This window comes from Nocardioides luteus, assembly GCF_014648595.1.
GTDB classification, from domain to species: Bacteria; Actinomycetota; Actinomycetes; order Propionibacteriales; family Nocardioidaceae; genus Nocardioides; species Nocardioides luteus.
Genome location: NZ_BMRK01000010.1, coordinates 87,341 through 142,889, shown reverse-complemented (window position 1 = coordinate 142,889; position 55,549 = coordinate 87,341). Strand labels below are relative to the sequence as shown.

Genomic DNA, 55,549 nt, shown 5'->3' with positions numbered 1-55,549 from the left:
CCCTCGAGCTGCTCGGTGAGGAGCTCAACTACGTCGTCCAGGTCGTCTCTCCCGAGGACGAGGACCGCGAGCTGCTGGAGTCCTTCGACATCGAGCTCGGCGACGAGGGCGACGAGTCCGACTGGTCGGTCCGTCCGCCGGTCGTGACCGTCATGGGTCACGTCGACCACGGTAAGACCAAGCTGCTCGACGCCATCCGTGACGCCAACGTCATCGAGGGCGAGGCCGGTGGCATCACCCAGCACATCGGTGCCTACCAGGTCGCGACCCAGGTCGACGGCGAAGAGCGCAAGATCACCTTCATCGACACCCCGGGTCACGAGGCGTTCACCGCCATGCGTGCCCGTGGCTCGCAGTCCTCGGACCTCGCGGTCCTCGTGGTCGCTGCCGATGACGGTGTGATGCCGCAGACCATCGAGGCGCTCAACCACGCCAAGGCGGCCGGTGTCCCGATCGTGGTCGCGATCAACAAGATCGACAAGCCCGAGGCCGACCCGACCAAGATCCGTGGTCAGCTGACGGAGTACGGCGTCATCCCCGAGGAGTACGGCGGCGACACCATGTTCGTCGAGATCTCGGCGAAGTCGCGGATCAACATCGAGGGCCTCCTGGAGGCCGTCGTGCTGACCGCCGACGCCTCGCTCGACCTGCAGGCCAACGCCAGCCAGGACGCGCAGGGCATCGTCATCGAGGCTCACCTCGACCGTGGCCGCGGCCCGGTCGCGACCATCCTGGTCCAGCGCGGCACGCTGCGCGTGGGTGAGTCCATCGTCGCCGGCCCGGCCCACGGCCGTGTCCGCGCGATGATCGACGAGTACGGCCACGAGATCACCGAGGCGACCCCGTCGCGTCCGGCGATGGTGCTGGGTCTCTCGGCGGTGCCGGGTGCGGGTCAGAGCTTCCTGGTCGTCGAGGACGACCGGATGGCTCGCCAGATCGCCGAGAAGCGCGAGGCACGCGAGCGTGCCGCGCAGCAGGCCAAGCGCCGCGTACGCCGCACGCTGGAGGACTTCATGGCCTCCATGGAGAAGGGCGAGAGCCAGGAGCTCAACCTCATCCTCAAGGGCGACGTGTCCGGTTCGGTCGAGGCGCTCGAGGACGCGCTGGCCAAGATCGACGTCGGCGACGAGGTCGGCATCCGGGTCATCGACCGCGGTGTCGGTGCGATCACCGAGACCAACGTCGACCTGGCGGCTGCCTCCGACGCGATCATCATCGGGTTCAACGTCCGCCCGCAGGGCAAGGCGACCGAGATGGCCGACCGCGAGGGTGTCGAGATCCGCTACTACTCGGTCATCTACCAGGCGATCGAGGAGATCGAGGCGGCCCTCAAGGGCATGCTCAAGCCGGAGTACGAGGAGCGCACCCTCGGCAAGGCGGAGATCCGCGCGATCTTCCGCTCGTCGAAGGCGGGCAACATCGCCGGTTGTATGGTCACCGAGGGCCTCATCCGCCGCAACGCCAAGGTTCGCGTCCTGCGTGACGGCGCCGTGGCGGCCGACAACCTCGACCTCGCCTCGCTGCGCCGCGAGAAGGACGACGCCGCAGAGGTCCGCGAGGGCTTCGAGTGCGGTCTGGTCCTGAAGAACTTCCAGGACATCAAGGAAGGCGACGTCATCGAAGCCTTCGAGATGGTGGAGATTCCGAGGGGCTGAATCAGCCTCTGACGTTGGCCGGGTCGCAGTCGCGGCCCGGCCAACGTCTCGATTTGCTTCGATTATCTGAAAGAGTGTGAACATGAGTAGCCCACGGGTTCGCCGGATCGCTGACCGGATCAAGGTCATCGTGGCGCAGATGCTGGAGCGGCGGATCAAGGATCCGCGCATCGGGTTCGTGACCGTCACCGACGTGCGCGTGACCGGTGACAGCCAGCAGGCGACGATCTTCTACACGGTGCTCGGCGCCGACTCGGAGGCCGAGCTGGCCGGCACCGCCGCGGCGCTGGAGTCGGCCAAGGGACTGATCCGCTCCGAGGTCGCCAAGCAGCTCGGCACCCGCACCGCGCCGACCCTGGAGTTCATCCACGACGCGCTGCCGGAGACGGCCCGCCACCTCGACGACGTGCTCGCCCGCGCCAAGGCGCAGGACGAGGCCGTCGCCGCCTCCCGCGGGGCGACCTACGCCGGCGAGGCCGACCCCTACAAGAAGCCGCGCGAGGACGAGGAAGACCTCGAGGACGAGTGGGACGACGAGGAGTGAGCGGGGGCTCGGCGCCCGCAGGTCTCGTCGTCGTCGACAAGCCTGCCGGGGTCACCTCCCACGACGTCGTCGCGCGCGTGCGGCGCCTGGCCGGCACCCGCAAGGTCGGGCATGCCGGCACCCTGGACCCGATGGCCACCGGCGTACTCGTCCTGGGGGTCGAGCGCGCCACCAGGCTGCTGGGCCACCTGATACTGACCGAGAAGTCCTACTCGGCCACGGTCCGGCTGGGTGTCGCCACGACCACCGACGACGCCGAGGGCGAGGTCGTCGAGACCCGCTCGGCCGCGGGGCTCGACGAGGAGGGCGTACGCAGCGCCTTCGCCGAGCAGGTCGGCGACATCCTCCAGGTGCCGACCGCGGTCTCGGCGATCAAGGTCGACGGCAAGCGCGCCTACCAACGCGTACGCGAGGGGGAGCAGGTCGAGCTGAAGGCCCGGCCGGTCACGGTGCACGAGCTCACCGTCGGTGAGATCCGCGCCGAGGGCGACGTGGTCGACGTCGACATCGAGGTCCGCTGCTCCTCGGGCACCTACATCCGCGCGATCGCCCGCGACGTCGGCGCAGCCCTCGAGGTCGGCGGACACCTGACCATGCTCCGCCGCACCGCCGTCGGGCCCTACGGGCTCGACGTCGCCAAGACGCTCGACGAGCTCGCCGACGACTTCGCCGTGCTGCCCCTGGCCGACGCGGCCCGAGCCGCCTTCCCCTCCGTCGACCTCTCCGACGAGCAGGCCCAGGACGTCCGCTACGGACGGAAGCTGAAGCTGGCGCTCGACGGGCTCACCGCTGTCTTCGCCCCCGACGGCGAGTTCCTGGCGCTCTACGAGCCCGTCGGTGCCGAGACGGCCAAGGCGAGCGCCGTCTTCGTCGGCTGACCCGGCCGAGATGTCACGCCGGTCGGTCGAGATGGCACCGGAGTGCCATCTTGACCGACCGGCGTGACGCTTCGACCGACGGGGCTGACGCCTCGGCAGGGTCTCAGGAGCGCGACCTGAGCCGCACGGTCTCGACGAGATCGGCCTCGATGTCGGCCTCGGTCCAGGGGAAGTCGACCCACTTCTCCTCGGAGAAGAGCCGGGTCTGGTCGCTGGACCACGATGAGGCCGGGTCCTCGTACTGGCCGTAGGTCAGGATCGTGCGCGGCTCGGCGCCGTCGGGGCCGAAGGAGACGGCCTGGATGTGCGAGGAGCCGTAGGTGATCGGCCGGGCGTGGTCGATGTTCTGCCCCGGGCTGCGGGAGGCCAGTGCGTTGGCGTTGCCGGCCAGGTCGCCCTCGCCGCCGCCGAGGGGCAGCGGGGGAGCGCCGCGGTCGGCGGCGACCTGGAAGTCGCCCCACGGCGCGTGGACCGAGAGACCGGTGGCCTCGACGGCCGCGATCGCGTCCTTCATCGCCTTGATGGTGCTCGGCGTGGTGCGCAGCCCGCGCGGGGTGTTGAGCGGGTCCTCGGCGTCGAACGGCACCCGCCACAGCCGCAGACCGCTCGGCACCCGCTGGACGAACTCGGTGAAGATCGCGGTGCCGACCGAGGTCGCGTCGGAACGGCCGTCCCACGCCGCCAGGACCGCACAGGCCTCCTTCTCGCCGGTCAGCCTGCACACCCGGTCGAGCGCGCCGTCGGCCTTCATCACCTCGGCCGCGCGCTGGCGGTTGTCGTACTCGTGCCCGGCCAGCGAGTCGGGGGTCTCGACGCCCTGTGCGGCGAGCTGGTCGATGACGTACTGCGAGACCATCCGGGTACGCATCGTGCGCTCGCAACGCTCGCAGCCGAGGATCGCCGGGTAGCCCTCCAGCGGCGCGTCCGGGTTGGGCAGCCAGTGGGAGTCGTTGGCGTTCATCACCCAGTCGCGGCGGACGACGTCGGGAAGGTGCGAGTCGCCGAGGATCCCGGGGCGCTGGGCCTCGGCGTCGGTGCCCCAGGCGCAGGAGGAGCCGGCGCGGTTGCCGTCGAGGCCGGGGAGGCCGGCCACCAGGTCGAGCAGCCGTCCGACGACCGTCATGCAGCGGTTGGCGAGCTCGTCGGTGACGTGCGGGACGACAGAGTGGTCGGCGTAGAGCGCGTCACCGTTGCGGTCCGCGGCGATCGTGTTGACCCACGGCACCCCGCCGCCGGCGTCCTGGCGGTCGAGCAGGTCGTCGACGGAGGAGGCTGCGCCCATGTCGAGGAAGGTGTCGATGGTGCGCAGGTGCTCGGCGTTGGCGTCCCGGATCGCCCAGAAGCTCGTCGGCCCCCACGACATCAGCTGCGAGGGCGAGTCGATCACGTAGCCCTCCGGGGTCCGGTAGAGATCCTCGGTGACCGTCTTCGTGCCGTTCACGGTCTTGATCTCGACGTCCACCTCACGGCGCTCGGCGCGCTTGACGCCGTCCTTGGTGAGGTAGCGGGTGCCTGGCCCGAGGGTGGTGTACTCGTACGGCGTGAACCGGTACGCCGTGGAGACGGTGTGGCTCCAGGCGACGTCGTCGTTCCAGCCGATGTTCACCGCGGGCGAGCCGATCAGCGAGGCACCCGCGACGTCGTACTCGCCCGGGATGGTCAGGTGCTGCTGGGTGAACCGGTAGCGGCCCTGCCAGGGGAAGTGCGGGTTGCCGAGCAGCATGCCGGAGCCGGTGGAGCTGGCGTCGCCGCCGATCGCGGTCGCATTGGAGCCGAACGGGCTCTCCGGGTCGCGGCCGAGCGAGGCGAGCAGCTTCGCCTTGTCGATCTTCTTCGCGGCAGCGGGCACCTCGGCGGCCGTCGTGGGCAGACCGGGGAGCCCGGGGTCGGTGAGCGACGGGGGAGAGGCGGCGTTGATCTCGCCGACGAACTGGCCGGCCGAGGCGATCAGGTTGGCCAGGTAGACGCCGTACCAGACGTCCAGGTCGGTGACGTCGGGACGGATGTAGGCAGCGTCCGCGCAGGCGGGGTCGGTGACCTCGTGCGTACGCAGCCACTCGTTGACCCCGGCGGCGTAGCCGCGCACCATCTCCCTCGCTCGAGCCGAGGGCCCGGCAGGGGAGTCGAGCAGCTTCTCGACCACCCGGCGGTTGTGCAGGTCGCCGACCAGCACGTCGGAGTCGAGGTTGGTCGCCGGCTTGGAGACCGCGTCGTCGTAGATCTTCTCCGCGCCGAGCCAGCGCGAGCGCTCGCCGCGGGCGCTGAGCAGGATGTCGGCCAGCGTGCAGGTCGCCTCGCCGGCGGTGGCCCAGCCGCTGCCGTAGCCCAGCGAGCCCCAGTCGCGGGCGGTGATGTGCGGGATGCCGTGCTCGGTGATGCGCACCGTCGCGTCGTACCTCTTCGGTGGCTCCGCCACCGCGGCCGGCGCACTGAGGACGCCTGCGAGAAGGACCAGTGGAGCAAGGGATACGGCGACTCTGCGCACGAGGCTCTCCATGCCTCGTCCAACGAGCGTGGGGTAGAACACGTTACTGCTTGACTGCCAGGTGGCCCGGATCCGGGGGTGCGGGCCGGGGATGGATATTCTGGCGGCGTGTTCTGGAGAAGTCTGAGCGAGGTGCCGAACGACCTCGGCCGCACCTGCGTCGTGGTCGGAAACTTCGACGGCGTCCACCTCGGGCACCAGCATGTGCTCCGCCGGGGGCGCGAGGTGGCCGACGCCAAGGAGCTCACCCTGGTGGCCGTCACCTTCGACCCGCACCCGATGGCGGTGCTGCGGCCCGAGCACGCCCCGGGCGTGCTCACCACGATGCCCGAGCGCGCCGAGCTCCTGCTCGCCGCCGGCGCCGACGCCGTGCTCGCGCTGCCGTTCGACCTGGAGATGGCCAACTGGTCGCCGGAGGAGTTCGCGCAGCGGGTGCTCGTCGACGCCCTGCACGCCGAGGCGTGCGTGGTCGGCGCCAACTTCCGCTACGGACGGAAGGCGGCCGGTGACGTCGCCGACCTGGTCGCCTACGGCAAGATCCACGACTTCTCCGCCGAGGGCATCCCGCTCGACGGCGGGCCCCAGGTGTGGTCCTCCACCTACATCCGTACGTGCCTGGCCACCGGTGACGTCAGCGGCGCCGCCGAGGCGCTGGGCCGCCCTTACTCGGTCCGCGGGGTCGTCGTGAAGGGCGACCAGCGCGGCCGCGAGCTCGGCTTCCCGACCGCCAACGTGCCCACCGACTCGCTGACCGCGGTGCCGCCCGACGGCATCTACGCGGGCTGGCTGACCCGTCGCGACACCGGTGAGCGCTACCCGGCCGCGATCTCGGTCGGCACCAACCCCACCTTCGAGGGTGTGGTCGGCCGGCGGGTGGAGTCCTACGTGCTCGACCGTGACGACCTCGAGCTCTACGGCGTCGAGGTCGAGGTCGCCTTCGTCGAGCGGCTGCGCGGCATGGTCGCCTTCGAGGGGATCGAGGCCCTGGTCGAGCAGATGCGCGCCGACGTGGTGCGGGCCCGCGACATCCTCCAGCAGGGTCTTACCGAGCAGTAACCCCAGCGCTCTATCCAGCGGGCCCAGGGTGCGGTTGAATTGTCCGCCATGGATCCCCACTCCACCCCCACCAGCGCCTACGAGACCGAGGTCGAGGCCGAGCGTCCCCGCGGCGCCATCCCCGCGCTCCTCAACGCGGTCCTCGTCACCGGCGGGCTCTGGGCCCTGCAGTTCCTCTCCGGCTCGGCGCCCTTCTCCACCTGGGCCGACGACAACGGCACCAACTCCGCCGGCTGGGTCGCCACCCTGCTCGGCGACCGGCTCACCTACTTCGGCAACGGCTCCTTCGGCGACCTCTTCTCCGGTGACGCGCTGGTCCACTCCGCGATCCTCACCGCGACCGTCCTCGTCCTCAACTGGCTGCTGACCTGGCTAGGCACGATCGGCATCTGGCCGCGCGCCTTCTGGCCGGTCTTCCTCGGCTGCTGGTTCGCCGCGATCGTCGCCACTGCCGCCGGCCAGGTTGCGGAGAGTCTCTACGCCTACTTCACCGGCGGCCGCTCCGGCTGGCTGATCGCCTCGCTCGACGACGTGCTCGAGTCGGGCGCTGCGTACGGGCTGACCTACGGGTGGGCGATCGGGTTCCTGATCGCGCTCGTCTGGTTGGCGGTGCCCGGCAAGAGCGACGAGGTCGAGGAGTACACCCCGATGTCCTCGCTCATCTCCGGCGCGGGTCGGCCGGGCGGGCCGGGCGGTCCTGCCGGTGGCCCCGGTGGCCCTGGCGGCGGTCCGGGTGGCTACGGCCAGCCGCTCCGCTCGACCATCGCAGTGCCGACCGCCCAGTCCAGCCTGGCCCCGACCGGCACCTCCGGTCGGCCCGCCCAGCCGGTGCAGGTCCGCACCTTCACCGGACCCGCGCGCGGCTCCGGCCCGGCCGGTGACACGGCCGCCTGGAAGGACTTCGTACGCGACGTGCGCGGCCGCTCCTAGGCCGCACCCGACCGCTGGTCGTCTCGCGCCGCTGAGCTCGTCGGGGGCGCGCTGGTGCAGTGCTGTAGCCAGTAGTGCGCACTGCGTAGTAGTGTGCGTTGCATGGATACCACCCAGCTGCTCAAAGGGGTGCTCGACCTGACCGTCCTGGCTGTCGTCGACGGCGAGGATGCCTATGGCTATGACATCGTCCGCAAGCTCCGCGAGAGCGGGCTCACGGACGTCGGCGACGCGTCGGTCTACGGCACGCTGCGGAGGCTGTACTCCGCCGGTGCTCTGACCTCCTACGTCGTGCCCTCGGAGTCGGGTCCGCATCGCAAGTACTACGGCATCACGCCTGCCGGACAAGGCCAGCTCAAGCGACAGAGCGAGGACTGGTCCCACTTCTCCACCACTGTTACCGAGATCCTTCAAGGGGCACGCCCATGACGACCACAGATGCAGAGGCCAACGTCGCGCCGGAGGTCAGGCTCTTCCTGGCCCGCGTGCGCCGCGAGTTGGACGACCTCGGCCCCGATGTCCTCAGCGACATCACCGACGGTCTCGAGGCCGACTTCGAAGAACTGGTGGAGGAGCGCGGCCCCGACGCGCTCGGGGATCCGGTCGAATACGCGCGAGAGCTGCGGGCCGCAGCCGGCATCCCGGCAGGCGTCAAGGGGCGTCGGGGGCTCGCCGGGCGGATCGACGCGTCCCTGGACGCGGGTCACGCCCGCTTCGACCGGGCGGTCGCGACGCTCGGCGACCTGGTGCGTACGGACCTCGGACCGGTGGTCACCTGGCTGCGGCCGCTGTGGTGGCTGCTGCGGGCCTGGGCGGCAGTCTGGGTAGCCGGGGCGGTGTTCGGGTTCACCATGTCGAGCGGGGTCGCGGTCCTGCTCCTCCTGATCGCGGTGGCGACCAGTGTGTTCGTCGGTGTCGGGCGCGTCTGGCCGGGCGGCGTGCGGGGGAGCGGCGCCCGCGTCGTGCTCCTGGGGGTGAACGTGTTCGCTGCCTTCGTCCTCTTCATGGCCTGGGCGTCGGGGGAGATCGGCGGTGGTGAGTACGACCGCGGCTGGAACGACGGATACGCCGAGGCCGGCAACCCGGGTGGCTACGTGCCGGACGAGGAGCGGGCAGGGCTCTACTCCGGCGGAGAGCCGGTCGGCAACATCTATCCGTACGACGCCGCGGGCAAGCCGCTGACCGGCGTCCAGCTCTTCGATCAGGACGGCAGGCCGATCGACGTCGCTCCGCAGCCGGACTGCACATCGACGACCGCCGACCCGCTCCCTCCGCTCGACCTGGATAAGTACGAGCTCGCCGATGTCCCCTGCTCCGACGACGCGGGCGGCGCGCTGCAGCCTCGGATCTTCTACCCGTGGTCCAACGGTGCCGCGGATCTCTACAACGTCTTCCCCTTGCCCAGCCGGATCCAGCCGGACACGCCGCTCGACCCGGACGCGTTCGCGGACGGGGGAGAGAGCGCGCCGTCGATCCAGGAGCCTCCGCTGGCGACCGTGCCGAAGGCGTCGCTGCCAGGTGACGACGCGAGCTCGGCCGCTGAGGAGCCGTCCGGGTCGCCGTCTGCCACCTCGAGCGCTGCGCCGGGTGCCGGCGAGGAGCCGTGAGCAGGCAGATGCAACCATGCCCGGCCCTCGACCGTCACTGTGGTGATGAGACGGTCGAGGGGAGCGCGATGAAGCACTGGTGGAGGTTGCGCCGGCTGGTGGCACGTCTGGTGAGCGCGGCCTGATCCGACGGCGATTCGGGGCGCGCCCCGGCTCGCTGTTAATCTTCTCGGGTTGTCGTCCCATGGGGGTCGACAGCTCACGCCGTGAAATCGGCCGCGGACCAAGAGTGCCCCGGTGAACAGGCCCGGGCGCGCCGCGCAACGAGTAGGCCCACGGGCCGGAAGGGAGCCTTCGCATGGCAGTTGGAACTGACGCGGAGACCAAGAAGAAGATCATCGCCGAGCACGCCACGACCGAGGGTGACACCGGCTCGCCGGAGGTGCAGATCGCGCTGCTGTCGCACCGCATCTCCCACCTGACCGAGCACCTCAAGGAGCACAAGCACGACCACCACAGCCGTCGTGGTCTGCTGCTGCTCGTCGGTCAGCGCCGCCGCCTTCTCAACTACCTTCAGAAGAAGGACATCGAGCGCTACCGCTCGATCATCGAGAAGCTCGGCCTTCGCCGCTGATCGCTTGATCTTCGCAGAGCGACGGGTCGCCCCTGAACGGGGCGGCCCGTTCGCTCGTTGCGGGGAGATTCGGCTCCGCCCAGCGGTATCGACGGCAGAGCAGATGCGCCCGGGGGCTTCGCGGGAAGTGCCATCGACCTCGACGCCGGCGACCGGATCCGGTGGCCCTGAGGTCTGTCGAAGCCCTAACCACAGTAAGTTGGTCATGTTAATATCCCGTCATGACGTCCCCAGGTCTGAACCGACGCACCTTCCTCACCACCGCAGCGCTCGGAGCGACCGCCGTGGGCGCCGGCCAGGTCGCTGACGCCGCCACCGCCGGTGCGGCAGCCGGCGCGCCGGCGATCCTCAAGCCGCTGCCGGCCGAGCGGCTCATCGACTACGGCACCAACGCCGAGACCCGCTGGGACTCGGTCGACCCGCGCCGCTACCTGACCCCGCAGGCCGACCTGTTCGTGCGCAACCACACCGCGACCCCGAAGATCGACCCCGCGACGTACGAGCTGGAGATCTTCGGCGACGGGCTGCGCGAGCCGGCCGGGGTGAGGCTCGGTCTGGAGGAGCTCAAGACCTTCCGGCACGTCGAGACGACCTCCGTGCACGAGTGCACGGGCAACGGCCGCAGCTTCTTCACCACCCAGCAGGGCCAGGAGGTCAGCGGCACCCAGTGGACGCTGGGCGCCGTGGGCGCGATCCGCTGGAAGGGCGTACGCCTGAAGGACGTGCTCACCGCCGTCGGGCTCCGCCACGACGCGGTCTCGGTGCAGGCCACCGGGCTGGACGCCAGCTATGTCGACAAGGGCGTCGACCACGGCCACGTGCGCCGCCCGTTCCTGATCGAGAAGGCGCTCGACGACGCGCTGCTGGTCTGGGGCGCCAACGGGGAGGCACTGCTCCCCGACCACGGGTTCCCGCTGCGGCTGCTGCTGCCGGGCTGGATCGGGATCGCCTCGATCAAGTGGCTCGGCTCGCTGGAGGTCTCCACGAGCGTGCTCAGCTCGCCGTGGGACACCACGTGGTACAACGTCGACGGTCCCCTCACGGTCAACCCGGTCCGCTCCGCCCTCGAGCTCGAGTGGAATGCGAAGATCCCCGCACGCGACCGGATCGTGCTCAGCGGCCGTTCCTGGTCGGGTGCCGCGCCGATCGCGCGGGTCGAGGTCAGCACCGACGGCGGAGAGACGTGGGTGCGCGCGACCCCGCACGCGCCGGGGCGGCCGACCGGTGGGCACGGGCTCGGCTGGGCGCAGTGGGACTTCACCTGGCGTGACCCCGAGCCCGGGGCGTACGAGATCCTGGTGCGGGCCACCGACCGCGCCGGCCGCACCCAGCCCGACGTGGCGGCGCACAACCCGGGCGGATACTTCTTCGACGCCGTCGTGCGCCACCCGGTCACGGTCGTCTGAGTCTCGCCTCGGAGTCCCGCGAGAGACGCGGCGGGGCCGCGCGTTCCACGTTTCGGGCGGACGGCGGATAGGCTGGTACGAAAGTGTTACGGCCACTGGCCGTTGCACGAAGAAAAACATCATCACCAGGAGCGGCCCGCCCGTCCGGCTCGGTCCTCGGTAGTGACCCCCAGGATCCGGCATCGCGCCGCGAAGGCTGAGGGTCTCGATCGAAGACCGGCCCCTGTGCGCAGCGAGCGCACGAGCCCGGCGCGGGGACGCTCCGCTACATAGAACTAAGGACGAATTTCCTTGACCGAACCAGTCATCACTGCCGTCGAGACCACCATCGACAACGGCAAGTTCGGCACCCGCACCGTCAAGTTCGAGACCGGGCTGCTCGCCCGGCAGGCCGCGGGCTCCGTGACCGCCTACCTCGACGACGAGACGATGCTGCTGTCGGCGACCACCGCCTCCAAGCAGCCGAAGGACCACTTCGACTTCTTCCCGCTCACCATCGACGTCGAGGAGCGGATGTACGCCGCGGGCAAGATCCCCGGCTCGTTCTTCCGCTCCGAGGGCCGCCCGGGCGAGGACGCGATCCTCACCTGCCGCCTGATCGACCGCCCGCTGCGCCCGACCTTCAAGAAGGGTCTGCGCAACGAGGTCCAGGTCGTCATCACCGTCATGGCGCTCGACCCCGACCAGCCCTACGACGTGCTCGCGATCAACGCCGCGTCGATGTCCACCCAGCTCTCCGGCCTGCCGTTCTCCGGCCCGGTGGGTGGCGTCCGTGTCGCTCTGATCGAGGGCCAGTGGGTGGCCTTCCCGACCCACAGCCAGCTCGAGGACGCCGTCTTCGACATGGTCGTCGCCGGCCGGGTCACCGACTCCGGTGACGTCGCCATCATGATGGTCGAGGCCGAGTCCACCGAGCGCACCTGGGACCTGGTCCAGTCGGGTCACCAGGCGCCGACCGAGCCGATCGTCGCCGGTGGTCTGGACGCCGCCAAGCCGTTCATCAAGCAGCTGGTCGAGGCCCAGGCCGAGCTGGCCAAGCAGGCCGCCAAGCCGGTGCAGGACTACCCGGTCTTCCTGGACTACCAGGACGACGTCTACGAGGCCGTCGAGGCCACCGTCGGCGCCGACGTACAGGACCTCTACAGCGTCAAGGGCTCGCGCGAGCGCGTCCTGACCAAGCAGGAGCGCGAGGAGGAGGGCGACAAGATCAAGACCGCTCTACTCGAGAAGCTCGGCGACCAGTTCGAGGGCCGCGAGGGCGAGATCGGTGCGGCGTACAAGGCCATCACCAAGCAGGCCATCCGCACCCAGGTGCTGCGCGACCAGGTCCGTATCGACGGCCGCGGCCTCGCCGACATCCGTCCGCTGCACTCCGAGGTCGGCGTGATCCCGCGGGTCCACGGCTCGGCGCTCTTCGAGCGTGGCGAGACCCAGATCCTGGGCGTCACCACCCTCGACATGCTCAAGATGGAGCAGCAGCTCGACACGCTCTCCCCGGAGAAGCACCGTCGCTACATGCACAAGTACGTCTTCCCGCCGTTCTCCACCGGTGAGACCGGCCGCGTCGGCTCGCCCAAGCGCCGCGAGGTCGGCCACGGTGCGCTCGCGCGCCGTGCGCTCCTCCCGGTGCTCCCGAGCCGCGAGGAGTTCCCCTACGCGATCCGCCAGCTCTCCGAGGCGATGGGCTCCAACGGCTCCACCTCGATGGGCTCGGTCTGCGCCTCGACCATGTCGCTGCTCAACGCGGGTGTCCCGCTGAAGGCGCCGGTCGCCGGCATCGCCATGGGTCTGATCTCCGGTGAGGTCGACGGCGAGACCAAGTACGTCGCGCTCACCGACATCCTCGGTGCCGAGGACGCCTTCGGCGACATGGACTTCAAGGTCGCCGGCACCGCGGAGTTCGTGACCGCGCTGCAGCTCGACACCAAGCTGGACGGCATCCCGGCCGAGGTTCTCGCGCAGGCCCTCAACCAGGCCAAGGACGCCCGCACCACCATCCTGGACGTCATGCACGAGGCCATCGGTGGCGTCGAGGAGATGGCTGCGACCGCTCCGCGGATCATCACCGTGAAGGTCCCCGTGGACAAGATCGGCGAGGTCATCGGCCCGAAGGGCAAGGTGATCAACCAGATCCAGGAGGACACCGGCGCCCAGATCTCCATCGAGGACGACGGCACGGTGCTCATCGGTGCGACCGACGGCTCCGCCGCCGAGGCCGCCCGTGCGGCGGTCAACGCGATCGCCAACCCGACCATGCCCGAGGTCGGCGAGCGCTACCTCGGCACGGTCGTGAAGACGACCAACTTCGGCGCGTTCGTCGCCCTGCTCCCGGGCAAGGACGGCCTGCTCCACATCACCAAGCTGCGCGCCCTCAACGGCGGCAAGCGGGTCGAGTCAGTGGAGGACGTCGTCGAGGTCGGCCAGAAGATCCAGGTCGAGATCGCCGAGATCGACGACCGCGGCAAGCTCTCGCTCGCTCCGGTGCTCGAGGAGGAGACCTCCTCCGAGGAGCCGGCCGCCGAGACGCCTGTCGAGGCTGCAGACGAGGAGTGACCTTGGCGTCACGCAACACGGAGCGGAACGCCTTCGGCGTCGCTCCGGCACGGGGGACCGGCCGACACGAGGGTGTCGGCCGGTCCTCCGGCTTTGACCAGGAGCCCGGCACCACCGTCACGCTCGAGCAGACCGAGGTCAACGGCGCGGTGACGTCGCTGGTGCGCCGCACGGTGCACCCCTCGGGCCTGCGGATCGTGACCGAGCAGATGGCCGGGGTCCGCTCGGCCGCGATCGGCGTCTTCGTCGGCGTCGGGTCCCGCGACGAGACCGCGCGTCAGCACGGCTGCTCCCACTTTCTTGAGCACCTGCTGTTCAAGGGCACCCCGTCGCGTACGGCCCTGGAGATCTCGGCCTCGATGGACCGGGTGGGCGGCGAGTTCAACGCCTACACCGCCAAGGAGTACACCTGCTTCCACGCACGGGTGCTCGACGACGACCTGCCGCTGGCCGTGGACGTCGTGGGCGACATGCTGACCTCCTCGCTGATCACCGCCGAGGACGTCGAGGCCGAGCGTGACGTGATCCTCGACGAGATCGCGATGCACGACGACGACCCCGACGACGTGATCCACAACCTGGTCGCCGAGCAGGCATGGGGCGCGGAGACGCCTCTCGGCCGTGGCATCGCCGGCACCGAGGACTCGATCTCCGCGCTCACCCGCGAGGAGATCGACGCCTTCTACCGCGAGCACTACGTGGCGGCCAGGATGGTCGTCTCGGTCGCCGGCAACGTCGACCACGACGAGGTCGTCGCGATGGTCGAGAAGGCGTTCGCGGGGTCTGGCTTCCTGCAGGGCGCTGCCGCGCCGGTCGCGCCCCGTGAAAGCTCCCCGCTCGGGGTCGTGCCCGGCGAGATCAGCGCCGTACGCCCGCTCGAGCAGGTCAACGTGATCCTGGCCCGCCAGGGTCTCCAGCGCGGCGACGACCGCCGCTTCGCCTTCGAGGTCGTCAACACCGCCGTCGGCGGCGCGACCTCCTCGCGGCTCTTCCAGGAGGTCCGCGAGCACCGCGGCCTGGCCTACTCGGTCTACTCCTACGCCTACAGCCACGCCGAGACCGGGTTGTTCGGGGTCCAGGTAGGCTGCCTGCCGGCCAAGCTCGACGAGGTCCTCGAGGTCGTGCGCGCCGAGCTGGCCGCCGTCGCCCGCGACGGCATCACCGCCGAGGAGCTCGAGCTCGGCAAGGGCCAGCTCCGCGGCGGCCTCGTGCTCGGCCTGGAGGACTCCGCCTCCCGGATGTCGCGCATCGGCCGCGCCGAGCTCGTCCATCGCGAGCTCTACTCCATCGACGAGGTCCTGGCCCGCATCGACGCGGTCACTCTCGAGGAGTGCCGCGAGGTCGCAGCCGAGATCCTGGGCCGTCCGGAGATCCTGGCGGTCGTGGGTCCGGCCTGAGGTCGGGCCTCCAGGGATACCCGGTCGACCGGGTATCCCTGGACTTGACGGGCACTGAAACACCCGTCAAGTCCACGAAGTGCCCGTCAAGCAGCCGAGAACGTCTCGCGATGTGGATGATAGGCGGCTATCGGCGGCCGATGATGCCGACGGCGGCGGGGACCTTGGAGTCGACGATGCTGACTCGGAACCCGGCGTCGGCGAGGGCCTTGCTGGACTTCTCGATGATCTCGGGGACCTGCTCGCGCTGGGTGGCCTCGTAGAAGAGGTTGACGGTGCCGCCGGGGAGCACGCGCTCGTGGAGGAGCGCGATCTCGGCGGATGCGTCCCGCACCCAGAACAGGTTGACGTTGAACGCGAAGACCTTGGTCAGCCGCTTGACCGGCACCCGCAGCGTTGCGAGGTCGATCTGGCGGACCGTGAGGCGTCCTGCCTCCAGGTACTTCGCGCAGCGTCGCTTCGTACGATCGACACCCGACTCCGAGCGGTCGATCGCAAACAGCTTTCCGGTCTCCAGCCGGCTACAGATCAGCTCGGCACCAGCCCCCGGACCGCAGCCGACTTCAAGGACATGATCGTTCGGTTGAATGTCCATGAAGTCAACGGCCCAACGGATCCGAGCAGGGATCGTCTGCACCACCATGGGTCCAAGACTGCCAGATCGACATACGGTTCCGCTCACAGCCCTCGCCGGACGGACACGACCGGGCAGTGTCATATGGTTGTGCGTCATGACGAAAGTGGCTGTTCTCGGTGCACGTGGCAAGCTCGGTTCGGCGGTCTGCGAGGCTGTCGAGTCCGCCGACGACATGGAGCTCGTCGCGCGGGTCGGCCGAGGTGACGAGCTCTCGACGATCACCGACGCCGGTGCGGAGGTCGCCGTCGACGTGACCACGCTCGAGGCGGTGATGGGCAACGCCGAGTTCTGCCTCTCCCACGGCGTGCACACCGTGATCGGCACCTCCGGCTTCGGACCCGACCGGGTTGCGCAGCTCGAGGAGTGGCTGGCGAAGGCGCCTGCCGGGGTTGGCGCGATGGTGGTGCCGAACTTCTCGGTGGGTGCGGTGCTGATGATGCGGTTCGCCGAGCTCGCCGCCGCGCACTTCCCGTCCGTGGAGATCGTCGAGACCCACCACGAGCGCAAGGCCGACGCCCCGTCGGGTACGGCGCGGCGTACCGCCGAGCTCGTCGCCGCGGCGCGCCGCGAGGCCGGTGTCGGCCCGGCGCCCGACGCGACCACCTCGGCGCTCGACGGCGCCCGCGGCGCCTCGGTCGAGGACGTCCCGGTCCACTCGCTGCGGATGTCCGGGTCGGTCGCCCACCAGGAGGTCGTCCTCGGCGGCGTCGGCGAGCTCCTGACCATCCGCCACGACTCGCTCTCCCACGCCTCCTTCGCCCACGGCGTCCTCGCCGCGATCCGCGGCATCGGCACCCGGCCCGGGCTCACCGTCGGCCTCGAGGACGTGCTCGGGATCGCCTGAGCCCGATCCGCCGAGGGTCAGTCCGGGCAGAGGTCCCCGCGCCGTACGCTCCTGCCTCGGGGCTGGTCGTCGGGATCGGCCAGCAGCGTGCGGTAGTCGGCGGAGCGCAGAGGTCCCTCGGCGAGCTCGCCCGAGGAGCGCGGCACCTGCAGCGGGCCGTCGTCGTACTCCAGCTCCACCCGGTCCACGCCGGGGACGGACGTCAGCGACAGCACGGTCTGCGCGGTCGCGAGCAGGATGCGGTTGGTGGTGATCGGGTCGTCGGAGGAGACCCGCAGGTGTGCGGTGCCGTGGTCTATCTTCTCCAGCTCCAGCCAGCCCTCCGGGGGCAGTGCGGTGCCGAGACCGGCGCGCAGGGCACGTCTGGAGGGGCCGTCGCCGAGCTGGGCGAGGATGTCCTTGGCGACGCCGGTCAGGGTCTCGGAGCAGATGCTGGCCGCGGGCCGGCCGACGAGACGTTCCTCGGGATCGACCCAGTAGAGCCGAGGCCCCGTGGTCTCGTCCGACGAACCGGCAGGCACCTTGTCGGAGTCGTCGAGCAGACGGTAGGGGACGTCCGCGGGGTCGATGGTGCGGACCTCGTCGTCGGTGGGGACACCGCACGAGGACGCGACGAGCAGGACCAGACCGGCGGCCACCGCCGCCCGAGACGTACGCAGAAGCCTCATGTCACCTCCAGGCCGGATGTGGTGCGCGCCGTCGGCGCCAGGGGGAGCGAGAGCACGAAGTCGGCACCGCCGGAGTCGGCCTCGCGGCACCAGACCGACCCGTCGTGGAGCTGGGCGGTCTGCTGGACGATGCTCAGCCCGAGGCCGCTGCCGGTGGTCGCGCCGCGCGCACCCACCCGGGCGAACCGGTCGAAGATGCGCTCGCGCTCCTCGGGAGGGACGCCGGGCCCGGAGTCGACGACGTGGATCTCGGCGTAGCGGCGCCGGGCGCAGGCGTGGACCGCGGTGACGCCGCCGCCATGGGTCTCGGCGTTGCGGACCAGATTGGCCAGCGCTCGCTGGACCTGGAGCCGGTCGGCGTAGATCTGCAGGTCGGCCGGGACGTCGACGGTGACCTCTCCGTCGTAGCCGCCGTCGGCGAGCGCGGCAGTGACCAGCCCGGCGACGTCGAGCACCTCCCACTCCGACTCGCGCACCCCGGCGTCGAGCCGGCCCAGGGTGATCAGGTCCTCGAGCGCGCTCCGGAACCGCTCCAGCTCGTTGGCCATCAGGTCGACGGCGGTCGCCGAGCTCGCGGAGAGCGTGCGGTCGCCCTGCAGGACGCCGAGGCTGGTGGTGAGGGTGGCCACGGGGGTGCGGAGCTCGTGGCTGACGTCGGCGGCGAAACGGGCATCGTGGTCGAGGCGCTCGACGACGGTGTCGACCATGGTGTTGAACGAGCCGGTGAGCGTGGCCAGGTCGGGGTCCTCGGTCGCCTCGACGCGCGTGTCGAGCTCGCCGGCGGAGATGCGCGCAGCTGCCAGGGCGACCTGACGCAGCGGCATCAGCACCCGCCGGGCGGCGTACCAGCCCAGCAGGCCGCCGGCGATGGTGGTCAGCGCCGCGGAGATGGCCAGGGCGTTGCCCATCGTGTCGAGCGTCTCGGTGAGCTCCTTGGCGTAGGTCACCTCGTAGTAGTCGGCGCCGACACCCTCGAGCGGGATCCCGACCACGATGTTGGCCCGGTCGCCGATCTTGGTCCAGGAGATCGCCACCTCGCCCTCGTCGACGTTCGCCCCGACGTTGCTGGTGGCGTCGTAGACGGGGGTGGTGAGGTCGGAGGAGTACCACTGCCCGTCCTGGTGGACGAGCACCGTGGTGCGGCTCGGCTGGGCGATCTCGGCGAGCACCTCGGCGACGTTCACGCCGTTGGTGCGCAGCCGCTCCTTGACCAGGGCGGCGTCGATGTAGGCCTGCTGCAGGGCGTTCCGCTCGCGCTGCACGATCAGGTAGTGGCGCGCCGAGAAGTAGGTGCTGAACGCCAGGATCAGGCTGATCAGCAGCGCCCCGGCGGCGAACGCGGCGACCACGTTCGCCCGCAGCCCCCGGCGCGGTCGTGAGGTCATCGCGGATCCAGCCGGTATCCCAGCCCGCGGACCGTCGAGATGACGCCGCGCGCTGCCGGTCCGTCCTCGACCTTGTTGCGCAGCCGGCTGACGTGCACGTCGACGACCCGTACGTCGCCGTGGTGGCCCTCGGGCCACATCTGGTTGACCAGGTTCTCGCGGGTCATCACCCGACCGGGACTGGTCGCCAGGGCGAGCAGGAGCTTGAACTCCGTGCTGGTCAGATGGAGGTCCTCCTCGCCCCGCCGCAAGGTGGCACCGTCGGGGTCGAAGACCAGCGGCCCGGAGGTCGAGTCGAGGACGATGCCGCCGGCGGGCCGGGGACCGGCGGCGGCCGGCTGGGTCGGGTAGTCGGGGCGCCGCAGCGCCGCCTTGATCCGGGCCCTCACCTCGGCGACGTCGAACGGCTTGCGGACGTAGTCGTCGGCGCCCGACTCCAGCGCCGCGACGACGTCCCTGGCGCCGTCGCGGGCGCTGATCACGATGATCGGGGCGGTCGTGCGCGGACGTACGCTGCGGATGAAGGTGAACCCGTCGATGCCGCCGAGCATCAGGTCGACGAGCATCACGTCGAACGGCTCGGCCGCGTCCATCTCGAGGGCCACCTCGGCGTCGTCGGCCTCGCCGACCGTGTAGCCCTCCTGCTCGAGGAAGAGCCGCAGAGACGTACGCAGCCCGTAGTCGTCCTCGAGGATGAGCACTCGTCTACCTGCCTCTTGCACGCCACGCATCGTCTCACCCGAAGCGTCGAGACACATGTTCGTTGCGATCCGTCGGCAGGAACTGACATGAAACTGACACGAAACTGCGAAGGGACCTCCACACAGGCCGGGCAACGTGGAGGCCATGAGCGAGACGGACTTCTACCAGCTGGAGGAGACCGTCGTCGTCCCGTTCTCCGACGACACCTGCCGGCGCGCGATCCACAACCTGCGCTGGCGGCTGGCGGAGATGCTGGCCGGCGGTCCGGAGGCGGTCGTGGTCGACCTGAGAGGGCTCACCCGGTTCTCGTCGACGACGGTCGCTGCGCTGCTGTGGGCCAAGCGGAGATGCGGCACGAGAGGCGTCCCGCTGCGTCTGCGCAACGCCGACCAGGCGCTCGCCGACCAGCTCCGCCGGGCCGGTCTCGACACCATCTGGGACATCCAGACAACCCCCACCCGAGAGGTCAGCTGATGAGCAACAACGTCCACGAGACGGCCCGCGAGCGTGGGTCAGATCTGCTGACGCCGGACCAGGCGATGAGCCAGGTGCGAGCGTGGACGGACTCGCGAGTGGTCGGCGAGCGCGCCGCCGACCGGCTGGAGGTGCTGGCGGCCTTCGGCATCCACGTCGCGCTCTCGAACCTGCCCGGCGAGATCTGGGTCAAGCTGGCGTGGCGTACGCCGACGCGCGTCGAGCTCACCACGCTCTGGACGCTCACCGCGATGCCGGCGGCGGCTCCGGAGCCCTATATCGCCGAGAAGCTCACCGACCTGGCCGGCTCGTGGAGCTTCCTGGAGCGCCCGGGCGGGGCCAGCCTCGTCTGCGAGGTCGAGGACCCGCCCGAGGCCACCGCTCAGCGGTAGGTGTCGGGGAGCTGCGCGCCGATCTTCACCTGCGGCTTGGGCAGGCGCAGCGGACGGATCTGGATGGCCCGCATGATCGCGTAGTAGGTCGTGCCCTTGAGGTCCGCGTCGGGGAAGCGGCGCTTGAGCTCCTTGCGGAGCAGGTAGCGCATCACGACGAGGTTGACGATCACCGTGGCCATCACGACCAGCGTGAAGAGCTGGGAGTACATCGCCAGCTCGATGCTGACGTAGGGGACCACCAGCGCGAGGATCAGCACGGGGAGCACGATCTCGGCGAAGGTGAACCGGGCGTCGATCCAGTCGCGCGTGAAGCGCTTGACCGGGCCCCGGTCGCGCAGCGGCAGGTAGCGCTCGTCGCCGGTCTTCATCGCCTCGCGCATCTTGCTGCCCTGCTCAGCGCGCTGGGCGCGGTTGGCGGCGTTGATCTCCTTGCGCGTGCGCGGCTGCTTGAGGCGCGCCTTGCGCGCGGCCTCGGCTTCCTTGCGCGACGGCGTCGGTCGGCCCTTGCCGACCTCCTTGACCGGCGACTCGGGCTCGACGACCTGCGGGGCGGGGGACTTGCGACCGAACAAGGAAAGGACCTCTTACGTATCTGCCGAGGCGGAGCCCGAGGCAAATGGTGTTGGCTGGGACACGTACAGGATATCCCGAGGGACCCGGACCGCGAGTTTTGTGGACCCGACCTAAGGTGAGAGGCAACACTTGTCCTAGGACGACGAGAGTCCAGCGGCAAGCGACGACGCGGGGCGGCCGGCGGTCGGCCGCATATGAGAGGCGTAAAGGGAACCGATGAGTGTGATGAAGCGGCTGAGCCTGGTCTTCAAAGCGAAGGCGAACAAGGCGCTCGACAAGGCCGAGGACCCCCGGGAGGTGCTCGACTACAGCTACCAGAAGCAGCTCCAGATGCTGCAGCAGGTGCGCCGCGGCGTCGCTGACGTCGCCACCAGCCGCAAGCGGGTCGAGCTGCAGATCAACGGGCTCAAGCAGCAGTCCGACAAGCTCACCCAGCAGGCCCAGAAGGCCATCGAGATGAACCGTGAGGACCTCGCGCGCGAGGCGCTGACCCGCAAGTCGGGCCTCACCCAGCAGATGAACGACCTCAACACCCAGCTGGCCACGCTCCAGGGCGAGGAGGAGAAGCTCACCCTCGCCCAGCAGCGGCTGCAGGCCAAGGTCGAGTCCTTCCGCACCAAGAAGGAGACCATCAAGGCGACCTACACCGCCGCCGAGGCGCAGACCCGGATCAACGAGGCCGTCTCCGGCATCGGCGAGGAGATGGGCGACGTCGGCCTCGCGATGCAGCGTGCCGAGGACAAGACCCTCGAGATGCAGGCCCGTGCCGGTGCCGTCGACGAGCTGCTCTCCTCGGGTGCCCTCGACGACCTCACCGCCGGTCCCTCCGACGACATCACCCGCCAGCTCGACGCGCTGAGCTCGACCAGCGACGTCGAGGCCGAGCTGGCCGCGCTGAAGGGGCTCAGCTCGCCGCAGCAGACCCAGGCCCTGCCCGGCTCCGAGGCCGGCTCGCCCGTCATCGACGTGGACGCCACCGAGAAGAAGGCGGAGCAGTGATCGTTCGCATCCTGGGCGAGGGGCAGTACGACGTCGACGACGCCGCTCTCGACAAGCTCAACGAGCTCGACGCCGCCGTCGAGGCCGCCTGCCAGGGCACCGACGAGGCCGTCTTCGACGCCGCCCTCGCCGCGCTGCTCGACGGCGTCCGCTCGCTCGGCACCGCTCACCCGGTCGACGCGATCGACTCCTCCGACCTGATCCTTCCCGGACCCGGCTCCACGCTCGCCGAGGTCTCCGAGATGCTCGGCGACGAGGGCCTCATCCCCGGCTGAGACGATGTCCCGCTTCCAAGGTGATGCCGGGCTGACCGCCCGGATGACCTCCGTGATGTTCCTGCTCGGGGCGCTGTTCGTCGGGCTGATCGTGGCGCTGATGTTCGTCCTGCCCGCCCAGTGGGCGCCGATCATCGCCATCGTGGGGCTCGGCATCGCCTGGTGGCAGTGGTACGCCTCCGACAGCCTCGCGATGCGCGCCATGGGCGCGCGCGAGGTGACGCCGCAGGAGGCGCCCGAGCTGCACGCGATGATCGACCGGCTCTGCACGCTGGCCGACATGCCGAAGCCGCGGGTCGGCATCGCCTACACCGACATGCCGAACGCCTTCGCCACCGGCCGCTCGCCGAAGCGGGCGGTGGTGGTGGTCACCACCGGCATCATGCAGCGGCTGACCGCGGAGGAGCTCGAGGGCGTGATCGCTCACGAGCTCTCCCACGTCGCCCACCGCGACGTGCTGGTGATGACGGTCGCCTCCTCGGCCGGCATCATCGCCGGGATGCTCAGCCGCGGCTCCCAGTACGGCGCCTACGCCGGCGGCGGCCGTCGCGACAACAACAACGGTCTTCCGGTGTGGCTGGTCGTCCTGGTGGTCTCCCTGGTCGTCTACGCCGTCTCCTGGCTGCTGCTGCGGATGCTCTCGCGCTACCGCGAGCTGGCCGCCGACCGCGCCGGCGCGCAGCTGACCATGAAGCCGGGCGCGCTGGCCAGCGCGCTGCAGAAGATCACCGGCGAGATCTCCGCGATCCCGAGCCGCGACCTGCGCTCCGCACAGACGCTGAACGCCTTCTTCATCGCCCCGGCGGTCAGCGGCCAGTCGCTGCGTACGCTCACCTCGACGCACCCCTCGCTGGAGCAGCGACTGGAGCAGCTCGCCCGGATCGAGGCCGAGCTCGGCCGACCGACCCAGTAGGGTCGCTGCGTGGGTTTCTGGGACGTCATCACAGGTCGTACGCGACCGAAGCAGGCCAATCTCGACGCGCTGTTCGCGGTGCCGACCGCCGCGATCACCATGCAGACCTCGCTCGGGCTGGTCCCGACCGGAGACGGCGCGGTCTGCTACCGGGCCGCGGCCGGAGCGGGCTTCGCCGGCACCCAGCGGGACGTCGTGGAGCTGCTCGGCGCCTCTGCAGGTGCGCCGACGGTGACCACCAGCGTCGACGAGTTCGGCTTCACCTGGCTCAGCGTCGACCACGAGCCGCTCGACCCGGCCAACCCCGACATCACCGGCCTGGTCACCGACCTGCACGCCGTCAACACCACGCTGGAGATGAACGGCTACGGCCCCGGACTGCTCTGCTCGCTGATCGGCTTCAAGGGCGCCGACGGCCGCAGCGTCGGCCTGATCTACCTCTACAAGCAGGGCACCTTCTACCCCTTCGCCCCGACCGGCCCGCAGCAGCGCGACAACCTCCTCGAGATCAACGTCCGCACCGCGATCGAGGGCGACCTCCCGGTCGAGAAGGACCTCTCCCGCTGGCTGGCCGTGTGGGGTGCCCCCGGGCTCTGAGACGCGCCACAGAGACCTCACAGGTCACGCACAGCAACCGGCTCCATGATGGAGCCATGACTGCTGCACGGGACCTGACCCGCCACGACGGCTCGCCGCTGCGGGTGCTCGTGGTCGACGACGAGGTCAACATCGCCGAGCTGATCGCGATGGCGCTGCGGTTCGAGGGCTGGGAGATCACCGTGGCCCACTCGGGCTCGGCTGCTGTCGGAGCGGCGAAGGAGATCGCGCCGGACGCGATCGTGCTCGACTGGATGCTGCCCGACTTCGACGGTCTGGAGGTGCTCCGCCGCGTACGCAGCTCCCAGCCGTCGGTGCCGGTCTGCTTCCTCACCGCGAAGGACGCGGTCGAGGACCGGGTGGCCGGGTTGACCGCGGGCGGCGACGACTACGTGATCAAGCCGTTCTCGCTCGAGGAGCTGGTGGCCCGGCTCCGCGGGCTGATGCGGCGGGCAGGTGCCACCCGGGTCGAGGAGCACTCGGTGATCCGGGTCGGCGACCTGACGATGGACGAGGACTCCCGGGAGGTCCACCGGGCGGGGGAGGAGGTCACCCTGACCGCGACCGAGTTCGAGCTGCTGCGCTTTCTGATGCGCAACCCGCGCCGGGTGCTGTCGAAGGCCCAGATCCTCGACCGGGTCTGGTCCTACGACTTCGGCGGCCAGGCCAACGTCGTCGAGCTCTACATCTCCTACCTTCGCAAGAAGATCGACGCCGGCCGGTCACCGATGATCCACACCATGCGGGGCGCGGGCTACGTGCTGAAGGCCGCGGAGTGACCAGCCGACTGAGGCGGCTGGTCGCGCCGCTCGGCTCGCGGCTGGTGATCACCGCCGTCGCGCTGGTGCTGGCCGTCTCGCTGATGATCGGCACCTTCGCCACCATCGCGCTGCGTGAGACGCTGATGGACCGGCTCGACCGGGACGTACGCGACATGGCCCGCGGCGTTGCGGGTCCCGGCTTTCGCCTGAACCTGGCGCCCGGCTCGGTCTACGCCGAGCTCCCGCAGGACGGCGAGGCCCGGGGCACGTTCGGCGACCTCGACCCCGACGAGGTCGAGAAGCTTTCCACCGCCGACCTGGAGGTGCTGCGCGAGGTGGACGTCGACGCCCGCCCCCACGACGCCGATCTGCCCGAGCACGGCACGTTCCGGGTGATCGCTCAGGCCGTCTTCGACCCGCGCAGCGGTCGGTCCGCGGTCGTCGTCACCGGCCGCTCGACCGACGAGGTCGACGACACCATCGCCAGCCTGGTCTTCTGGGAGACGCTGCTGACCCTGCTCGGGGTGCTGGCGGCCGCAGGCGCGGGCTACGTCGTCGTACGCCGCCAGCTCAGCCCGCTGCGCGAGGTCGCTGCCACCGCCCACACCGTGGCCGCCCTGCCGCTCTCCTCCGGCGAGGTCTCGGTGACCGAACGCGTCCCCGAGCGTCTCACCGACGAGGACACCGAGGTCGGGCAGGTCGGCGCGGCCCTCAACGCGCTGCTCGACCACGTGGACACCTCGCTGGCCGAGCGTCACCGCACCGAGCAGCAGGTGCGCCAGTTCGTCGCGGACGCATCCCACGAGCTGCGCACCCCGCTGACGACGATCCGTGGCTACACCGAGCTGGCCCAGCAGCGCGCCGAGGCGGTGCCGATGGCGCTGGGCAAGGTCGAGGAGGAGTCGCTGCGGATGACCGCGCTGGTGGAGGACCTGCTCCTGCTCGCCCGCCTCGACCAGGGCCGACCCCTGGCGCGCGAGCCGGTCGACCTGACCCGGCTGCTCCTGGAGGCCGTCGACGACGCCCGCGTCGTCGCCCCCTCGCACACCTGGCGCCTCGAGCTGCCCGCGGACGGCGAGTCCGGGGACGCCGAGGTGACCGTCACCGGCGACGCCCAGCGCCTCCACGAGGTGATCAGCAACCTGCTCACCAACGAGCGCCGGCACACGCCGGCCGGCACCACGGTCACGGTCCGCGTACGCCCTGACGGGTTCGACGTCCACGACGACGGCCCCGGGTTCCCGCCGGATCTCGTACCGCGCGCCTTCGAGCGCTTCACCCGGGCCGACGAGGCCCGTCAGCGCGACGGCGGCGCCGGCCTCGGTCTCGCCATCGTGCACGCCGTGGTGACCGCCCACGGCGGCACCGTGAGCCTCGCCAGCGTCCCCGGCGACACCACCATCGCCGTACGCCTCCCCGCCCGCTGACCCCATCCGAGACCGCGGGAGGGGGTCAGTCCTTCTCGGTCTTGCCCGGGAGGTCGAGCATGCGCTGGAGGGCGAGCTTGGCGTAGTGCTCGGTGTCGGCGTCGACCTCGATGCGGTTGACGACCTGGCCCTCGACCAGGGCCTCGAGGGCCCAGACGAAGTGGGGGAGGTCGATGCGGTTCATCGTCGAGCAGTAGCAGACCGTGCGGTCGAGGAAGACGATCCGCTTGTCCGGGTGGGCGGCGGCGAGGCGCTTGACCAGGTTGAGCTCGGTGCCGATCGCCCAGGCCGAACCGGCAGGAGCGGCCTCGATGGTCGAGATGATGAACTCGGTCGAGCCGACCAGGTCGGCCTTGAGAACCACCTCGTGCTGGCACTCGGGGTGGACGAGGATCTGTACGTCCGGGATCTCGGCGCGCAGCTCGTCGATGGTGTCGGGGGAGAAGCGGCCGTGGACCGAGCAGTGCCCCTTCCACAGGATCATCTTCGCGGCCCGGAGCTCCTCCGGGGTGACGCCGCCGCCGGGCTTCAGCGGGTCCCAGACCACGCAGTCGCCCAGCTCCATGCCGAGCTTGAGGACGGCGGTGTTGCGGCCGAGGTGCTGGTCGGGGAAGAAGAGCACCTTGGCGTCCGACTTCTGCTCGAACGCCCACTCCAGCACGGCCTGCGCGTTGGAGGAGGTGCACACGACGCCGTCGTGACGGCCGCAGAAGGCCTTGATGTCGGCCGAGGAGTTCATGTAGGTCACCGGCACGACCTGCTCGGCGACACCGGCCTCGGAGAGGGCTTCCCAGGCCTTCTCCACCTGGCCCAGCCGGGCCATGTCGGCCATCGAGCAGCCGGCCGCCAGGTCGGGCAGGATGACCGCCTGCGAGGGCCCGGTCAGGATGTCGGCCGACTCCGCCATGAAGTGCACGCCGCAGAAGACGATGTACTCCGCGTCCGGCCGAGCCGCCGCGTCGCGGGCGAGCTTGAAGGAGTCGCCGGTCACGTCGGCGAACTGGATGACCTCGTCGCGCTGGTAGTGGTGGCCGAGGACGAACACCTTCTCGCCGAGCTTCTCCTTGGCGGCCAGCGCACGCTTCACCAGGTCGGGGTCGGAGGCCGCCGGCAGGTCACCGGGGCAATCGACGCCACGCTCGGAGTTCAGGTCAACGCCACGCCCGAGGGGGAGCAGCGGGAGGTCGACAGTCGTCATGATGACGATAATACATGTGACGGCTTCCACGTCTCGGTGGCGTGGGTCACATCGCGGTCTACAGCAGGGCGCCGTTGTGCAGGTAGGGCGCCGGGGGAGCCATGCCGCGTACGCCGAGATGACCCTCGACGCCGAGGCTCAGCCCGGCCGCCAGGCCCACGTCGAGGGCCCACTGGTTGGCGCTGGTCACGTGGCCCACCTGGGCCGCACCCTCGGTGCGAGCGAGGCACTCCCACAGCAGCCTGGTCGCCGTCTCCTCGTCCAGGGCGGCGAGGAGCGTCGGCCCGGTGGAGTGGGCGTAGGCGTAGCCCCGGTCGTGGGTGTCGACGATGAGCGTGCCCATCCGGGCCAGCGAATCGTGATCGCGCCCGTGGGCCGCCCCGCGGAGCCTGCGGTCGACGGCGTCGAGGAGCTCGCGGTCGGCGGAGGTGCCCTCGCGAACCTCCTCGACCGCGACCAGCGAAGATCGGCTGACCTCGCCGTGGAGCATGAGCTGGGGGTGCAGGTCGAACCCGGCCAGCCGATAGCGGCGCAGGGCCTTCGGATCATCGCTGGCCGAGAGCATCCAGCGGGGGCAGTCGGAGCCGTACGCCGCCGACGCCTCCAGCAGGCGCTTGCCCAGTCCCTTGCCCTGGAGCCCCGGGCGGACCGCGAAGGTGCACAGGATCCACAGCACGTCCTCACGTCGGACCGAGATCGCGAAGCCGGCCAGGCCCTCGGAGTCGTGTGCCGCGACGCACCCCTGCGCGTCGGTGGCGAGGAACTCCATGGTGCGGGTGATCCAGCTGGCGGCTCGCGCCGGCGGGCGCCGCTGTGCGGGCGGGTCCGACTCCCGTCGCGACAGCAGGGCGGCCTCGTAGAAGGCGTCGTCGCTGAGCTGCTGGGCGAGGGGTACGTCCGCAGGCTGCATCGGCCGGATCTCCATGGCCGGTGAACGTATCTCAGGCGCGCAGCGGGCGCACGGCCTCCCAGGCCGGGTCGGTGTCGACGCGGGTGATCACGTCGCCGTGCGCCCAGCCGCAGAGCGCCTCCTCCACCCGCTGTGGCGCGGAGGTGGTCGGATCGATGTAGGCATGCAGGAGGCGTACGCCGTTGGTGGTCTCGTGGGCCACGACCCGGCCGTCGGCGCCGAGCGTCGAGGTCAGCCGGTCCTCCAGCCGCCGCAGCTCGCACAGCGCGTCGCTCGAGGGGAGCCCCCGCTCGGCGAAGCCGACGTAGGGCACCAGCATGCCGACGTGATGGGTCAGGTTGGGTGCGATGACCGGGTGGAGCGGCACGATCGCGCTCGCCACGACCGGTCCCTGCGGGCTGTCGGCGTGGAGCAGCACCCAAGCCGGGTTGCCGTCGTCGTCGACGTACTCCTTGCGGAGGTTCGTCACCGCGATGGCGAGATCACCGAGGCCGAAACCGTCGCGCGGCGGGGTGGTCGTGGCCTCGACCTCACCGATCCACAGCTCGGTGTCGGACTCGCCGAGCGTGGTGTCGAGGGCGTGGAAGGCGATCCGCAGCCGCGTGTCCTCGTCGAGGCCGCAGAGCTCGGGGTGGAAGACGGTGACGTCGAGGCGGGCACCCCGCTGCCGGGCGCCGACCAGCACGTCGGCCAGCCGGATCGTGGCGCGACCGGGCGGCGACAGCTCCGCCCCGACGGGGTCGTCGACGGGTGGGCGCTGGTCGCTGAACTCCCAGGGTGAGATCCCGTCGGGCTCGGGAGCGGAGAGCAGCCAGCGGCGCGCCAGCGCGCGGTGGTCGGGGTTGCCGCCGGCCGAGACCACCAGGAGCCGGCCACCCAGCGGTCCGGGGCCGATCTCCCAGCTCAGGCCGGCCTGGATGGCGTCGATCCGTCGGGCCAGCAAAGACACCAGAGCCATCTGGTCGTCCGCGTCCAGGGCGGCAGTGCATGCCCGAGCCCCCTTGCATACCCACCAGCGCCAGAACCTGTCGATCCGCCGTGCTGCTGAGTCGCGCCCCCCGCGCTGCCCAAAGTTCACGAAACAACCTTAACGGTACGCATACTGGATCTTTACGAGGCGAAGCCACCCTGCGGAACAGTTGTCAGAACAACTGCAGAACGCCCCGCAGAACACCAGGCGCTGCGGACCACCGGTAGGTTGCGGCCATGCGAGTGCTGATCGCCCCGGACAAGTACGCAGGCACGCTGAGCGCCGCTGAGGCGGCCGCCGCGATCGCGGAGGGGTGGCAGCGCACGGCGCCGGGCGACGAGCTCTCCCTGGCGCCGATGGCCGACGGCGGCCCGGGCTTCCTCGAGCTGCTCCACGAGGTGCTCGGCGGAGACCTGCGTGAGCTCGAGGTCCGCGGACCGCATGGCGACCCCGCGACCGCACAGCTGCTGATCGAGGGCGAGACCGCCTATATCGAGTCGGCCCAGGCCGCCGGCCTGCACCTGACCCGCGGAGAGGGTGCCGAGCGAGCGACCTCCTACGGCGTCGGGCAGCTGCTCCTCGCCGCCCGCGACGCCGGGGTGCGCAGGGTCGTGGTCGGTCTGGGCGGGTCGGGCACCAGCGACGGGGGAGCGGGGCTGCTCGCCGCGCTCGGAGCCACCGCCGACCGCCCGCTCGACGCCGGCGTCGCGGGCCTCGAAGGCATCACCGAGGTCGCCCTTCCCGAGCCCTTCGGGCCGGAGATCGTGATCGCCAGCGACGTCGACAACCCGCTGACCGGGCTCTTCGGCGCGATCAAGGTCTACGGTGAGCAGAAGGGGCTCACCGAGGAGACCATGCCCCGCTGGGACGGTGCGCTGCAGGATCTCGCGGCCGCCACGTCGCGTACGACCTCGACCGAGAAGGGCGCGGGCGCCGCCGGCGGGATGGGGTTCGCGCTGCTGCTCCTCGGCGGCACCCGGCGAGCGGGCTTCGACGTGGTCGCCGACCTGCTCGGCCTGCCGAAGCTGGCCTCCCGGGCGGACCTGGTCATCACCGGTGAGGGCTCGTTCGACCCGCAGAGCGCCTCGGGGAAGGTCCCCGCCGGTGTCGCCCGGCTGGCCGAGCAGGCGCTGCGACCCTGCATCGTGCTGGCGGGGAAGGTCAGCATGAGCGGGCGGGAGATGCGCACCCTCGGCATCGACGCCGCCTACTCGCTCGTCGACAGCGTCGGCGAGGAGCAGGCGATGGCCCAGGCGTACGACTCCCTGGTCCAGGTCGCCGCCAGGGTCGCCCGGACGTGGTCCGCCGACCATCGGGAATAACCGGGGATGTGCGACGATTGACCCAGAGACACAACCCGCACCCACGCACAGGGAGCCCAGCTACATGACCGAGCAGACGACCGAACGCCGCGCCGACTCCATCAACTTGAGCGACGTTGCCGCCGCGAAGGTGAAGAGCCTCCTGGAGCAGGAAGGCCGCGACGACCTGAGCCTGCGCATCTCCGTGCAGCCCGGTGGCTGCTCCGGCCTGCGCTACCAGCTCTTCTTCGACGAGCGCACCCTCGACGGTGACGTGGTCACCGACTTCGACGGCGTCTCCGTCGTGGTCGACCGGATGAGCGTTCCCTACCTCAACGGCGCGATGATCGACTTCGTGGACACCATCGAGAAGCAGGGGTTCACCATCGACAACCCCAACGCCACGGGTTCATGCGCCTGCGGCGACTCCTTCCACTGATCTGAGGCGCCCGGCACGCACGCTGGCCGCGTTGCGGACGCTTCGACGACCGGCTTCGCCTCGAAGGTCGCCTTCGCGTCCGCGCCTTGCCATCGCACGCACCGGACACCTCAGATTCATGAAGACGTGAAACGTCAGCAGCCCCTGCCGTTCGGCAGGGGCTGCTGGTATCTGGTGGCCTCCTCGATGGGAGGCCGAGATCTCCTAGGTCAGGGCGAGGCCGTCGGCGACGTGGCCGCAGGCCTCGAGCATGGCGGCGTCGCGCGGCTCGCGGGACTGCATCCGCACCGGCGGCTCCGGGCGGGTCGTCTGCCGCGCCCGGGGCGCGGCCAGGTGCAACGCGCTGTCGGCGGCGGCACAGTCGGCGCTGAGCTGCGCGGGGCTGTCGAGGTCGTCGTACGGAACGCGAGTATCGGTCATGCAAATGACGGTAAGCACTACCAACGGGTAGAAGAAGGCCGACTCAGCGGTAATATTTCGTCCTCCGCGCGCGGTCGAGCCTTAACGTCGGCCGACCTCTCGCCGGTAGGGTTCGGCGCATGTCCGGTTCACTCCTGATCGCAGGATCCATCGCCACCGACCACCTGATGACCTTCGGTGGAAAGTTCGCCGACTCGCTGGTCGCCGACCAGCTCGACAAGCTCTCGGTGAGCTTCCTCGTCAACGACCTCGAGATCCGCCGCGGTGGCGTCGGGGCCAACATCTCCTTCGGGCTGGCCAACCTCGGCCTCGCTCCGGTGCTCGTCGGTGCGGTCGGTGAGGACTTCGCCGACTACCGCTCCTGGCTCGAGCGCCACGGCGTCAACTGCGACCACCTGCACGTCTCCGAGACGCGCCACACCGCGCGGTTCGTCTGCACCACCGACACCGCGATGGCGCAGTTCGCCAGCTTCTACCCGGGTGCCATGGCCGAGGCCCGTGAGATCGAGCTCGGCCCGATCGCCGAGAAGGTGGGCGACCCCGCCTTCGTGCTGGTCGCGCCCGACGACCCCGACGCGATGAAGCGCCACACCGACGAGGCGCGCCAGCGCGGCTACACCTTCATCTCCGACCCCAGTCAGCAGCTCGCCTTCGGCGACGGCGAGCTGATCCGTGACCTCGTCGACGGCGCCGCCTACCTGTTCACCAACGAATACGAGTCCCACGTCCTCCAGCAGAAGACCGGCTGGTCCGCCGAGGAGGTCCTGGCCCGGGTCGGCACCCAGGTCACCACGCTCGGCAAGGACGGCGTCCGCGTCCAGCGCAAGGGCGAGGACACCATCGAGCTGCCTGCCGCGAAGAACGTCGACGCGATCGAGCCCACCGGTGTCGGCGACGCCTTCCGCGCCGGCTTCCTGGCCGCGCTGGCCTGGGACTGCGAGCTCGAGCAGGCCGCCGAGGTCGGCTGCGTGCTGGCCGCCTACTGCGTCGAGACCGTCGGCCCGCAGGAGTACTCCTTCACCGCCGAGGAGTTTGTCGCCCGGGTCCGGGAGTCCTACGGCGACACCGCCGCCGACCAGATCGCCTCACACATCAAGAACTGAGGAACTGAGCGAGCAGGACAGCTCTAGCTGAGACGGCGTATCCGATAGACGGGTACGCCGTCGTCTGCTTCCGCCTCGCCGACGAACTCCTGCCCGCGCATCCGCGCCCAGGCGGGTACGTCATGGTGGGCCGCGACGTCGTCGGCGGCCACGGCGATGACCTCGCCGACCTCGACGTCACCGAGATGACGGCCGAGCTCGATGATGGGCCGTGGGCAGGCCTGGCGGCGGCAGTCGAGGGTGACGATCGGCTCGTCCACGTGCTGGCGCTCGCTCACAGCCCCGCCTCGGCGCGCAGGTCCTTCACGATCCCGGGCAGTGCGTCGAGCACGCGCTCCACATCCTCTCGCGTCGTGTCGCGGGTCAGCGACAGCCGAACGTTACCGTGTGTCAGCGCTCCCATGGCGGCAAGCACGCGAGACGGTTCGCGGGTGTCGGAGGTGCACGCGGATCCGCTCGCGACACCGGCCCCGAGGCGGTCCAGCGCCGTCACCAGCGCCTCGCCGTCGACGTACAGCGCCGAGAACGTCACCAGATGGGGGAGCCGGCCCTCGGCGGGGCCGGCGACGTCGACGTCCGGGATCTCGGCCGCGACCCGCTCCCGGACCAGCGCGACCAGCTCGTGCTGGCGGGCGTTGATCTCCTCCCGCTCGGCGACGACGGCCTGGAGCGCGGCCGCTGCCGCCAGCGCTCCGGGGATGTTGGTGAACCCCTGGTCCGTACGCGACCACTCCTCACCGGGGAAGGGCCAGCGCCACCGAGCCGACCTGCGCACGACCAGCACGCCGACACCGCCGGGGCCGCCCCACTTGCGGGCGGAGCCGGCGACCACGTCTCCGACCCCGGGCAGGGGGAGCCGCCCCATCGACGCGCAGGCATCGACGAAGAGGGCTGCTGGACCTGCGGCGGAGGCGACCTCCTCGAGCGGCTGCAGGGTGCCGACCTCGTGGTTGGCCTGCTGGACGGCGACAACGTCGACATCACCCTCGCCCACAGCCTCGCCCACAGCCTCGCCCACAGCCTCGGCGACGGCCGCGACCTCGACCCGGGCCTCGCGGTCGACGGCCAGCTCGGTGACCGGCGAGCGCTGCGACCACCGGGCGGCGTCGATGACGGCCTGGTGCTCGACGGCAGTGTGAGCGATGCCACGTGATCCGAGCCCGAGCAGGCCGGCCTGCACCGCGGCGGTGCCCGAGGATGTGAAAAGCACCTCATCTCGGCGCACCCCGAGCGCCTGCGCCACGACCTCGCGGGCGTTGGCGAGCAGCAGCCCGGCGTTGCGGGCCGGCCGGTGGAGGCGGCGGGGGTCGGCGTACCCCTGGTCTGCCGCGGCCAGAAGCACTTCCCGGGCGGCAGGATGGAGGGGTTCGGCCGATGCGGCGTCGAGGTAGGTGAAGCTGTCCGTCACAGGACCCAACGGTAGTCACAGGCGACATGAGGAACCCCTGAAGATGATTCCGGAGCCGCGCGCGGTAGTCTGCGGACATCTGAGTGTTCGCATGAGAGAGAGGCTCGTAGTGGGTCTGCACTTGCCAGGGGCCGGATCGACTCCGTCCCACGCCCGCGCCCGACGTGGTGCGCTGGTGGCGACGCTGACGGCCGGCGCCCTCCTGCTGAGTGGCTGTTCGGACGTGGCGGCGCGTTTCGGCTTCCCCGAGCCACGTTCTGAGCAGGGGGAGCACAACCTCGCCCTGTGGCAGGGCGCCTGGATCGCCGCGTTGCTGACCGGCATCCTGACCTGGGGGCTGATCTTCTGGGCGATCTGGCGCTACCGGCGCCGCAGTGACGCCGACGTCCCGGTCCAGACGCGTTACAACCTGCCGCTGGAGATCTTCTACACGATCGCCCCGGTCCTGATGGTGATCGTGTTCTTCGACCACACGGTCAAGGTCCAGAACGAGATGCTCGACAACGGCGAGCCGACCAACGTGATCGAGGTGACCGGCCAGCAGTGGCAGTGGACCTTCAACCACGGCATCGGTGAGCCCGACCTGAGCGCGGACGACAACCTCGTCGACGACAAGTACGCCTACGACAGGTACGGCTACGTCATCGGCACCGGTTCGCACATCCCGACGCTGGTCCTCCCCGAGAAGACCACCACGCGGTTCAACCTGCGCTCCGCGGACGTCATCCACAACTTCGGGGTCCCGGACTTCGGCATGCGGATGGACGTGGTCCCGGGTCGGGTGAACCACTACTCGATCACCACGAAGGAGGCCACGGCCACCTTCGACGCGGGCGCGGAGGACCTCATCGAGGGCAAGACCTTCCGTGGTGCCTGCTATGAGCTCTGCGGCGTCTACCACGCCCGGATGATCTTCAAGGTCGCGGTTCTCTCCGAGAGCGACTACAAGTCCTACGTCGACACGCTGGCGCAGAAGGGCTTCGAGTCCGAGCGCCCGCTGCTCGGTGGTGGCAAGTCCACCCGCCAGGCCGACGCCACCGCCACCCAGAACGAGGAGGAGGGCGAGTGACCGCCACCGCTTCGCCCCCGGTCGCCGGGGCCCGCAAGCCGCTGGGCAAGCACGTCTACCAGCTGCTGACCACGACCGATCACAAGCTGATCGGCAAGATGTACCTGGTCACGTCGTTCGTCTGGTTCATCATCGGCGGCCTGATGGCCCTGCTGATGCGCTCCGAGCTGGCGTTCCCCGGACAGCAGGTCGTCAACGACGAGCTGTTCAACCAGCTCTTCACGATGCACGGCACGATCATGCTGCTGCTCTTCGCGACCCCGCTGTTCTTCGGGTTCTCCAACGTGATCATGCCGCTGCAGATCGGCGCGCCCGACGTCGCCTTCCCGCGGCTGAACATGTTCAGCTACTGGCTCTACCTCATCGGTGGTCTGATCGCGGCCAGCGGCTTCTTCACCCCGACCGGCGCCGCCGACTTCGGCTGGTTCGCCTATACGCCGCTCTCCAGCGCCCAGTACTCGCCGGGCGTCGGTGGTGACCTGTGGATCATGGGTCTCTACATGGCCGGTCTGGGCACGATCCTCGGTGCGGTCAACTTCATCACCACGATCATCTGCATGCGCGCGCCGGGCATGACCATGTTCCGGATGTCGATCTTCACCTGGAACACTCTGATCACCTCGCTGCTGGTGCTGATCGCGTTCCCGATCCTCGCCGCCGCGCTGCTGATGCTCGAGTCCGACCGCCAGTTCGGCTCCCACGTCTTCGACGCCGCCCACGGTGGCCCGATCCTGTGGCAGCACCTGTTCTGGTTCTTCGGCCACCCCGAGGTCTACATCATCGCGCTGCCGTTCTTCGGCATCATCTCCGAGATCCTCCCGGTCTTCAGCCGCAAGCCGATCTTCGGCTACGTCGGCCTGGTCGCCGCGACCCTCGGTATCGCGATCCTCTCGGTCGCCGTGTGGGCCCACCACATGTTCGTCACCGGCGCGGTGAACCTGCCGTTCTTCTCCGGCATGACGTTCCTGATCGCGGTGCCGACAGGTGTGAAGTTCTTCAACTGGATCGGCACGATGTGGGGCGGATCAGTCAGCTTCGACACGCCCATGCTGTGGTCGATCGGCTTCCTGACGACCTTCCTCTTCGGTGGTCTGACCGGCATCATCCTGGCGAGCCCGCCGCTCGACTTCCAGGTCTCCGACTCCTACTTCGTGGTCGCGCACTTCCACTACGTGGTCTTCGGGACCGTCGTGTTCGCGATGTTCGCCGGCTTCTACTTCTGGTGGCCGAAGATGACCGGACGGATGCTCGACGAGCGTCTGGGCAAGGTCCACTTCTGGCTGCTGTTCGTCGGCTTCCACGCGACCTTCCTGGTCCAGCACTGGCTGGGTGTCCAGGGCATGCAGCGGCGTATCGCCGACTACCTGCCCAGCGACGGCTTCACCTTCCTCAACCAGTTCTCCACGGTGGGCGCGTTCCTGCTGAGCCTGTCGATGCTGCCCTTCTTCTACAACCTCTACGTCTCCGCCAAGGCCCCCAAGGTCGAGGTGGACGACCCGTGGGGTTGGGGCCGCTCGCTGGAGTGGGCGACCGCCAGCCCGGCGCCGCGCCACAACTTCACCTCCATCCCGAAGATCCGCTCGGAGTCCCCGGCCTTCGACCTCCACCACCCGGAGATCGCCGCGCTGGAGCAGGACGACGAGGATCTCGTCTCGACCAGCTCCACCAAGGAGGACTGACCTCGATGAAGTCTGAAGCCTGGATCTTCGTGGTCTGCAGTGTCTTCATGTGGCTGGTCACGCCGGCCTACTGGTTCGTCACTGCGGCCTCCTCGGAGGGCGGTGACTGGACCGGCACCTCGGCGCTGGTGATGTGCACGCTGCTGTTCACCATGATCACCATCTACCTCGGCTTCCACGCCTGGAAGATGGACCCGCGTCCGGAGGACCGCGCCGACGGCGACATCGCCGAGGGCGCTGGTGAGTACGGCTTCTTCCCGCCGTTCTCCTGGTGGCCGCTGTGGGCCGCGCTCACCTTCGGTCTCGTGGTCCTCTCCGTCGCGATGGCGGCCTGGTGGCTGCTCATCATCGCCGCCGTGCTCGGCATGCTCTCCACCGCCGGTTGGAACTTCGAGTACTACCGAGGCGAGTTCAAGCACTGAGAGATGAACGTCTGCGGGGTTCGATCCGACGAGGATCGAGCCCCGCAGTTCGTTCTTGGGCAGGTCTTGGGATGCCCGGTAGGGTTAACGCGCCCGCGCCCGGTTCGGGGGCGCCGGGTCACAACGCCAGGTCTGGAGCAACTTCACAGTGTCAACGCAGTCACCGTTTCACCGCCCGTCCCTGCTCGCCCGCCGTGGGGTGCTGTTGACCACCACCGCGGCGGTGCTCACCCCCGTCCTGACCGCGTGCGGTGCCGGCGGCTCGGACTCGAAAGAGCCCAAGAAGCCCGCCGAGCCGAAGGTGCAGATCACGCCCAACATCGAGGACCAGGCCACCGGCGTCTCGGTCGACAAGGTCGTCAAGGTCGACGTGGCCAAGGGCCGGCTCGACGAGGTGATGCTGACCGGCGCCAAGGGCACCAAGGTGCGCGGCACGATGACCGAGGACGGGCTCAGCTGGAGCGCCGGTGACGTGCTCGAGCCGACCGCCTCCTACACCCTCTCGGTGACCGCCACCGGCGACGACGGGCTGGAGAAGAAGCTCCAGACGACCTTCTCCACCGAGGACCTCGGCCTCGACCGTCAGACCTACCCCTCGATCGCGCCGCTCGACGGGGAGACCGTCGGCGTCGGGATGCCGATCATCGTGACGTACGACCTGCCGGTGAAGAACAAGGCCGCCTTCGAGAAGAAGATGATCGTCGAGTCGACCCCGAAGCAGGAGGGCTCGTGGTACTGGGTGAGCGACAAGGAGGTCCACTACCGTCCGCGCACCTACTGGCAGGCCAACTCCACGGTCAACGTGAAGCTCAAGATCAACTCCGTCCCCGCCGGCGGCGGCATCTACGGCCAGAAGAACCGCGAGATCACCTTCAAGACCGGTGACGCCCACATCTACCGGGCCAACGCGCAGACCCACCAGATGGAGGTCTTCAAGAACGGCCAGAAGATCAAGACCATCCCGATCACGACCGGCAAGGAAGGGTTCATCACCCGCAGCGGTGTGAAGGTCATCATCGAGAAGTTCAAGCGCAAGACGATGAACTCCGAGACCATCGGGATCAACGAGGGCGACCGGGAGTACTACAACATGGAGGGCGTGAAGTGGGCGATGCGCCTGACGTTCTCCGGTGAGTTCATCCACGGTGCCCCGTGGTCGGTGGCGCAGCAGGGCAAGGCCAACGTCTCCCACGGCTGCACCGGCATGAGCGACGAGAACGCGAAGTTCCTCTACGACATGACCCGCCGCGGCGACGTCGTCGAGACCGTCGGCACCAACCGCTCGATGACGTTCAGCAACGGCTGGGGCGACTGGAACACCTCCTACGACGAATACCGGGCGGGGTCTGCCCTCGCCTGATCGCCCGGCGCGTCGGTCCCGGCCTGAGGCTCCGGGACCATCTGTCTCGATATTCTGCAGTGCAGGAAATGACGTGAGACAACATGCGGTTGCTGCTTGCGTAAAGAAGCGGCTTTACCTACGTTCCACCTAACACGTAATCGCGTTTCGTAGGGCTGACCCCGCCGGCCCGCGTCTGAAAGGTGGCCTCGTTGCCTCGGCCGGTGCTGGTGCTCGACCTGGACGGCACGGTGTGTCTCGGAGACACGCCCGTGCTCCTCTACGCGGAGAGGGTGGCGGCCTTCACCGCTGCCCCTGAGACGCTCCTGGAGGCGACCAGAGCCTTCCTGGGGCGACGGATGCCCGAGAGCATCCCCAAGACGCTCACAGGCGCTCAGGACGGCTACGAGGCCGTCAAGATCCTGGGCCTCTCGGCCGGGGTGACCGAGGAGCAGCTCAGCGCCGCGTACCTCTCGAGCAGAGCGGCGATGAGCGAGCAGCCGGGCGACGTCCATGCGCCGGAGGGACTCGTCGACCTGCTCGCCGGGATCGACGCCCACCGCGTGGTCCTCACCAACTCGCCGGGCGCGGGACTCGACCGGGTGCTGGCGCACCTCGGCGTGGCCGGCGTCATCGACGAGCTGGTCTCCGACGCCCTCAAGCCGAGCCGGATGACCGCTCACCTGGACGGCTTCCTCCGGGTCGCGGGCGCGGCCGGTACGCCGGAGTGGCTGATGTCGGTCGGCGACATCTGGCGCAATGACCTGGCTCCCGCGGTTGAGCGTGGTTGTGTTGCTGCATATGTTGACGTCTTCGACCGCCGCCAGGGGCCGGCACACGTTCGGGCGGGATCGTTCGTCGATCTCTACCCCGCTGTCGCGGACTGGTCGAGCGATCCGGCATCCTTCATCGCAGCTCACCCCCTCAAGGAGTCTGTCCAATGCTGAGAACCCCCCGGACCCGGTTGACGGCGGTCGGCGCCGCCGCCTCGCTCGCGCTCGCGCTCGCTGCCTGTGGAGGTGAGGAGAGCGCGGGACCCACGGCGGATCCCGAGGAGATCGTGCTGTCCCTGGTGCCCTCCGGGGACGTCGACTCGATCACCGAGAGCGCCAAGGGACTGGAGTCGTTCCTCAGCAAGCGGATCGGGATCCCCGTACGCGCCGAGGTGACCGAGAGCTATGCGGCCGCGATCGTGGCGATGAAGTCCGAGCAGGCCCAGGTCGCGATGCTCGGCCCGATCGGCGTCGTGCAGGCCGAGGACCAGGCCGGCGCGGTGCCGATCCTGCAGTCGGTGCGCTACGGCTCCGGCACCTACCACACCCAGTGGTTCACCAACGACCCCGAGACCTACTGCACCGACGAGGTGAAGGTCGTCGAGGGCCTGAAGTACTGCAACGGCACCGACGCCGCCGAGACCGGACCCGCCGGTGAGAACGCGATCGCCAAGATCAAGCCCGGCACCTCGATCGCCTTCGTCGACCAGGGCTCGGCCTCGGGCTACTACTACCCGGCCACCCAGTGGGGACAGGTCTCCGGCGGCGACGCGCTGGTCGACCTCGACGCGCAGTTCGCCGGCGACCACGACGCCGCGGTGCTGTCGGTCGCACGCGGCGACTACCCGATCGGGGTCAGCTTCGACGACGCCCGCGAGGAGGTCGCGGCCGACGAGCCGAAGGTCGCCTCCCAGGTCGTGGTCTTCGCCTACTCCAACGAGATCCCCAACGACGGCATCGTCGTCGCCGGCGGGATCTCCAAGGAGCTGCGTACGAAGATCACCGACGCGTTCACCGCGATGGCGAAGGACCCCAAGGGGATCAAGACGCTGCACGCGGTCTATGAGATCGAGGGCCTGGAAAAGGTCGACACGGCCGCGCTGAAGAAGGCGAAGTCGGTGGAGGAGAAGTTCGGCGAATGAGCGGCTCGGCTCCCGGGGGCGGAAACAGCATCGTCTTCGACGGTGTCTCGGTGGTCTATCCCAACGGCACCCGCGGTCTGGATCAGGTCTCCCTGACCATCCCCGCAGGGGAGTTCGTCGTGGTGGTCGGCCTCTCCGGCGCCGGGAAGTCGACGCTCATCCGCACGATCAACGGCCTCGTGCCGGTCACCGCCGGCACCCTCTCCGTCGGCGACACCGACGTCGCCTCGGCCCGCGGGCGCCGGCTGCGCCGCCTGCGCGCCGAGATCGGGATGATCTTCCAGGGCTTCAACCTGGTCTCTCGCCGATCGGTGATGGGCAACGTGCTCACCGGCCGGCTCCACGACCAGCCCTGGTTCCGCTCCCTGCTCGGGATCGACACCAAGGAGGACAAGGAGATCGCCTTCCAGGCGCTGGAGCGCGTCGGGATCGTCGAGAAGGCCTGGGTACGCGCCTCCGAGCTCTCCGGCGGTCAGCAGCAGCGGGTCGCCATCGCCCGGGCGCTCGCGCAGCAGCCGTCGGTGGTCCTCGCCGACGAGCCGGTGGCCTCCCTGGACCCGCCCACCGCCAATCTGGTGATGCGGGACCTGCAACGGATCAACCGCGATCTGGGTATCACCACCGTGGTCAATCTGCACTTCCTCGATCTCGCCCGGCGCTACGCCGACCGGATCATCGGCATGCGCGCGGGCGAGGTGGTCTTCGACGGCCCCGCGGCCGAGGCCGACGACGCCGTCTTCGAGAAGATCTACGGCCGCTCGCTGACCGCCGAGGACGTCACTGCATGAGCCAGGCCACCATCGAGCGGGCCGACGGCGGGCCCGCGCCCGTACGGCCGGTGAAGCCGCCCCCGAGCCCGCTGCTCATCGGCGGCGTCGCCGGTGCGCTCGTGGCGACCGTCGTGGCGGGGTGGGCCATCGACTTCTCGCTCGCTCCGGTCGTGGACCAGTGGCCCATGCTGACGATGATCCTCGAGGAGGTGGTCCACCCCGAGTGGGAGGAGATCACCGATCCGGCCTCGAGGCTGTGGACCGCGCTCGCCGAGACCGCCGCCATCGCGGTCATCGCCACCTTCGTGGGCTCGCTGATCGCCCTCGGTGTGGCGCTGCTGGGCTCGAAGGTCAGCGCGCCGCCCGCGGTCTACCGGGTCACCAGGCCGGTGATGTCGGTGATCCGGTCGCTGCCCGACATGGCCTACGCCCTGATCTTCGTCGCCGTCGTCACCGGGCCGCTGCCCGGCATCCTGGCGCTGACGATCTTCAACATCGGCATCGTCGCCAAGCTGACCTCCGAGAGCATCGACGCCGTCGACCCCGGTCCCCTCGAGGCGCTCGACGCCGCCGGCGCCACCCGCTGGCAGCGCGCCCGCGTGGCGATCGTGCCGCAGGTGCTGCCCAACTACGCCTCGTACGTCCTCTACGTCTTCGAGCTCAACGTCCGCGCCTCGGTGGTGCTGGGCGCGGTCGGCGCCGGCGGCATCGGCCAGCTGATCATGCTCTACTTCAACCGCGCCGACTATCCGCGGCTCGCCTCGGTCGTGATCGTCATCTTCGCGGTGGTCATCGCGATCGACCTGCTCTCCCAGCGGCTGCGCCGGAGGCTGGTATGAGCCCCGACACCGCGACGCGGCCGAAGCCGCCGCCGAAGTGGCCCTACACCGTCGTGGGCCTGGCTCTGGTCGCCATCGTGCTCGTGGCCGGCTGGTCGCTGGACAACGCGAAGTGGGAGCGGCTGCCGCAGTTCCCCGCGGAGATCCTGCAGTACGCCGGCCAGATGCTCGAGGGCGTGCTCACCCGGCCCGGGGCGCACCCCGAGGGCCAGGCGGACCCCGAGCTCACCTACGGCGACTGGTGGCTGCAGGCGCTGCGGCTGATGGGGGAGTCGGTCGCGCTGGCCTGGATCGGCACCTGCGTCGGCGCCCTGTTCTCCTTCCCGCTGGCGTTCCTGGCCGCCTCCAACACCGCGCCGTGGTTCCTGCGGGTGCCGGTGCGCACCTTCTTCAACGCGATCCGCGCCGTGCCGGAGATCCTGCTCGCGGTGATCGTGATGCTGCCGCTGTTCGGCCTCAACCCGATGGCCGGCGCGATGGCGATCGGCATCCACTCGATCGGCTCGCTCGGCAAGCTGACCCTGGAGAACATCGAGTCGGTCGACCAGCGACCGGTCGAGGCCGTCACCGCGGCCGGAGCCTCGTGGTGGCAGCGCATACGCACTGCGGTGATCCCGCAGATGCTTCCGGAGACGGTGGCGTTCTGGCTCTACCGCTTCGAAGTGAACATCAGGGCAAGCGCGATCCTCGGCGTGGTGAGCGCCGGTGGAATTGGGGCCCTTCTGAATCGTGTCCTTAGAGGGCGAGAGTGGGAGTGGGGTGGAATCATGCTTGTTGTGATCATCATTGTGACGATCCTGGTCGACCAGATCTCAGCTGCGCTGCGTCACCGGATCCTGCACGGCGCGGACACCATCGCGGTGGCAGCATGACCAGCGCGCCAGTTCTGCCAGCCATCAGGGCCGCGATGCCGCGGCTGAACCCTTCCGAGCGTGCGGTCGCCGAGGTCGTGCTGACCCGCTCGGAGTGGGCCATCGAGGCAACCACCGCCGAGATCGCCGCCGAGGCCTCCGTCTCGACCGCGACCGTGGTCAGAGCCGCCCAGCGACTCGGGTTCCGCGGCTTCCCGCACCTCAAGGTGCTGCTCGCCCGTGACCTCGGCTCGGCGAAGACGGAGACCGCCGAGGGCGGCAGCCCGCTGACCGTGGTGCGCTCGTTCTTCGCCGACATCGCCGACTCCGCCTCCGACATGGTCGGTCTCCTCTCCGAGGACCAGGTCACCCGTGCGGTGGAGCTGCTCGCCGAGGCCCGCTCCATCCTGGTCTCCGGCACCGGCGTCTCCTCGCCGGTGGCCAAGGACATCGCGATGCGTCTTGCCTCCCAGGGGCTCAGCACCGTCGCGCCGGGCGACCACCTCGACCAGCTCATCCGGGCCCGTCTGCTGCAGCCGGGCGACGTCTGCATCGTCGTCTCCGGCACCGGCGCCACCGCGCCGACCATCCAGGTCGCCCAGGCGGCCGTCGCCGGGGGAGCGGCCGTGATCGCGCTGACCTCTTTCACCGGCACCCAGCTGACCAAGTTGGCCGAGGTCGAGCTGGTCACCCCGCAGGGCGGCCGGGCAGGTTTCCGGCAGGAGCTCGACTCGATCATCCGGATCCCGCAGCTCATCCTCGGCAACGCGCTCGTGGCCGCGCTGGCGGCCCGCGACCCCGAGGCGTCGGCCAACGTACGCGCCCGGGTGCTCGAGGTCGTCGGCGGCGAGCTCGACCCACAAGGCTGACCGCCAGTCGGCGCATCTGCCCCGAAGATCGACGTCGAGTCGGCGCATCTGCCTCAGCGGTGGACGCCGACTCGGCGCGTTTGCCCCAGGATCACGCGCCGAGTCGGCGTGGTGGGGTGGGGCACTTGCGCCGACTCGGCGGGGAGGGTCAGAGGTAGGCGGCGAGGAGGTCGGCTTCGGCGCGGAGCTGGGTGGCCTTCTCAGCGGCTCCGTGGGAGTCCAGGGCTGTTGCGGCGGCGAGGCGCTCGGTCTGCTCGCCGGAGATGACGGCGCGTACGTCGTCGTCGGTGAGGTCGCGTCGAGCGGCCTCGGTGGCTCCTACGCCGCTCGCCGCGCCGGCGATCGGGCCGTCTGCTGAGAGGCCCTCCTCGGCGACCGGCAGGGCCTCTGCGTTGGCGATCGCGGACAGTGTCGAGCGGAGCACGGAGGTCGCGGTGGTGTCGCGCGCCTTGCGGGCAGCGAGGAGGTCGGCCCGGAGCCGCGCCTGGAGGTCGGTCATGTGCGGGACCCTAGGTCGCCGCCGTCCCGGTGGGCAACGGGGTTTCGAGGCCCCACAACGCACGTGGCGCCGTTCCCCGAAGGGAACGGCGCCACGGTGGCGTACGGCTTCTGCTACTTGCTCAGAGGCTCCTCGATCGCCGAGTGACGGTGATCGTCGAAGTCGTGGCCGTCGACCTGGTGACCCTCGTGGGCGGCCAGCTCGTGAGCCTCGTGCTCGGCGTGGTGGTGTGCCGCGCTGAGCTCCTCGGCGGTCGGCTTGTCGACGTCGTGGTCGTAGTAGAAGGCACGGAGCTTGGCGCGGAAGGTCGGCTTGCCGTTCTTCTTCAGCTCCGGCTCGTCGCCGGCCCGGCCGCGGTCGCGGACGGTCATGGCGAAGGCCTCGCCCTCGGGAAGCGGGAGGTGCTTCTCGTGGTAGGCGCCCTCCGGCGTACGGATGACCGTGCCGGTCTCGTAGCCGTGCAGCAGCTTCTCGTTGTCGTGACGCTGCAGCGAGATGCACCAACGACGCGTGATGATGAACGCCGCGATCGGACCCAGGAACACGAACGCCCGCAGGAAGTAGGTGATCTGGTTGATCGAGAGGTCGAACTTGATCGCGATGATGTCGTTGCCGCCGGCGGCCCAGAACGCTGCGTAGAAGACCATCAGGGCGACGAAGGTCGCGGTGCGGGTCGGAGCGTTGCGCGGGCGCTGGAGCAGGTGGTGCTCACGCTTGTCGCCGGTGATCCAGGCCTCGATGAACGGCAGCAGGAGCACGACCATCCAGGCAGCCATCGGCAGCACGATGACCGGGAAGAAGATGTTCCACGACCAGGTCGAGCCCCAGAAGTGCGACTCCCAGCCCGGCATGATGCGCAGCGCGCCATCAGGCCAGCCCATGTACCAGTCAGGCTGCGAGCCCGCGGTGACCTTCGTCGGGTCGTAGGGGCCGTACTTCCACACCGGGTTGAGCGAGAAGAGGGCACCGAGCAGGGCGGTCACACCGAAGGTGATGAAGAAGAAGCCGGTCATCTTGGAGATGTAGTTCGGCACCATCGGGTAGCCGACGACGTTCTTCTCGGTGCGGCCGGGTCCAGGCCACTGGGTGTGCTTGTGGTAGATCAGCAGGATCAGGTGGGCACCGATCAGCGCCAGCAGCAGCGCCGGGATCAGCAGCACGTGGATCGTGAACAGACGCGGGATGATGTCGTCGCCCGGGAACTCGCCTCCGAAGAGGAAGAACGAGATGTACGTCCCGACGATGGGGATCGCCATCATGAACCCGTCCGCGGCCCGGATGCCGGTGCCGGAGAGCAGGTCGTCGGGGAGCGAGTAGCCGGTGAAGCCCTCGAGCGTGCCGAGGAGCAGCAGCGTCGCGCCGATGACCCAGTTGATCTCACGCGGCTTGCGGTGCGCGCCGGTGAAGAAGACGCGCATCATGTGGATCATCATCGACGCGATGAACAGCGACGCGGCCCAGTGGTGGACCTGGCGCAGCAGCAGACCGCCGCGTACGTCGAAGGAGATGTCCAGCGTCGAGGCCATCGCCTCGGACATGTCGATGCCGCGCAGCGGCGCGTAGGAGCCCTGGTAGGTGATCTCAGCCATCGACGGCTTGAACCACAGGGTCAGGAAGACGCCGGTGACCAGCAGGACCACGAAGCTCCACAGCGCGATCTCACCCAGCATGAAGGACCAGTGGTCGGGGAAGATCTTGCGGGAGAGGAACTTGCTCAGGCCGCCGACGCCGAGACGCTCGTCGGCCCAGTTGGCCGCAGCGCCGGCCTTGGTCGGTTTGCCTGCCGGGGCAGCGGCGTCGGTGCCGTTGCTGGCGGCAACCTTGGACGTGTCGGTGCTCACTGGCCGCCCTCCTTGTAGCCGTACTGCTCAGCATCGGCGGCGTGGTCCTTGGACCACTCGTCGAAGATCTCGTCGATGTCGTAGGTGTTGCGCTCCCAGTAGCTGACGCCCACAGGCTCAGGGTAGTCCGAGAGAGCAACGAGGAAGCCGTCGGAGTCGACGCCCAGGGGCAGCTGCGGAAGGTGACGGCCGGCCGGACCGAAGATGACCTTGCCGTGGTCGGCGAGGTCGAAGGTCGACTGGTGGCACGGGCACAGCAGGTGGTGGGTGGTGCGCTCGTTCAGCGAGATCGGGCAGCCGACGTGGGTGCAGATCTTGGAGTAGGCCACGATGCCGTTGACCGACCAGTTGCGGGTCACGTCGTTCTCGATGTCGTTGGGGTCCATCCGCAGCAGGATGGTGGCCGCCTTCGACTTGGCGATCTGCAGCGGCGCACCGTGCAGGCTGCCGTCGAAGATCGTCGCCGGCTCGGCGTTGACCAGGTCACCGACCTCCAGGTCGCCCGGGCGGATCGGCGTGCCGACCACGTCGCGCACGACACGGACGCCGGCGTCCCAGACCGTGTGCTCGAGACCGGCACCGGGGTAGGGCTGCTCCTTGGTGATCTGGGCGTTGGTCTGGCCCAGGTCCTTGAGCATGACGATGGCGGGCAGACCGAGCAGGGCGGCCGAGCCGAGCATCGCGTTGCGCAGGAACGGGCGACGCGCCAGCCCGGACTCGTTCAGAGCCGCCTTCAGCTCTGCGACCGCGGCCTCGCGGGTGGCGGGGGAGGAGGCAGCCGGGTGGCGCTCCTCGGTGTGCTCCACGTCGACCACGAGCTTGCGGGCCCACTGGATGACGCCGATGCCGAGGAAGAGCAGGGCGAAGCCGAGGGTCAGGCCGAGGGTCAGGTTGGAGGCGCCGTAGCCGGCCCAGACGTCACCGTCGTAGCCGGGCTCCACGAGGAAGTAGGCCACCACGAAGAGCACCGAGGAGATCGCGGAGAGACCGAAGTAGAGGGCCACCTGGCGCTCGGCGCGCTTCTCTGCCTTGGGGTCGACGTCGGTAGGACGCCAGTGATGCTCGTGCAGGCCCGGGTCGGGCAGCAACGCGTCGGTGTGCGCGTTGAGCTCTGGGTGCGAGTCGTCGTGCTTCTCGATCTCGCTGAGGTCGCTGCTCACTTGGCAGATCCCTTCTTGGTCTGGTTGGTGCGCGTGGTGTGCGCGGCGATCCAGGTGGCGAAGGCCACCAGGATGCCGAGGCCGATGACCCAGGCGACGATGCCCTCGGTCACCGGACCGAGCGCGCCGTTGTTGAAGCCGCCGTAGTCGGGCTGCTCCTTCATCGACTCGACGTAGGAGATGACCGCCTTCTTCTCCTCCGGGCTGATGTTGCCGTCGGAGAAGGTGTCCATCGACTGCGGACCGGTCAGCATCGCCTCGTAGATGTGCTTCGGGTCGGTGTTGAGGATGCTGGGCGCCTCGCCGCCTCGCGGCATGGCGCCGCCGGCGCCGGTGAAGTTGTGGCAGGCGGTGCAGTTGGTCAGGAAGATCTGGCCACCGAGGGCGACCGCCTCCTCCTTCTCCTTCTCGGAGCCGTAGGACTCGGGGTCGTACTGCTCCTTGTCCGGGACCGCCGGGCCAGGACCGAGACTGGCCACGTAGGCGGCCATCGCGTCGATCTCGTCCTGGTTGAAGCTCGGCTCCTTCACCTCGACCTGGGCGCCGGGCTGGGCCATCGGCATCCGGCCGGTGCCGACCTGGAAGTCGACGGAGGCGGCACCGACACCGATCAACGACGGGCCGAAGAGCTTGCCGTTCTGGGTGGTGATGCCCTCACCGTTGGAGCCGTGGCAGGTGGAGCAGTTGATCATGAAGAGCTCTTTGCCCTCGGCGACGAGAGCAGCGTTGTCCTTCTCGGTCTCGGCCTGGGAGGCCGGGGAGAAGGCGGCGTAGAGCCCACCGGTGCTCAGCAGGGCGACCAGGAGCACGGCGGCACCGGCCAACGGGCGGCGACGGTGCCGCGACAGTCGACCGACGGAGCGGTTCAGTAGACGCACATTCAGTCCTTGGTCACTTGAGGAGGTAGATGGTCGCGAACAGGCCGATCCACACCACGTCGACGAAGTGCCAGTAGTAGGACACGACGATCGCGGAGACGGCCTGCTCGTGGGTGAATCGCTTGGCCACGTACGTCCGGCCGAGCACGAACAGGAAGGCGATCAGACCGCCGGTGACGTGCAGACCGTGGAAGCCCGTCGTCAGGTAGAAGACCGAGCCGTAGGGGTCGTCGGCGCCGGTGATGCCGCGGTTGAGCGCGATGCCCTCCTGCACCAGGGCCGCGTACTCCGTCGCCTGGCCGGCGATGAAGACCGCGCCCATGAGGTAGGTGAGGATGAACCACTCACGCAGACCCCACAGGTGGACCGCGAGCAGGGAGCCCTTCCGGCCGACCTGGCCCTTCTCGGCGGCGAAGACGCCGAACTGGCAGGTGAACGACGACAGCACGAGGATGGTCGTGTTCACCGCCGCGAACGGGATGTTGAGGCCATCGGTGTTGGCCTGCCACACCTCCGGACTCACCGCCCGGATGGTGAAGTACGCCGCGAACAGCGCAGCGAAGAACATCAGCTCGCTCGCGAGCCAGATGATCGTCCCGACGCTGACCATGCTCGGGCGGTCGTGATGCCCGTGCAGCCGGGCTGTTGGAAGAGTCGATACTGTCGCCACGCCCGCCATTATGTCCTGCCCCTTTCCCAGAGTCTCTTCGGGACCCTGTGTGTCGTGTCTGAGGGTGGTCTCACACACCTAGGACACCGCTCAGACCCGCTGTGTGACATCTGGTCCTGGACCCTGGTGATGGCGCTAGCATCGGGGTGTGACCGACACCACCTCGAAATCTCTGAAGATCCTCGTCTACAGCGACGACGTCGACGTACGCAAGCAGGTGATCCTGGCTCTGGGGCGCCGTCCGCACCCCTCTCTGCCGGAGGTCGAGTACGTCGAGGTGGCGACCGAGCCGGCCGTGCGCAAGCAGCTCGACGCCGGCGGGATCGCGCTCGCGCTGCTCGACGGCGAGGCCGCTCCGGCCGGTGGGCTGGGCATCGCCAAGGCCGTCAAGGACGAGGTGGCCGACGCTCCGCCGATCGTGGTCCTCATCGCCCGGCCGCAGGACGCCTGGCTCGCGACCTGGTCGCGTGCGGAAGCGACGGTGCCGCATCCGATCGACCCGTTCGAGCTGGCCCGGACGGTCGTGGGACTGCTGCAGCCCGTTAACGTTGGCGCATGACATCCGCCCCCAACTCCTGGCCTGAGGTCCTCACCACGCTGGTCGCGAGACGGCCGTTGTCCGCGCACCAGGCGGCATGGGCGATGGGGGAGATCCTCTCGGGCGAGGCCACGCCCGCTCAGGTCGCCGCCTTCGCGGTCGCGCTGCGCGCCAAGGGCGAGACCGTCGACGAGCTCGCCGGGGTGGCCGACGGGATGCTGGCCAAGGCCAACCCGATCTTCGTGCCCGGGCGCGTCCTGGACATCGTCGGCACCGGCGGCGACCGGTCCTTCTCGGTCAACATCTCCACGATGTCGGCGATCGTGGCCGCCGGCGCCGGGGCCAAGATCGTCAAGCACGGCAACCGCTCCGCCTCCTCCAAGTCGGGTTCGGCCGACGTGCTCGAGGCGCTCGGCATCAGGCTCGACCTGGAGATCGAACGCGTCGGCCAGGTGGCCGAAGAGGCCGGCATCACCTTCCTGTTCGCCGCGGCCTTCCACCCCGCTTTCCGGCACACTGCTGTGGCCCGTCGCGAGATCGGCATCGCCACTGTCTTCAACCTGCTCGGTCCGTTGACCAACCCGGCCCGCCCCGCGGCCTCCGCGATCGGCTGCGCCGACCCGGCCGCCGCGCCGGTCATGGCCGGTGTCTTCGCCCGCCGCGGCTCCGACGCCTGGGTCTTCCGCGGCGACGACGGTCTCGACGAGCTCACCACCACCACGACCTCCCACGTCTGGATGGTCTCCCAGGGCACCGTCACCGAGGCCACCGTCGAGCCGCTCGACCACGGCATCGCCCGCGCCACCGCCGAGGACCTGCGCGGCGACGACGCCGCCTACAACGCCTCTGTCGTCCGCCGCCTGCTCGCCGGCGAGAAGGGCGCCGTACGCGACGCCGTCGTCCTCAACGCCGGCGCCGCCCTCGCCGTCCACGACGCTGGCTCCGGCACCGTCGACGAGCGCCTCGCCGGCGGCATCGCGCGCGCCGCCGACGCCATCGACTCCGGTGCGGCCCAGGGCGTCCTGGACCGCTGGATCGAGGCGACCACCCGCTGACCCCCGCCCTCCCCGCGAGTGGGCGAAAATCGGCCGCGAGAGGTCAGAAATCGGCCGCGAGAGGTCGAATTCTGGCGTCGAAGGGTCAGTAATCGACGTCGAGACGTCGGCCACTGTGGGCCGACGTCTCGGCGAATGACGTTTCGCGGTCGATGACTGACGTCTCGGGGTCGATAAGTGACCACTCGGCGTCAGATTCTGACGGTTCGGCGGGGTTTGCGCGCCGGGTCGGTGTAGATGATCTCGGCTACAGCAGACGGGCTGCGCCCGTTAGTCGAGGCCGATGGAGAAGGCGGCTTCGAGGTCGACCTGGGAGTAGGTGCGGAAGGCGATGTGGGTCTCGGTCTCGAGGACGCCGGGGACCTTGTTGACCTTGTCGGCGATGACGGCGGCGACCTGCTCGTGGTCGCGGACGCGGACCAGGGCGATCAGGTCGATCTGGCCGGTGACGGAGTAGACCTCGCTGACTCCGTCGATGGCAGCCACGGCCTCGGCCACCTCGGGGATCTGGGACACCTCGGCATTGATGAAGACGATCGCTGTGATCACGCAGGTCACGTTAGCCGATCCGTCTAGAGCATCGCCGCCCGACGGCCCGCGCCGCCGACGGGGCAGGTCCAGTCGCCCTCGATGTGGGCGAGGCGTACGCCCGGCGACTCGAGCCAGCGCAGCAGCAGCTCGGTCTCCTCGGCGCTGGCGGCGGGGACCGGGCCGGGGGCGGGCAGGACGGTCTCGGCGCTGAGGCGGAGGCCGTCGACGTAGGCGTGGGCGTTGGCCTGGCGGGGGATGACGCCGGCGCCGGCGAGACGGCCGTGGCGGACGACGTGCACCGCCCAGCGGCCGTCGTCCTCGCGGCGGATCGCGGTGACCTCGGGCAGCCGGGTCAGGCTGCTGAGCCGCTGGGTGCGGGCGGCGGCGCGGAGGTAGGAGGTCATCCGGTCGCGGTGGACGGCCGCCTCCTCGAAGCGCTCCTGCTCGGCCAGGTCGGTGAGCCGCTCGGTGATCGACTCGACCACCTCGTCGGGACGGCGCACCAGCGACTCGCGGACCCTGGCCGTCAGCGCTGCGTACGTCTCCGAGCCCACGCTCTGGTCGCACGGGCTCAGACAGCGGTGGAGCTCGGCGAGGACGCACGGGGTCTTGCGCGGCAGCAGCGGGAGCCGGTCGGTGCACTGCCGGATCGGGAAGGTGTCGTGGAGCGCCTGCAACGCCTTCTCGGCGACCTTCTTGGAGCCGAAGGGTCCCAGGTAGTCGGCGTCGTCGTCGAGCACCTGCTTGACCAGCGAGAGACGGGGCCAGGGCTCGCGGGTGAGCTTGATGAAGTGCATCTTCTCGGGCCGCCGCGAGCGGCGGTTGTAGGGCGGCTTGTGCTCGCCGATGAGCCGCAGCTCGCGCACGCCCGCCTCCAGGGCCGTCGCGCACTCGATCCCCTGCACGGTCGTGGCCAGGCCGACCATCTCGCCCATCCGGGAGCGCGTCTCGGAAGCGGTGAAGTAGGTGCGCACACGAGTGCGGAGGTCCTTGGAGGTGCCGACGTAGAGCACCCGGCCCTTCTCGTCCTTGAAGAGGTAGACGCCGGGGGCGTGCGGCAGGTCCTCGGCCAGGTGGCGCTTCTTGCGCTGGGCGGTGGTGACCTTGGCCGAGAAGGTGGCCAGGTCCTCGAGGGTCAGCACGCCGAGGTTGCCGAGCCGCTCCATCATGCCGTGGAGGACGTCGACGGTCGCGCGGGCGTCGGAGAGGGCACGGTGGTTGGGGGTCGTGGGGGAGCCGAAGACCCGGGCCAGCGAGCCGAGCTTGTGGTTGGGGGCCTCGTCACGGGTCACCACCCGACGGGCGATCTTCACCGTGTCGAGCACCTCGAACCGCGGCCACGGCCGCTCCTGCTGCGCGGCGAAGTGCTTGAGAAAGCCGACGTCGTAGTGGGCGTTGTGGGCGACCAGCACGCAGCCCTCGGCGAACTCCAGGAACGCCGGCAGCACCGACTCGATGGTGGGGGAGGAGGCGACCATGGAGTTGGTGATGCCGGTGAGGACCGCGATCGAGGGTGGGATGCCGGTGTGGGGGTTGACCAGCGTCTGGAACTCGCCGAGCACCTCACCGCCGCGCACCTTCACCGCGCCGATCTCGGTGATCATCCCGCCGTTGTCGGGGCTGTTGCCGGTGGTCTCCAGGTCGACCACGCAGAAGGTGAGGTCGCGCAGCGGCCGGCCGAGCTCGTCGAAACCCCGCTGGGCCTCCCAGCGCTCGCCGACGGCCGTCTGATGACGGCGGGCCACCGCCCGCGCGCGCATCTCCAGACGAGCCTGTCGGACCGCCGCACTGCTCATGCGAACACATTAGCGATCGGCGCCGACAGTTCCGGGCAGGAGATCCCGAGAAGACATGCCGGAGCGAAAGATCAGGCCAGCAGCGAGGCGAGGGTCATCACCGGGACGGTGCGAGCACCGGCGCGGCGTACGTCCTTGACGATCTCGGCGTCGTCGGTGGCCACCAGGATGACCCGACCGGCAGGCTCGGCGTCGACGAGGTCGCGGATCACGTCGTCGGCGATCACGCCCTCGGGGGAGAAGAGCACCTTGACGCCGCGCGGCGGCACCGCGGTGGGGCGTACGGAGGCGGAGTGGGCGTCGAAGACGACGGTCGTCTCGGCGCCGGTGCGGGCCGCGATCGGCGCGATCGCGCGCAGCAGCCGCAGCCGCTGGGCGTCGAGGGCGGAGTCGGGCCACAGGGCCTTGGAGACGTTGTAGCCGTCGACGATCAGCCGCACCCGCGGCATCGCCAGGAACTGCTCGAGGTGGGCGCTGCTGGTGACCCCGGCGCCCGCTGCCGCGTCGACGGAGGAGAGCTCGTTCTCGATCCGCTCACCCGGCGTGCCGGTCACCGGGGGCAACGCCAGCTCGCGGCGGAGCCCGCTGGCGGCGTCGAGAAGCGTGTCGAGCAGGAACCGGGCGCGCAGCGAGGCGTCCTCCCGGTCCGTCTTGGACGTACGCCGCTCGGCGGCCGCCTCGCGCTCCATCTTCTCGATCTGGCTGCGGAGCTGGCGCAGCTGCCGGTCGCGGGAGGCCAGCTCTTCCTCGGCGCGCGCGAGCGCGGAGCGAGCCTCGGTCAGTGCCCCGTCCAGGCCGGCTCCGGCCTCGCGCGCGGCGGCGCGGGCCTCGCCGAGCTTGCGACGCAGCGCGGTGTTGTCGGCCTTCAGGTCGTCGAGCCGGGCCTTGCGGTCGGCGCGCACCTCACGGATCTCGTTCTCGGCCGCGGCGAGCTTGCCGCGCAGCCTGGCGACCTCGGCGTCGACGGCCGGCACTGCGGCGGCCTCGAGCCGGTCGAGCGCCTCCTTGAGCTGGATCTCCCAGCCGTCGGGGCGGACGAGCCAGGCGACCGCCGCGGCCTCGGCCGGGTCCTCGGGGAGGGTGATGTCCTCCCCGCCCTCGGCGAGGTAGGCGGGGCGGAGCTGGGTGCCGACGGACTCGCGCACCTCGTCGTCGCCGGCGATGACGGAGGCGATCATCGCGCCGCCGGCCTTGGCGCGCCGGGCCGGAGCGAAGTCGGCGATCCGCTTGAGCGCGGGCGGAAGTCGCACCACCTCGGGCAGCACCCCGGCCGTGAGCGCGACGATGCGCCCCCGGACCGTGTCGGGGAGCGTCGCGTATGCGGAGACCTCCATGTCTCAAGTGTAGGGACCGGGCCAGCGATCTCCGCCTCGAATACCGTGCTGCGATGGTGTTGACACGCCGCACGCAACCGGACGAAAGCAAAAATGTCGGTGCTCGGTGAGACCGTCGCAGCATGACGACGAGAATCGACTGTGACACCTGCCTCGTGCGGGGACTGGCGTGCCACGACTGCGTGGTCACCGTGCTCCTGGGCCCGCCCCCGGAGCTGACCATCGAGGACGACGAGCGCCGGGCGCTCGATGCGCTCGCCGATGGTGGCCTGATTCCGCCTCTGCGGATGGTGGAAGGGATGTAGCCGAACTTTTGGGCGTGGGTGGTTGGCAGGTGGGGGATGCCGTCGGCTAATGTGCGCAGGAACTTGGCACTCGTGGAAGTGGGTCAACCGACTCACGCGGGTGTCGCGCTTAGTCCAGGTCCGCTTCGGGGCGGACCGGGAGCCGGGGAACCACACCGGTCGCACCGCAGCACTGGGTGCGATCACCTGGGGTGAATCCGCCGCGAGGCCGATCTGGGCGACCAGGTCGGGGAGCGTTGGTAGGGCAGGTCGTGCCCGAACCCGTCAGCTCACCCGGTAGGCGTCAACGACTACACAAGGAGACCATCCGCTCGTGACACGCGACCGGAAGCGACTCATTGCCGGAGCAGCCGGCATCGCCGCCATCGGTGTCGCCGGGATCATTCCCGCAGCGACCCCCGCCCAGGCAGACCCCGACCTCGACGACGTCCGTGAGAAGGTCGACAAGCTCTACACCCAGGCCGAGGCGGCCAACGAGGACTACAGCAACGCCAAGCTGCGCCTGAAGGAGCTCAAGGGCCAGCTCAAGGACCTCAGCGCCGACGAGAAGCGGCAGAGCAAGGAGCTGGACAAGATCCGCGCCGAGCTCCGCGACTCCGTGCTGCGGCAGTTCGAGGGCTCCGACGTCTCTGCCGTCGGTCAGGTGATCACCTCCGAGGACCCGCAGGAGTTCCTCGCCGGGCTGGCCACCGTCTCGTCCTACAACGCGCTTCAGGCCGATCTGCTGGCCCGCTACAACACCGAGGCCGAGGCCCTCCAGGTGCGCCGCGAGGCCACTGAGGAGCGCAAGGCCGAGATGGCCAAGGTCAAGAAGACCATGCAGCAGAAGAAGGCCCAGATCGACAAGAAGTACCAGGCGGCCCAGGCCGAGCTCGACGAGCTCGAGGCCGACGAGCTGGAGGAGTTCCAGCAGGCCAACGCCGGCGCCGGCATCCCCGACAACCTGCCGCCGCCCTCGGGCCGGGCGAAGGTGGCCGTCGACTACGCGCTGGCCCAGGTCGGCGACGGCTACGTCTACGGCGCCACCGGCACCGCCACCTGGGACTGCTCCGGCCTCACCATGGGCGCCTGGGGCCAGGCCGGCGTCTCGCTGCCGCACTCCTCCTCGGCGCAGTACAGCAGCGGTCCGCAGGTCTCCCGCGACCAGCTCGCCCCCGGCGACCTGGTCTTCTACTACAGCCCGATCAGCCACGTCGGCATGTACATCGGCAACGGCCAGATCGTGCACGCCTCCAACCCGAGCACCGGCGTGAAGGTCTCGCCGATCGACGAGATGCCCTACACCGGCGCCGTCCGTCCGGGCTGAGCTTGACCCAGCACCCTGAAGGGGCCGATCGTTCGCAGGTGCGAACGGTCGGCTCTCTTCTTTCCCGCCTCCGGGCCCACCCCGCCGTGGTCGGGGCCGGGCTCGTCGTGGTGATGCTGCTGGCCGGCTTCGTCGGATGGCGGCTGACCGGCGGTGGCGAGTACGTCGCGCCGACACCGTCCACCGCGCCAGTCGTGCGCGCCGACACCGATGCTGCTCGCGCCTCGCTGGACGAGCTGGTCACCGGCGTACGCGAGGGGGCGGAGCCGAAGGGCGAGGACCCCGCATCCGTGGCGGTGCGCAACGCCCACGCCATCGGGATCGAGGACGTCACCGCGGAGTACGTCGCCGAGTCCGGCCACGTGGACTCCGACGGCTCCTGGAGCGCCGACGTCGAGA

Annotated in this window: 58 protein-coding genes and 1 riboswitch (2 of these 59 cut by a window edge); of the genes, 38 read left to right on the top strand and 20 right to left on the bottom strand. The window is 69.8% G+C overall.

What is annotated here, in order from left to right; all coding sequences use genetic code 11:
- The 3 genes from infB to truB all read left to right on the top strand — a co-directional run.
- Positions 1-1,655: the 3' portion of a translation initiation factor IF-2 gene (infB, locus tag IEY81_RS14200; RefSeq protein ID WP_189119128.1), read on the top strand. 1,240 nt of this gene lie to the left of the window's left edge; the window shows 1,655 of its 2,895 coding nt (coding positions 1,241-2,895); its start codon lies off the left edge, out of view; it ends in the stop codon at positions 1,653-1,655.
- Between the two features lie 76 nt (positions 1,656-1,731).
- Positions 1,732-2,199 carry a 30S ribosome-binding factor RbfA gene (rbfA, locus tag IEY81_RS14195; protein ID WP_229787872.1) on the top strand — a complete coding sequence of 156 codons (468 nt, stop codon included), beginning with the start codon at positions 1,732-1,734 and terminating at the stop codon, positions 2,197-2,199.
- Complete coding sequence (gene truB, locus IEY81_RS14190; protein ID WP_189119126.1) at positions 2,196-3,077, top strand: tRNA pseudouridine(55) synthase TruB; 882 nt, start codon at positions 2,196-2,198, stop codon at positions 3,075-3,077. The genes rbfA and truB overlap by 4 nt, the downstream gene beginning before the upstream one ends.
- Before the next feature lie 103 nt (positions 3,078-3,180).
- Here truB and IEY81_RS14185 read toward each other — a convergent pair whose 3' ends face one another.
- Positions 3,181-5,562 carry a penicillin acylase family protein gene (locus IEY81_RS14185; protein WP_229787871.1) on the bottom strand — a complete coding sequence of 794 codons (2,382 nt, stop codon included), beginning with the start codon at positions 5,560-5,562 and terminating at the stop codon, positions 3,181-3,183.
- Between the two features lie 108 nt (positions 5,563-5,670).
- Between IEY81_RS14185 and IEY81_RS14180 the strand changes: the two genes are divergently transcribed.
- The 8 genes from IEY81_RS14180 (at position 5,671) to IEY81_RS14145 (ending at position 15,085) form a co-directional block, all read left to right on the top strand.
- Complete coding sequence (locus IEY81_RS14180) at positions 5,671-6,618, top strand: bifunctional riboflavin kinase/FAD synthetase (protein WP_229787868.1); 948 nt, start codon at positions 5,671-5,673, stop codon at positions 6,616-6,618.
- 48 nt (positions 6,619-6,666) lie between these two features.
- Entirely contained in the window at positions 6,667-7,548 is an 882-nt protein-coding gene (locus IEY81_RS14175) for a hypothetical protein (RefSeq protein ID WP_189119124.1), read from the top strand.
- A 102-nt stretch (positions 7,549-7,650) separates the two neighbouring features.
- Positions 7,651-7,977, top strand: coding sequence for a PadR family transcriptional regulator (locus IEY81_RS14170; RefSeq protein WP_189119123.1), 327 nt, complete (start codon positions 7,651-7,653; stop codon positions 7,975-7,977).
- Positions 7,974-9,155 carry a DUF1700 domain-containing protein gene (locus tag IEY81_RS14165; protein WP_189119122.1) on the top strand — a complete coding sequence of 394 codons (1,182 nt, stop codon included), beginning with the start codon at positions 7,974-7,976 and terminating at the stop codon, positions 9,153-9,155. Before IEY81_RS14170 ends, IEY81_RS14165 begins: the two co-directional genes overlap by 4 nt.
- A 298-nt stretch (positions 9,156-9,453) precedes the next feature.
- Positions 9,454-9,729: a 30S ribosomal protein S15 gene (gene rpsO, locus IEY81_RS14160; protein ID WP_189119121.1), complete on the top strand. Its 276-nt coding sequence runs from the start codon at positions 9,454-9,456 to the stop codon at positions 9,727-9,729.
- 221 nt (positions 9,730-9,950) lie between these two features.
- A complete protein-coding gene (locus IEY81_RS14155; RefSeq protein ID WP_189119120.1) occupies positions 9,951-11,135 on the top strand; it encodes a molybdopterin-dependent oxidoreductase in 1,185 nt (394 codons plus the stop codon).
- 291 nt (positions 11,136-11,426) lie between these two features.
- Positions 11,427-13,688 (top strand): polyribonucleotide nucleotidyltransferase, encoded by a 2,262-nt coding sequence (locus IEY81_RS14150; protein ID WP_189119119.1) that lies wholly within the window; start codon positions 11,427-11,429, stop codon positions 13,686-13,688.
- Between the two features lie 2 nt (positions 13,689-13,690).
- The gene (locus IEY81_RS14145; RefSeq protein WP_229787866.1) at positions 13,691-15,085 is read left to right on the top strand and encodes a M16 family metallopeptidase; all 1,395 of its coding nucleotides are present in this window, start codon (positions 13,691-13,693) and stop codon (positions 15,083-15,085) included.
- A 127-nt stretch (positions 15,086-15,212) separates the two neighbouring features.
- On the opposite strand, the gene IEY81_RS14140 is transcribed toward IEY81_RS14145, so the two are convergent.
- Complete coding sequence (locus IEY81_RS14140; RefSeq protein ID WP_229787865.1) at positions 15,213-15,680, bottom strand: class I SAM-dependent methyltransferase; 468 nt, start codon at positions 15,678-15,680, stop codon at positions 15,213-15,215.
- A gap of 136 nt (positions 15,681-15,816) precedes the next feature.
- On the opposite strand from IEY81_RS14140, the gene dapB reads away from it, so the two are divergent.
- Positions 15,817-16,566 carry a 4-hydroxy-tetrahydrodipicolinate reductase gene (dapB, locus tag IEY81_RS14135; protein ID WP_189119118.1) on the top strand — a complete coding sequence of 250 codons (750 nt, stop codon included), beginning with the start codon at positions 15,817-15,819 and terminating at the stop codon, positions 16,564-16,566.
- Between the two features lie 17 nt (positions 16,567-16,583).
- On the opposite strand, the gene IEY81_RS14130 is transcribed toward dapB, so the two are convergent.
- The 3 genes from IEY81_RS14130 to IEY81_RS14120 are packed head-to-tail and all read right to left on the bottom strand — an operon-like array spanning position 16,584 to position 19,350.
- Entirely contained in the window at positions 16,584-17,234 is a 651-nt protein-coding gene (locus IEY81_RS14130) for a GerMN domain-containing protein (protein WP_189119117.1), read from the bottom strand.
- On the bottom strand, positions 17,231-18,619 hold the full coding sequence (locus IEY81_RS14125; RefSeq protein WP_189119116.1) for an ATP-binding protein: 1,389 nt from the start codon (positions 18,617-18,619) through the stop codon (positions 17,231-17,233). Before IEY81_RS14125 ends, IEY81_RS14130 begins: the two co-directional genes overlap by 4 nt.
- Positions 18,616-19,350, bottom strand: coding sequence for a response regulator transcription factor (locus tag IEY81_RS14120; protein ID WP_189119115.1), 735 nt, complete (start codon positions 19,348-19,350; stop codon positions 18,616-18,618). The genes IEY81_RS14125 and IEY81_RS14120 overlap by 4 nt, the downstream gene beginning before the upstream one ends.
- Before the next feature lie 115 nt (positions 19,351-19,465).
- Between IEY81_RS14120 and IEY81_RS14115 the strand changes: the two genes are divergently transcribed.
- A complete protein-coding gene (locus IEY81_RS14115) occupies positions 19,466-19,795 on the top strand; it encodes an STAS domain-containing protein (protein ID WP_189119114.1) in 330 nt (109 codons plus the stop codon).
- Positions 19,795-20,187, top strand: coding sequence for a hypothetical protein (locus IEY81_RS14110; protein WP_189119113.1), 393 nt, complete (start codon positions 19,795-19,797; stop codon positions 20,185-20,187). Before IEY81_RS14115 ends, IEY81_RS14110 begins: the two co-directional genes overlap by 1 nt.
- On the opposite strand, the gene IEY81_RS14105 is transcribed toward IEY81_RS14110, so the two are convergent.
- Positions 20,178-20,762 carry a DUF3043 domain-containing protein gene (locus IEY81_RS14105; protein WP_189119112.1) on the bottom strand — a complete coding sequence of 195 codons (585 nt, stop codon included), beginning with the start codon at positions 20,760-20,762 and terminating at the stop codon, positions 20,178-20,180. The genes IEY81_RS14110 and IEY81_RS14105 overlap by 10 nt on opposite strands.
- Positions 20,763-20,979: 217 nt before the next feature.
- Here IEY81_RS14105 and IEY81_RS14100 point away from each other — a divergent pair, with 217 nt between their 5' ends.
- From IEY81_RS14100 to IEY81_RS14075, 6 genes are read left to right on the top strand one after another with little or no spacing between them, the layout of a single operon-like run.
- Positions 20,980-21,762, top strand: coding sequence for a PspA/IM30 family protein (locus IEY81_RS14100; RefSeq protein ID WP_189119111.1), 783 nt, complete (start codon positions 20,980-20,982; stop codon positions 21,760-21,762).
- Positions 21,759-22,037, top strand: coding sequence for a PspA-associated protein PspAA (gene pspAA / locus IEY81_RS14095; protein ID WP_189119110.1), 279 nt, complete (start codon positions 21,759-21,761; stop codon positions 22,035-22,037). Before IEY81_RS14100 ends, pspAA begins: the two co-directional genes overlap by 4 nt.
- Positions 22,038-22,041: 4 nt before the next feature.
- Positions 22,042-22,950 carry a zinc metalloprotease HtpX gene (gene htpX, locus IEY81_RS14090; RefSeq protein WP_189119109.1) on the top strand — a complete coding sequence of 303 codons (909 nt, stop codon included), beginning with the start codon at positions 22,042-22,044 and terminating at the stop codon, positions 22,948-22,950.
- 9 nt (positions 22,951-22,959) lie between these two features.
- Positions 22,960-23,547, top strand: a complete 588-nt coding sequence (gene pspAB, locus IEY81_RS14085) for a PspA-associated protein PspAB (RefSeq protein WP_189119108.1) — start codon at positions 22,960-22,962, stop codon at positions 23,545-23,547.
- Positions 23,548-23,603: 56 nt separating this feature from the next.
- The gene (locus tag IEY81_RS14080; protein WP_189119107.1) at positions 23,604-24,326 is read left to right on the top strand and encodes a response regulator transcription factor; all 723 of its coding nucleotides are present in this window, start codon (positions 23,604-23,606) and stop codon (positions 24,324-24,326) included.
- Positions 24,323-25,735 carry a sensor histidine kinase gene (locus tag IEY81_RS14075; protein ID WP_189119106.1) on the top strand — a complete coding sequence of 471 codons (1,413 nt, stop codon included), beginning with the start codon at positions 24,323-24,325 and terminating at the stop codon, positions 25,733-25,735. The genes IEY81_RS14080 and IEY81_RS14075 overlap by 4 nt, the downstream gene beginning before the upstream one ends.
- 25 nt (positions 25,736-25,760) lie before the next feature.
- Here the strand turns inward: IEY81_RS14075 and nadA are convergent, their stop codons facing one another.
- From nadA to IEY81_RS14060, 3 genes are read right to left on the bottom strand one after another with little or no spacing between them, the layout of a single operon-like run.
- Positions 25,761-26,933 carry a quinolinate synthase NadA gene (gene nadA / locus IEY81_RS14070; RefSeq protein WP_189119105.1) on the bottom strand — a complete coding sequence of 391 codons (1,173 nt, stop codon included), beginning with the start codon at positions 26,931-26,933 and terminating at the stop codon, positions 25,761-25,763.
- Positions 26,934-26,991: 58 nt separating this feature from the next.
- Positions 26,992-27,858 carry a GNAT family N-acetyltransferase gene (locus IEY81_RS14065; RefSeq protein WP_189119104.1) on the bottom strand — a complete coding sequence of 289 codons (867 nt, stop codon included), beginning with the start codon at positions 27,856-27,858 and terminating at the stop codon, positions 26,992-26,994.
- Positions 27,859-27,874: 16 nt separating this feature from the next.
- A complete protein-coding gene (locus IEY81_RS14060; RefSeq protein ID WP_189119103.1) occupies positions 27,875-28,792 on the bottom strand; it encodes a DUF695 domain-containing protein in 918 nt (305 codons plus the stop codon).
- Between the two features lie 257 nt (positions 28,793-29,049).
- Between IEY81_RS14060 and IEY81_RS14055 the strand changes: the two genes are divergently transcribed.
- Entirely contained in the window at positions 29,050-30,135 is a 1,086-nt protein-coding gene (locus tag IEY81_RS14055) for a glycerate kinase family protein (RefSeq protein WP_189119102.1), read from the top strand.
- 64 nt (positions 30,136-30,199) lie between these two features.
- The gene (erpA, locus tag IEY81_RS14050; protein WP_165114477.1) at positions 30,200-30,553 is read left to right on the top strand and encodes an iron-sulfur cluster insertion protein ErpA; all 354 of its coding nucleotides are present in this window, start codon (positions 30,200-30,202) and stop codon (positions 30,551-30,553) included.
- Between the two features lie 204 nt (positions 30,554-30,757).
- On the opposite strand, the gene IEY81_RS14045 is transcribed toward erpA, so the two are convergent.
- Positions 30,758-30,973 carry a hypothetical protein gene (locus IEY81_RS14045; protein ID WP_189119101.1) on the bottom strand — a complete coding sequence of 72 codons (216 nt, stop codon included), beginning with the start codon at positions 30,971-30,973 and terminating at the stop codon, positions 30,758-30,760.
- 119 nt (positions 30,974-31,092) lie between these two features.
- Here IEY81_RS14045 and IEY81_RS14040 point away from each other — a divergent pair, with 119 nt between their 5' ends.
- On the top strand, positions 31,093-32,076 hold the full coding sequence (locus IEY81_RS14040; RefSeq protein ID WP_189119100.1) for a carbohydrate kinase family protein: 984 nt from the start codon (positions 31,093-31,095) through the stop codon (positions 32,074-32,076).
- Positions 32,077-32,099: 23 nt separating this feature from the next.
- Here IEY81_RS14040 and IEY81_RS14035 read toward each other — a convergent pair whose 3' ends face one another.
- Entirely contained in the window at positions 32,100-32,354 is a 255-nt protein-coding gene (locus IEY81_RS14035; RefSeq protein ID WP_229787863.1) for a sulfurtransferase TusA family protein, read from the bottom strand.
- Positions 32,351-33,484 carry a cysteine desulfurase family protein gene (locus IEY81_RS14030; protein WP_189119099.1) on the bottom strand — a complete coding sequence of 378 codons (1,134 nt, stop codon included), beginning with the start codon at positions 33,482-33,484 and terminating at the stop codon, positions 32,351-32,353. The genes IEY81_RS14035 and IEY81_RS14030 overlap by 4 nt, the downstream gene beginning before the upstream one ends.
- Before the next feature lie 175 nt (positions 33,485-33,659).
- Here IEY81_RS14030 and ctaC point away from each other — a divergent pair, with 175 nt between their 5' ends.
- The 10 genes from ctaC (at position 33,660) to IEY81_RS13980 (ending at position 43,237) form a co-directional block, all read left to right on the top strand.
- The gene (gene ctaC / locus IEY81_RS14025; RefSeq protein WP_189119098.1) at positions 33,660-34,553 is read left to right on the top strand and encodes an aa3-type cytochrome oxidase subunit II; all 894 of its coding nucleotides are present in this window, start codon (positions 33,660-33,662) and stop codon (positions 34,551-34,553) included.
- A complete protein-coding gene (gene ctaD, locus IEY81_RS14020) occupies positions 34,550-36,232 on the top strand; it encodes an aa3-type cytochrome oxidase subunit I (protein ID WP_189119097.1) in 1,683 nt (560 codons plus the stop codon). The genes ctaC and ctaD overlap by 4 nt, the downstream gene beginning before the upstream one ends.
- A gap of 5 nt (positions 36,233-36,237) precedes the next feature.
- Positions 36,238-36,654, top strand: a complete 417-nt coding sequence (locus IEY81_RS14015; RefSeq protein WP_189119096.1) for a cytochrome c oxidase subunit 4 — start codon at positions 36,238-36,240, stop codon at positions 36,652-36,654.
- Positions 36,655-36,853: 199 nt separating this feature from the next.
- Positions 36,854-38,014 carry a L,D-transpeptidase gene (locus tag IEY81_RS14010; RefSeq protein ID WP_189119164.1) on the top strand — a complete coding sequence of 387 codons (1,161 nt, stop codon included), beginning with the start codon at positions 36,854-36,856 and terminating at the stop codon, positions 38,012-38,014.
- A gap of 191 nt (positions 38,015-38,205) precedes the next feature.
- Positions 38,206-38,940: an HAD family hydrolase gene (locus tag IEY81_RS14005; RefSeq protein ID WP_189119095.1), complete on the top strand. Its 735-nt coding sequence runs from the start codon at positions 38,206-38,208 to the stop codon at positions 38,938-38,940.
- Positions 38,934-39,908, top strand: a complete 975-nt coding sequence (gene phnD / locus IEY81_RS14000; protein WP_229787861.1) for a phosphate/phosphite/phosphonate ABC transporter substrate-binding protein — start codon at positions 38,934-38,936, stop codon at positions 39,906-39,908. Before IEY81_RS14005 ends, phnD begins: the two co-directional genes overlap by 7 nt.
- Entirely contained in the window at positions 39,905-40,696 is a 792-nt protein-coding gene (gene phnC / locus IEY81_RS13995) for a phosphonate ABC transporter ATP-binding protein (RefSeq protein ID WP_189119094.1), read from the top strand. The genes phnD and phnC overlap by 4 nt, the downstream gene beginning before the upstream one ends.
- Entirely contained in the window at positions 40,693-41,517 is an 825-nt protein-coding gene (gene phnE, locus IEY81_RS13990) for a phosphonate ABC transporter, permease protein PhnE (protein WP_189119093.1), read from the top strand. Before phnC ends, phnE (IEY81_RS13990) begins: the two co-directional genes overlap by 4 nt.
- Positions 41,514-42,389: a phosphonate ABC transporter, permease protein PhnE gene (gene phnE / locus IEY81_RS13985; RefSeq protein WP_189119092.1), complete on the top strand. Its 876-nt coding sequence runs from the start codon at positions 41,514-41,516 to the stop codon at positions 42,387-42,389. Before phnE (IEY81_RS13990) ends, phnE (IEY81_RS13985) begins: the two co-directional genes overlap by 4 nt.
- Positions 42,386-43,237, top strand: coding sequence for a MurR/RpiR family transcriptional regulator (locus IEY81_RS13980; RefSeq protein WP_268244499.1), 852 nt, complete (start codon positions 42,386-42,388; stop codon positions 43,235-43,237). Before phnE (IEY81_RS13985) ends, IEY81_RS13980 begins: the two co-directional genes overlap by 4 nt.
- 148 nt (positions 43,238-43,385) lie before the next feature.
- Here the strand turns inward: IEY81_RS13980 and IEY81_RS13975 are convergent, their stop codons facing one another.
- The 5 genes from IEY81_RS13975 to ctaE form a co-directional block, all read right to left on the bottom strand.
- Positions 43,386-43,736, bottom strand: a complete 351-nt coding sequence (locus IEY81_RS13975; RefSeq protein ID WP_189119090.1) for a GatB/YqeY domain-containing protein — start codon at positions 43,734-43,736, stop codon at positions 43,386-43,388.
- A gap of 113 nt (positions 43,737-43,849) precedes the next feature.
- Entirely contained in the window at positions 43,850-45,577 is a 1,728-nt protein-coding gene (qcrB, locus tag IEY81_RS13970; RefSeq protein WP_189119089.1) for a cytochrome bc1 complex cytochrome b subunit, read from the bottom strand.
- Positions 45,574-46,737 carry a cytochrome bc1 complex Rieske iron-sulfur subunit gene (qcrA, locus tag IEY81_RS13965; RefSeq protein WP_189119088.1) on the bottom strand — a complete coding sequence of 388 codons (1,164 nt, stop codon included), beginning with the start codon at positions 46,735-46,737 and terminating at the stop codon, positions 45,574-45,576. Before qcrA ends, qcrB begins: the two co-directional genes overlap by 4 nt.
- A complete protein-coding gene (qcrC, locus tag IEY81_RS13960; protein WP_189119087.1) occupies positions 46,734-47,615 on the bottom strand; it encodes a cytochrome bc1 complex diheme cytochrome c subunit in 882 nt (293 codons plus the stop codon). The genes qcrA and qcrC overlap by 4 nt, the downstream gene beginning before the upstream one ends.
- 13 nt (positions 47,616-47,628) lie before the next feature.
- On the bottom strand, positions 47,629-48,294 hold the full coding sequence (gene ctaE / locus IEY81_RS13955) for an aa3-type cytochrome oxidase subunit III (RefSeq protein WP_189119086.1): 666 nt from the start codon (positions 48,292-48,294) through the stop codon (positions 47,629-47,631).
- A 139-nt stretch (positions 48,295-48,433) separates the two neighbouring features.
- Here ctaE and IEY81_RS13950 point away from each other — a divergent pair, with 139 nt between their 5' ends.
- Complete coding sequence (locus IEY81_RS13950; protein WP_189119085.1) at positions 48,434-48,844, top strand: Rv3143 family two-component system response regulator; 411 nt, start codon at positions 48,434-48,436, stop codon at positions 48,842-48,844.
- Positions 48,841-49,878, top strand: a complete 1,038-nt coding sequence (trpD, locus tag IEY81_RS13945) for an anthranilate phosphoribosyltransferase (protein WP_189119084.1) — start codon at positions 48,841-48,843, stop codon at positions 49,876-49,878. Before IEY81_RS13950 ends, trpD begins: the two co-directional genes overlap by 4 nt.
- A 270-nt stretch (positions 49,879-50,148) precedes the next feature.
- Here trpD and IEY81_RS13940 read toward each other — a convergent pair whose 3' ends face one another.
- The 3 genes from IEY81_RS13940 to IEY81_RS24615 form a co-directional block, all read right to left on the bottom strand.
- Positions 50,149-50,427, bottom strand: coding sequence for an Lrp/AsnC family transcriptional regulator (locus IEY81_RS13940; protein WP_189119083.1), 279 nt, complete (start codon positions 50,425-50,427; stop codon positions 50,149-50,151).
- A 23-nt stretch (positions 50,428-50,450) separates the two neighbouring features.
- On the bottom strand, positions 50,451-52,169 hold the full coding sequence (locus tag IEY81_RS13935; protein WP_189119162.1) for a DEDD exonuclease domain-containing protein: 1,719 nt from the start codon (positions 52,167-52,169) through the stop codon (positions 50,451-50,453).
- A gap of 107 nt (positions 52,170-52,276) precedes the next feature.
- A complete protein-coding gene (locus tag IEY81_RS24615; RefSeq protein ID WP_189119082.1) occupies positions 52,277-53,539 on the bottom strand; it encodes an NYN domain-containing protein in 1,263 nt (420 codons plus the stop codon).
- Positions 53,540-53,661: 122 nt separating this feature from the next.
- On the opposite strand from IEY81_RS24615, the gene IEY81_RS13925 reads away from it, so the two are divergent.
- The 3 genes from IEY81_RS13925 to IEY81_RS13915 form a co-directional block, all read left to right on the top strand.
- The gene (locus tag IEY81_RS13925) at positions 53,662-53,844 is read left to right on the top strand and encodes a hypothetical protein (protein ID WP_189119081.1); all 183 of its coding nucleotides are present in this window, start codon (positions 53,662-53,664) and stop codon (positions 53,842-53,844) included.
- 96 nt (positions 53,845-53,940) lie between these two features.
- Positions 53,941-54,142, top strand: a riboswitch (cyclic di-AMP (ydaO/yuaA leader).
- A gap of 15 nt (positions 54,143-54,157) precedes the next feature.
- A complete protein-coding gene (locus tag IEY81_RS13920) occupies positions 54,158-55,150 on the top strand; it encodes a C40 family peptidase (protein ID WP_189119080.1) in 993 nt (330 codons plus the stop codon).
- A 38-nt stretch (positions 55,151-55,188) separates the two neighbouring features.
- Positions 55,189-55,549: the start of a hypothetical protein gene (locus IEY81_RS13915; protein ID WP_189119079.1), read on the top strand. 854 nt of this gene lie beyond the right edge of the window; 361 of the gene's 1,215 nt are visible here — the first part of the coding sequence; its start codon is at positions 55,189-55,191; its stop codon lies off the right edge, out of view.

Coding starts and splice junctions, on each gene's coding strand:
- IEY81_RS14175 (WP_189119124.1), top strand. CDS start 6,667: ATGGATCCCCACTCCACCCCCACCAGCGCCTACGAGACCGAGGTCGAG.
- IEY81_RS14170 (WP_189119123.1), top strand. CDS start 7,651: ATGGATACCACCCAGCTGCTCAAAGGGGTGCTCGACCTGACCGTCCTG.
- IEY81_RS14165 (WP_189119122.1), top strand. CDS start 7,974: ATGACGACCACAGATGCAGAGGCCAACGTCGCGCCGGAGGTCAGGCTC.
- rpsO (WP_189119121.1), top strand. CDS start 9,454: ATGGCAGTTGGAACTGACGCGGAGACCAAGAAGAAGATCATCGCCGAG.
- IEY81_RS14155 (WP_189119120.1), top strand. CDS start 9,951: ATGACGTCCCCAGGTCTGAACCGACGCACCTTCCTCACCACCGCAGCG.
- IEY81_RS14140 (WP_229787865.1), bottom strand. CDS start 15,680: ATGGACATTCAACCGAACGATCATGTCCTTGAAGTCGGCTGCGGTCCG.
- dapB (WP_189119118.1), top strand. CDS start 15,817: ATGACGAAAGTGGCTGTTCTCGGTGCACGTGGCAAGCTCGGTTCGGCG.
- IEY81_RS14130 (WP_189119117.1), bottom strand. CDS start 17,234: ATGAGGCTTCTGCGTACGTCTCGGGCGGCGGTGGCCGCCGGTCTGGTC.
- IEY81_RS14125 (WP_189119116.1), bottom strand. CDS start 18,619: ATGACCTCACGACCGCGCCGGGGGCTGCGGGCGAACGTGGTCGCCGCG.
- IEY81_RS14120 (WP_189119115.1), bottom strand. CDS start 19,350: ATGCGTGGCGTGCAAGAGGCAGGTAGACGAGTGCTCATCCTCGAGGAC.
- IEY81_RS14115 (WP_189119114.1), top strand. CDS start 19,466: ATGAGCGAGACGGACTTCTACCAGCTGGAGGAGACCGTCGTCGTCCCG.
- IEY81_RS14110 (WP_189119113.1), top strand. CDS start 19,795: ATGAGCAACAACGTCCACGAGACGGCCCGCGAGCGTGGGTCAGATCTG.
- IEY81_RS14100 (WP_189119111.1), top strand. CDS start 20,980: ATGAGTGTGATGAAGCGGCTGAGCCTGGTCTTCAAAGCGAAGGCGAAC.
- htpX (WP_189119109.1), top strand. CDS start 22,042: ATGTCCCGCTTCCAAGGTGATGCCGGGCTGACCGCCCGGATGACCTCC.
- IEY81_RS14080 (WP_189119107.1), top strand. CDS start 23,604: ATGACTGCTGCACGGGACCTGACCCGCCACGACGGCTCGCCGCTGCGG.
- nadA (WP_189119105.1), bottom strand. CDS start 26,933: ATGACGACTGTCGACCTCCCGCTGCTCCCCCTCGGGCGTGGCGTTGAC.
- IEY81_RS14065 (WP_189119104.1), bottom strand. CDS start 27,858: ATGGAGATCCGGCCGATGCAGCCTGCGGACGTACCCCTCGCCCAGCAG.
- IEY81_RS14055 (WP_189119102.1), top strand. CDS start 29,050: ATGCGAGTGCTGATCGCCCCGGACAAGTACGCAGGCACGCTGAGCGCC.
- erpA (WP_165114477.1), top strand. CDS start 30,200: ATGACCGAGCAGACGACCGAACGCCGCGCCGACTCCATCAACTTGAGC.
- IEY81_RS14045 (WP_189119101.1), bottom strand. CDS start 30,973: ATGACCGATACTCGCGTTCCGTACGACGACCTCGACAGCCCCGCGCAG.
- IEY81_RS14040 (WP_189119100.1), top strand. CDS start 31,093: ATGTCCGGTTCACTCCTGATCGCAGGATCCATCGCCACCGACCACCTG.
- IEY81_RS14015 (WP_189119096.1), top strand. CDS start 36,238: ATGAAGTCTGAAGCCTGGATCTTCGTGGTCTGCAGTGTCTTCATGTGG.
- phnD (WP_229787861.1), top strand. CDS start 38,934: ATGCTGAGAACCCCCCGGACCCGGTTGACGGCGGTCGGCGCCGCCGCC.
- phnC (WP_189119094.1), top strand. CDS start 39,905: ATGAGCGGCTCGGCTCCCGGGGGCGGAAACAGCATCGTCTTCGACGGT.
- phnE (WP_189119093.1), top strand. CDS start 40,693: ATGAGCCAGGCCACCATCGAGCGGGCCGACGGCGGGCCCGCGCCCGTA.
- phnE (WP_189119092.1), top strand. CDS start 41,514: ATGAGCCCCGACACCGCGACGCGGCCGAAGCCGCCGCCGAAGTGGCCC.
- IEY81_RS13980 (WP_268244499.1), top strand. CDS start 42,386: ATGACCAGCGCGCCAGTTCTGCCAGCCATCAGGGCCGCGATGCCGCGG.
- IEY81_RS13975 (WP_189119090.1), bottom strand. CDS start 43,736: ATGACCGACCTCCAGGCGCGGCTCCGGGCCGACCTCCTCGCTGCCCGC.
- ctaE (WP_189119086.1), bottom strand. CDS start 48,294: ATGGCGGGCGTGGCGACAGTATCGACTCTTCCAACAGCCCGGCTGCAC.
- trpD (WP_189119084.1), top strand. CDS start 48,841: ATGACATCCGCCCCCAACTCCTGGCCTGAGGTCCTCACCACGCTGGTC.
- IEY81_RS13935 (WP_189119162.1), bottom strand. CDS start 52,169: ATGCGCGCGCGGGCGGTGGCCCGCCGTCATCAGACGGCCGTCGGCGAG.
- IEY81_RS24615 (WP_189119082.1), bottom strand. CDS start 53,539: ATGGAGGTCTCCGCATACGCGACGCTCCCCGACACGGTCCGGGGGCGC.
- IEY81_RS13925 (WP_189119081.1), top strand. CDS start 53,662: ATGACGACGAGAATCGACTGTGACACCTGCCTCGTGCGGGGACTGGCG.